The sequence below is a fragment of the Indolivaga macrotermitis genome, assembly GCF_900128985.1.
In the GTDB taxonomy this organism is placed as follows: Bacteria; Bacteroidota; Bacteroidia; order Bacteroidales; family Dysgonomonadaceae; genus Dysgonomonas_A; species Dysgonomonas_A macrotermitis.
Genome location: NZ_FQUC01000002.1, coordinates 173,015 through 230,685 on the forward strand (window position 1 = coordinate 173,015; position 57,671 = coordinate 230,685).

Sequence of the window (57,671 nt, forward strand, 5' to 3'; positions counted from 1 at the left end):
TCAGAAGTTCACCCTCCGGTCCGCACGATTCATGGAATCCGGAATATACCTTCCATTTAGCCGGATTCACCAGTTGGCTGAGGAACATACCTAAAAGAAGTGTTTGTCTGTTTCCTTCGGTAATACCAAATTTACGGAGCAATTTAGGTGCTATTTCTCCCGATTGTTCATAAGCTTCGAGGATGTCCTTTCCACTGTTTCCGCAATCATACATATCTCCTAATAACTTTGACCAATACTTTATTTCATCTTTACGATCCCGATTAGCATTCCATGCATACCTCGCCCAGGCCTGATACCATATCCAGTCACGTTCCATTTCTTTCAGGCGTGGCTCTGTTTTATCGGCAGTATAAGGCCAGTCCCAATAAGAAGCCTGTGGATAGAGATGCAAAGCATTGGCTCCATGTACTTCATGCATAGCATGCACCACTTTTTGTATAAAATCGGGAGAACCGTAGCGGAAAGGTTCCAGATTAGCGAGGATATGTACATTATCAATGTGCACCGAGCCCAAACTACTGAGATCCTGATGAATCTTAGCCCAAGGGCCTCGAGGTTCGTATGTAGTCAGCGATTCACCGTTATATTTATGCATGGTATACAGATTCTTATAAAGAGGAAGTGAAGCTTCCATCACCATTTTGGCATCCGTATCGTGTGCCCGGACAACAATTGGAGGTTCTTCTGTTACATTCAGCTTCTTTAATCCATCCTGTACTCCAGGTATGATTGTTTTTGTAAACCACTCTACATCATCATCATAAGTATCCATTGCTTCGCCCAGACAAACCAATAGTCCGACATTCGGATACTTCTCGATGAAGACTGCTATCGACTTTCGGGTATAGTCGGAAATCAAAGGAGTAATCGGCCGGCTTCTATCCTGTGTTTTTATACCGTGATGCTCGGCAAAGGGTTTTGAAACCAGTATATTGTAAAACATCTGGATAACCCAGATACCACGTTTGTCAGCTTCCTGGGTCAGGAAGGCAAACATTTCTTCATTCTTCTTAAATGTTTCGTCGTCCACCTCTACCGCATACGGATAATCGTCCAGTTTTACCAGTGAGGCAAAAGGATGCCCGTTCCACAAATAGAGGGAGTTCATTTTATTTTCAACTAACATATCCAGATACTCGATCCAGAGTTCTTTATCATAAAACCAAGGAAAGGTTTCGGGAGTATACGGATATTCATACACAGTCCTTCCCGGCAGGTAATAAGGCTTCTGAATTCCTACGCAAGCACCACGAAGAACCATTTCGGGTTTATCCGTTATATCGAGCCCAACCGGTAACTTGTTGTTTTCTTTGATAAGCTTTCCGAGCTCTATACAGCCATATAAAGCACCCGACTCGTCATTACCTAAAATATTTATAGTATTATTTTCTGATTTAATACTATATCCCTCTTTAGCCAATGAGTCGGTTTTGTTCACTCCGACTTGTATCAATAAATCGGAACTATTATCAGAAGAAGTAATAAGAGAGACTTCATAATCGGCATTTTCCAACGCTTCTTTTAATTTCTCAACTCCAAACTTAACGCGGGGTGAAGCGTTTTCGTCTGAAACGATACTTACCTTCTCCTTAGAGCAAGACACTAATAATAAAACATTTAGGAATACTAATAAAATTTTGGACTTCATGATTAGTATATATGGTTAATTTAAATATTTAAACTTATCTTTTAATCTGTGCTGTGCTATGCTGACAAAAGTACTTTTTTAGTCTGACCTAAAAAAGAAACCAAATATGTTTTAAAGCATAAATAAAATAAGTTGTAATTTTATTTAGATAAATATCCGGTAAATACAATATCTATAGAAGCAAGCAAGCTTAATTATTCGTTTTTCTCAAAACAAATCAGACCGGAATTGTAATGGGATACCCCTCATAGAGCAGTTTTGCAGATAAAGGCTGATCTTTATTCAAATCCCCTCCATCCTATTCGATTCTTTACTTATGTGTTAATAAAATCGGTCACTTTATAGGTTCAACTTATCATATTATGATAACAAAAAGGTATATTCTCAGGCACCTCCCCGCTCCAAAAGTCATTCAATAAATTGAAACGAAGCTATTTTATTTAGTATGAGGAACTATCTACCCGTAAGCGAGCTTTTTCTATTTCTCTGATATGCTCATATGACCAGTCGGCGAAACTCTCTATCAAGGGTAATAAGTCTTTACCCAAAGCCGAAAGCTCATATTCTACCCTTGGCGGAATTTCGGGATATACTTTCCGATTGATAAAGCCGTCTTTTTCGAGCATACGAAGGGTACTTGTTAAAACTTTCTGGGATATATCAACAATACATTTATCGAGCTCGTTGAAGCGCATCTTTCCGTTTTCACCCAAAGTGATTATAATGATCATTGACCACTTATTGCCGAAATGTTCCATAACCATCCTGAAAGGGCAGTCTTCGGTATAGGGATATTTTTTCAAAAATTGTTCCATCGTAAATTCCTGTTAATCAACAATCCGTACCGGAAGGTAAGTGACTTCCTCTTATGTAAGCTCTTGTTTGTCAGACAAGAAGTAAATACTTTTATACTTTCCAAAAGTAAGTAACTTTATTTTTATCCGCAAATACTTTTATATATGAATACAACAGAAAAGATCACCATCTATTATTTTTCAGCTACGGGCAACAGCCTGAAAGCAGCTTCTGATATTGCTTCACTTTACACGCAGTCGGAATTGGTAAAGATAAGCCGGAAGGCCACACCCCAACATCCCGATAGTACATCAGTCGGATTTGTTTTTCCCGTTTATATGGGAGGAGTACCGGATATAGTCATTGATTTCCTGAAAGGTTTTCCGTTCAGAAAAGATACATATTACTTTTCCATAGCTACTTACTATACATACAAAGGATCGGCAATATCGGTAGTAAATAAGATACTGAACGATAAAGGGTTCGCATTGAGTTACGGCAATTATATCCCCACGGTTGGTAATTGCCTGAAAGAATACGAAGTACCGGCTTCGAAAAGACCATCGATACTGAAAAAAGCGGATGCTATTACAACAGATATCGCCAATGAAATTAAAGCTAAAATAGAAAAACAACCGTCGCCATATTGTAGATTGTCGGACAAGATTCATAAGGGCTTATTTAATATCTTCTTTAAAGATACACACAAAAAATTCACATTAGAAAATAACTGCACAGGTTGTGGTATGTGCAGCAAAGTGTGCCCTGTAGATAATATTTCGATAACAGATAAGAAACCAGTATGGGGTGTAAACTGCGAATCATGTCATGCGTGCGTACATTGGTGCCCTGGAAATGCGATTAATCTGGGAAAATCGAAAGGAAGATTACAGTACAACAATCCGGATATAAAGGCCGGTAGTTTATTCTAAACCGGCTTATTCTCTATATGATAGAATAAACCAAACAAGCCGTTCCTGGGAGTTTCAGATTGATAAATGAAAAAATAACATAAAATATCATTCGTAACATTACGAATTAAAAACATATTCGTATATTTGCGAACAACAAGAATAACAGATATGTCTAAAAAGGAACTAACCGTCGATCAGGAACAGCTCGCACGTTTTGCCAAAGCAATGGGACACCCTATTCGTATCGCCATTTTACAGATGTTAGCAAGTCAGTCATGTTGCTATCATGGTGATATGTCGGAAATACTGCCTATTGCTAAAAGCACATTGTCGCAACACCTGAATGAATTAAAAGATGCAGAACTGATACAGGGAACAATTACTCTTCCAACAGTAAGGTATTGCATCAATGAAGAAAACTGGGAGAAAGCAAAAAAACTCTTCTCTGCATTTTTTGTAGAGATTAAAAACGAAGATAATTGCAACAAGAAATAAAAAATTTGCCCTCTATATTCGTCAATTCACGAACAACGAATAGTCTGTATAATTACGAATTATAATCTAGCCAAATATGAAGATAAGGGAAGCAACATTAGGCGATGCCAAAGGCATATGCGATATTTATAATTACTATGTGGAGAATACTGCTATTACATTTGAAACGGCAGCTGTCAACGAAACAGAAATGCAACAACGCATTAAAGATTTTTTAGATGATGGTTTTCCTTATTATGTCGGAGAACTTGATGGTAAAATTATCGGCTATTGTTATTTGCACAACTGGAATAACCGCTGCGCCTATTCTTCGACGAAGGAAGTAACCGTATATATCGATAAGGATGTGAAAGGTAAAGGCTTCGGAACAATCCTGTATCAACACCTTTTCAAGGAAATATACAAAAAAGAAGTACATGCACTTATCGCTGGAATTTGTATTCCTAACGAAAGCAGTGTTCACCTGCACGAAAAATTCGGCTTCAGACAGGCCTCACACATGAAAGAAATAGGCTGGAAGTTCGATCAATGGCGCGATGTAGGACATTGGCAGCTTGTAGTAAATCAGATACCGCCAAAAATCCTAATCCTTTGTACGGGCAATAGCTGCCGTAGCCAGATGGCACATGGTTTCTTACAGTCATTCGACCCTAAATTATTAGTCTATTCCGCAGGGACACGGGCAAGCGGAAAAGTAAATCCCAAAGCAATAGAGGTGATGATGGGTGCAGGTGTGGATATTTCGCACCATACATCGGATAATGTAGAACAATATATGAATGAAGAATGGGATTATGTGATAACCGTATGCGGTGGTGCAAATGAAAGCTGTCCCGCATTTTCAGGTAAGGTAAGGAACCGCCTGCATATCGGATTCGACGACCCGTCTGATGCCTCAGGAACAACTGAATTTATACAGTCGGAATATATAAGGGTAAGAGACGATATCAAGAAAGCATTCTATGAACTATATACTAATAACATAAAAGGATATGAGTAAAAGAAAAATGAGTTTCTTAGATAAGAACTTAACACTTTGGATATTCCTTGCAATGGCTATCGGTGTGGGGTTAGGTTATTTCATACCCTCTTTCAGCAGTTATATAGATTCTATGTCGAGCGGCACAACAAATATTCCTTTGGCAATCGGTCTTATACTAATGATGTACCCGCCATTGGCTAAAGTAGACTATAAGCTGCTACCAAAAGTATTTTCAAATATAAGGATATTATCCATTTCGCTAATTCTAAACTGGATTATCGGGCCTGTCTTAATGTTCTTACTTGCTATCCTCTTTTTACACGATTACCCCGAATATATGGTGGGAGTTATCCTGATAGGTCTTGCAAGATGTATAGCGATGGTTCTTGTATGGAACGATCTAGCAGAAGGTAACACGGAGTACGGTGCGGGATTGGTAGCCCTGAACAGTATCTTTCAGGTATTCTTTTACAGTTTTTATACATGGATATTTGTAACCAAATTGCCCCCGTTATTTGGCTTTGAGGGTGCTATCGTGGATATATCAATAGGAACAATAGCCAAAACTGTCGCTATTTATTTAGGTATTCCGTTCCTGATGGGTATTCTTAGCCGTTTGATACTGGTAAAAGTAAAAGGAGAGCAATGGTATAAAGAAAAATTTATCCCTGCCATATCCCCTATCACCCTCATAGCATTATTGTTTACCATCATTCTAATGTTCAGCCTGAAAGGCGAACTGATAGTACAAATACCATTAGATGTGGTGCGTATAGCCATACCGCTACTTATCTATTTCGTGGTAATGTTCTTCCTCAGTTTCTTTGCCGGTAAATTAATGGGCGCATCTTACGACAAAAATGTATCTATAGCCTTCACAGCCACAGGCAATAACTTCGAACTGGCTATTGCTGTTGCGATCGGTGTATTCGGATTACACAGCGGACAGGCCTTTGCCGGCGTGGTAGGTCCACTAGTCGAAGTACCTATACTCATCTTATTAGTGAATATAGCCTTTTGGTTAAGAAAGAAATATTATAAATAGCTACAAGAGTTTTAAATATGAAAACGAACGAAGAAAAGAAAGCTTTAGTAAAACAACAATACAGTGAACTGGCATTAAGCGCCGATGAACTGAAAGGCAAATGTTGCTGTGGCACAAAACCAATGTCGCCGGCAAAGAAAGTGTTTACCATCATGAGTGAAGATTACTCGAAATTGAAAGGCTATGAAGCGGATGCCGACTTAGGTGTAGGCTGCGGGCTTCCAACCGAATATGCCGGAATAAAAGAAGGCGATACGGTTATAGATCTGGGCTCGGGTGCGGGGAACGATTGTTTTATTGCAAGAGCTGAAACAGGTGAGTCGGGAAGAATTATCGGAATAGACTTTTCTCCGCAGATGATTGAACGGGCACGCAAAAATGCAACAAAGCGGGGCTACACAAATGTGGTATTTATAGAGGGGGATATAGAGGAAATGCCTGTACCGGATAATACCGCCGATGTTGTTGTCAGCAATTGTGTATTGAACCTGCTTCCCGAAAAAGATAAGATTTTTAATGAGATATACCGTGTATTAAAGCATGGTGGACATTTTTGCATATCCGACGTGGTATTGAACGGTATGTTTCCTAAGGAGTTTACCGATAATGCTTCGATGTATGCAGGTTGTATTGCGAGTGCTATTCAGAAAGAGGATTATTTGTCAGAAATAAAAAAAGCCAATTTTGAGGATATAAAAATCGAGCGGACAAAAACAGTTGTAATTCCTGACGATGTCCTGAAGGAACATCTGGATGAAGAGACTATCGAAAAATACAAAAAAGGTAATGTCGGCATTTACTCTATCACCGTTACAGGTAAACGTCCTTAAATATCAGATGACAAACTCCCGAAATTTTCCGGGAGTTTGTTATTATCGATAATTTATATAGCCTCTTTAGTTAACTTTATGTAACTTCATGATTTCACAGCTATACTTTTGGATCTGAAAAACAGCATAAATAATATAAATAATTATCGTTCTTTTGCTGTCAGTTATTTAAAGATGTTCATTTTCTCATCATAAACAGGACTTTGTATACTTAAGAAATTTAACACACTATGAAACACGTGGTTTTGAGATAATATTTTATTAGGTTTGAGCTGTTTTGAACTATTGTCGGATACCCAGACTATAAAGGGAATCTCATATTGTTCTTTAGGAGCAATACTTAAAGGTACCCCATGCATATAAAGGTTTTTTTCACCTAAAGATTCTCCATGATCCGAAACAAAAAGCATTGCACTTTTGTATTCTTTCAGCTGTTTCAAATCTTCAATTATACTATATAAGATATAATCAGTATAAACAATCGTATTATCGTATGCATTGATCAACTCTTGGTGAGAACAATCTCCTAATTCGACACTGTTACAAACAGGCTTAAAAACCTCAAATCGGGGAGGATATTTCTTGCTATATGTGGGTCCATGACTTGTGCTTGTATGCAATATTATTAATACTTTATTTTTCTTACTTGCCAATATTTGCTCTTTCAGTCCGGTCAAAAGAATTTCGTCATAATTACAACCTTCGCCTTTGCAATTTGCCTTTAAGGTATCCCTATTCTGATAGTTTTTTATATGAACCGGAGGCTCCCCCCAATTTGTAGTTCTCCAAATAACATCTACATTATTCCTATATAAGTAATTGGGTAGAATCTCATACAGATCATTAGTTCTCATATGCTCCAAAATACCTTTTACTCCTGCAGTAGTGTATGTGGCACAAGAAGTCGCATTGAAATGAAACAGGTTCTCTGTTTTAGAAAGTAACGGATTCGTATTTTTCTCATAACCGTACAACGAAAAATTTTGGCTTCTTGCAGATTCTCCTATGACCAAGACCACAACCGATTTTTCATTATTTGTTATGGTTGCATTGGGTAATAAAATCTCTTTTTTATTTTTATTGTGTTTATCAATATAAAAAAGTGCAATATTTACCGAATAAGACCAAGGCATAGCAAGCCCTCCCAATTTTTTCGAATTTTTATCAATCCATAACCAATTGCTTGCATTTGCAAATACCAGAATCACAATAAATAATAAAGTAAGCGAAGAGGTTATTAAAAATTTCTTCCATGTTACGTTTATGATTTTAATCTTAATGATATAAATAGCCGGAATAATTCCTAAAAGAATTACGTACAATATTAATTTAAAGGAGAAAAAGCTGGTAGACTCTTCATAATCGGTATTGAGTATATTCCCAATCATACTTTTGTCTATTATGACGCCGTAAGTATTAATAAAGTAAACTGCGACAGAATTAATAATGAAGAACGTTATCAATAAAGGTTTCCCTACAAAACGGGAGAGAGAAAATAACAGGTAAAAAACAAAAGCATTTACAACCAGCATTATAATAATTAAACTTATAATTATAACAATGCCATTCAAACTTTTATAGTCTAGATTCTGAAAGACAAAACAATAAAATGGAAAATGAAAGAATACTAAATTCAAGAAACTCATCAACAAAACGAAGTGAGTTATTTTTATGCTATTTTTTAACATATATAGTTATAGTTTTATATAATGAAATCATTAAACTCACAAGTGATAAATAATAAATAACCAGATTTTCAGCCATTATTCTGCCGATTAATGCGATACTGCAAATTAGAAACAAAAGAATAAAAATCGGGTAGTATCTTTTATCATTAATCCATGTCCAAATTTTATATTTTCGGCTAATAAAGATACCCGCAAGCCCCAGTAGATATCCGATAATACCTCCTATAATGACATCAAGAGGATAATGTGCTCCGATACCTACTCTCGTGAAGACAAGAACCGATCCTGTAAGAATCACAAAAAAAGACCATAAAATTCTATATCCCGATTTTGAGGGCATTAATGCAAATAATAAAATTGTAAGTATTGCGAAAATCGTAATCGAGTGTCCTGAAGGTAAACTTGTGTGTCCTGACAATGCCTTCCCAACAATAACAAAACTACTATGATCAAATACTGCCGCAGGTCTGGGTACTGCAAATATTTTTTTTAATAAACACGAAAATACAAGTGATAGCAACAAACTCGATATTAAAGACTCCCATATCTTGGGCGCATACATTATTAATATACTTAATAACGACAGAAAAATAAGGTCGTCTCCTAACTGTGTCAGATTGAATTGCAGATCCGGATCCTGCCCCAAATAATAATTAATAAAAAAGAAAGTCTTTGTTTGAATTTTTATATATGCATCAGAAGATAGAGCATTCTCATTATACAAGAAGAATACAATTGCAATCAATAAAAATACAGGTAAAAAGAATAAAGAAGGTTTGAGGTTTGAATAATTATCTATAATAAGTTTATTAATATCTTTTTTTGTTTCCATATTTTACTAGTTCTTATCTTGCAAAGTACTAGCTCAATTTTGGAGAAATTTAGAATTTAGGTGTGCAGGAAAATAACATAAAAGCGATGTAATTCATCCGTGTAATTATACCCGACTTCCCAGCCATGCAACTTACATATCTGATTTACAATTGACAATCCTAAACCGTTTCCCTTTCTCTCTTCGGATGTACGGCTAAACCGGCGGAATACTTTATCTTTATTTAACGAAGACTTACCGCCACTATTACTAATCTGGAAAGTATTATCTTTAACTTCGATATTTATAAGTCCTCCACCGTAATTGTGCCGGATAGCGTTTGAAATCAGATTATTTATTAAACTTTCCAGCAATACTTTATTAGCTGTAATTATCAAAGGGTTCTGAATATCTACAACTAATGTAATTCTATTATTAGATGCGAGCTCTTTAAAATACGTCAGCTGATGTTCTAACAACTGGCTGAGATCAATAGTAATAGTTTCTTTGAACTGAGAATTATCTATTCTCGATAACAACAATAAGTTCTTATTTAATCGGGTCAACCGGGAAGATACATCATAAAGGGACTCTATAACATTCATCTGAGATTCGTTCAAACTGGAATCTTGCAGAAGGAGATCCAGTTGAGACTGAAACACAGCCAGAGGGGTTTGCAATTCATGCGAAGCATTCTCGGTAAACTCTTTTTGCTGATTATAACTTGTTATATTATCTTGCATGAACTTCCTGAGATTATTATTCAACCGCACAAACTCAGTGGTTGTAGTCTTCTCAAAATCCGGAACTTTTCCTTTTTCAAGTTTGAAGTTTTCTATTTCATTCAGGCTATTATAAAAAGGTTTCCATAAACGTCGGGACAATATACGCTGAAGAGTTAATAAACCAATAATAATTATGACAAAGAATAGTAGATACTGAATACCAAGAGTACGCAACAAATCTTTTGTTTCAATCATTGCAATACGGGACATAAAGACATAGGGTTCTCCTTCAATATTTATTTTGTTATAATATATACGATAGTCTATTTCATGTTTTTCGGCCTGACTGTAAAATGGCTTCTGTACAACCTTATTCAATGGATATGTATTTTCGAAAGGATAGATTTTCATATCTTCATTAAATCTGTTCCAATATTCGATATCAGATATTTTAAGGGAAGGCAAATCATCTTTTACAAACTGTTCGCTGCGAAATTCTATTAACTCATCCAGATCTTCAGCATACAAAGCTTCCATCACAAAGAAGAACAGAGGAAAGCAACACAACATAATAATTGTCGTGAATACCAAAAACAATCTCGAACTTTTAGTTAGTAAGCTAGTCATTTTCTTCTTCCCATTTATATCCGGTTCCATATACCGTTTTGATACATCCCTCACACCCTGCATCATGCAATTTCGATTTCAGATTTTTTATATGTGCATATACGAAACTATGGCTATCAAGCATATCAGCCATATCTCCAGACAAATGTTCGGCAATTGCATTTTTCGATATTACCTTATTTTTATTTCCAACCAAGAATAATAACAATTCATATTCCGATTTAGTTAATAGGATTTCCGTTTCGCCGATAAATACGGTCTTTGCGAGGAGATGAATAACAACCCCATTCGATACTAATGTATTGTTGTGAGAGAATTGTTGTCTACGTAATAAGGCATAAATCCGGATACTAAGCTCGGGCAGAGGAAACGGTTTTGCCAGATAATCATCCGCTCCAATCAGTAATCCTTTTATTTTATCGTCTAAGGATCCCCGGGCCGATATAATAATAACTCCACTGTCTATATTACGTTCTTTTATTGTTTCAAGAATCTTTAGCCCATCTCCTCCCGGCAGATTTAAGTCTAACAGAATGCAGTCGTATGTATATATATCTATCTTGTCTATAGCTTCGCTATATGTAAAAGCCTGTTCGCACAAGTAATCAACTGAGGTCAAGTAGGTTACTATATTATTAGATAAATCTCGTTCATCCTCTATCAATAAAATCTTCATACTGTATTTATTTGTCGGTTAAGATAACAAGTGAACCTCCTGCAATTAAAAGTCCGCCTAATATGACTTTCCAACTGACAGGCTCTTTTAGTATTATAAACGAGAGGAATATAGTTATTACCACGCTCATCTTATCTATGGGTGCTACTTTAGAAGCGTCCCCCAATTGTAGAGCCTTAAAGTAAAATAACCAAGATAATCCGGTAGCCACACCTGATAGAATAAGGAACAGCCAGTTCGTTTTACTTAGCTCCTTTATATCTCCCAGACTATTACCTGTAATAACAATCCCCCATGTAATGAGCAGGATTATACAGGTTCGTATAGCAGTAGCCAGGTTAGAATCAATATTCCTGATTCCGACTTTGGCAAAGATTGCCGTTAAAGCAGCAAAAATTGCCGAAAGGATAGCGTACCATTTCCACATAATCCTAGTTTTTACTCAAAATTATACGTCCAATTTTGTAGGAATTTAGAATAACGAATTTATTCATATAATTCAACATTTCTACAATGTTACCGGTTCATCTTTGATCCGATTAAAAAATTATCACTAAAAAGAAACACCCCCTCATAATACTCTACCTTACAACCGATTACTCTTTTCACCAATAATATCATCAGGGCCGACCAACACCGAATAACCATCACATATACAACACTTTAAAAAACATCAAAACGACCACAAAGTGAACAAACATAGTGTTTTCCTCGGTATTTTGTCCGATAATATTATTGTCATTTTCTGTATGTCAATACAAAGATTACGATTATTTTAAACAATGATTAAAAATAAAAGACTAAAACGCAAAGAGAAAAATGCTATTTTTGGATACTGGTATTCAGAAACATATGAAGCCTCACAGAATATACTTAATATTTATCTTTCTATTTTGTATTGCTTCTCCGGCAATAACACAGAATATGGTTTTGACGGAGTTGCCAACACAGAAACAACTTCCCATGGCTCAGATATACAGAGTCTTTCAGGATTCCGAGGGATATATGTGGTACGGAACGGAAGGAGGAGGCCTTTGTCGTGACGACGGATATACAGTCACTGTTTTCAGATCGGATTTTCACACGCCCCGTTTACTGGAAAGTAATTGGATAACCTGCATCACGGAAGATAATGAGCACAAGATTTGGTTCGGCACAAAACGGGGCTTATATATTCTCGACAAGAAAGATTACAGCATTACTTCGCTCGAAGATAAAGAGATTGAGCGTTGGGCGATAGATGCGATATTGTCAGCTTCAGACGGAACACTTTGGGTTTCTGCCGGGAATAGGCTATTCCGTTACGATGCAGATCAAAAAAGATTGGACTCGTATACCGTTAGATGGAATGGAGAGTTCCGATCGGTTTCTCAGATTTATGAAGATAATTTATCCGATATATGGATCGTACAGTGGCGGGGAGGGCTATTCAGGTTTGATATGGAAAAAAATGACTTTGTATCGTGCAACTGGCCATTCGAGGATAGCCCTACATACATTATGAAGGATCACAATTCCGGTAGTTATTGGATCTCGACATGGGGTAAAGGAATTGTCCGGTTTGATCCGGGTGCGGAAAATCATAAAAATATGTTTTCTGAGAGTCCCGCTTTTTATGAATCAGATGATTCTAGGAGATATATCAACGGTATGGCTCAGGACAGCATCCTGAATTATCTATGGACAATAACAACCGATAATTTATATATATACAAAGTATCGGTGACAAACGAATTGTATCCGGTCGAAGAACCGGACATATTGTCTTCGGAAAAAAAGATACTGAATCAGATAATCAGTGACAAGGCTGGAAATATCTGGGTGCCGGCATACTATCCGCACACTTTCATTGTTTCTTTCCATCAAAACCAGGCAGTTCGCTATACCGTTCCCAAGATGGAAAAGAATTACGGGTATCCGGCATCTCCTGTTTCGTTTGTATATGATGATGGTGATTACTGGTTTTTTCAAAGGCGAACCGGACTGTATTTGTGTAATTCGGCGGATAATGGGCTTTTGTCTATTTCGGAATTACCCGGTTTTAAAGGTAAAAAAATATCCCCGTTACTGGAACAGTCTAAAAATGGTAATGGAATTTTTTCGGTAGCAAACGACACAATTGTTATGCGACTTACGTACAGTAAAACTGTAAGCTCCGAGTATATTATCAGTTTGCCATATGACGACAGAATACACACCCTACATGAAGATTCAGACTCAAATCTATGGATCGGTACCAGCAATAATCTTTTTAAATATGATCTTCGGTTACATGCATTATCCAATGTAGTCAGAGACATCGGCATAGTAAACGATATTGTTGTCGCATCTGACGGAAAGGTGTTTTTGGCAACGGAAAAACAAGGACTGTGTATAGTGCAGCCGGATGATACATTATATAATTACCACAAAGAGGAGAATTTTTCTATATTAACCGAAGCTCCAAATTTTATAATCTGGGCAGGAACTCAACAGGGGAACGTATATTATTATGCTCCCGGTGGAAAAGAAATAGTATCCGTAACAAAGGATTGTGCATTGAATGGTGATGCCATTCTTGCTATCGAAGCAGATAATCATGGATATATCTGGATTTTGACGGATCAACGGATCGTTATATATGATCCCGTTACTAAGTCAACCAACGTTGTATATAATTCTGATCCATCTGTATTGATGAATAACTTTCTTTCTTTATACAAAGACGAAAAAGGAATTATTCATGTCGGAGGGACGGACGGATTTTGTTCTTTCCCGGATTATGACAGATTTAATACGACAAACGCTAATATTCCCGTCAAACTTTCTTCGATTAAAGTAAACGGGGATGTGAGATTGACAGGCTATTCAGAGGAAGTAATCACTTTGCAGCCTAAAGAACAGAATATCGAATTGTTTTTTTCAACTCCCGACCATTTGAATGCTAAAAATATCCGGTATGCATTTCGCTATAACGAAGAGAAAGAATATTGGAATTACCTGCTGGAAGGACAAAACAATATTTTTCTTACAGGGCTTGCCAAAGGAGAATATGTTCTATACGTTAAGGCTACTGATAAGAACGGATATTGGGGAGATAACAGTATAAAAATAGTTGTTCGACGTTTACCTGCATGGTATGAAACAACATTCGCTTATGTAATATACATATTCATCATAATTGCGATTATCTGCATTGTTTTATATTATTATTCGGAGTGGAAAAAGCGCAAGTTGATTGACGAACAAATCCATAACAGCGCGAAAGACCTTCAGGAACTCGTTTCCCAATTATCGGAAAACACTCTTACACCTGCACCAGCGGAGGGCCTGAACCTGAAAGACCTCTTGGTGAGTATGCAAAAAATACTGCAACGGCAGAAAGAGCAAAAAGATAATTCCACAGATATTACCCCATCCGATGAAAAACCCTTATCGCTTTCCGATGAAAAGTTTATTCAGAGGGCATTGGACTACGTAGAGCAAAACATCGACAATTCCGATTACTCAGTAGAGCAGTTGAGCAAAGATTTGGGGATGGAACGAACCGGACTTTACCGGAAGTTAGGGTCGATTATCGACAAAACCCCTACCTCATTCATACGGTCTATTCGTTTGAAACGCGCCGCGCGGTTATTAGAAGAAGGCTGTACTGTATCGGAAGCAGCAGACCGTGTAGGGTTTGGCACTTCCAGTTATTTGAGCCGGTGTTTTCAGGAAGAATTCGGAATTAAGCCATCTCAATATATAGCTTCATTCAAACAGCGTAAAAAAACGACAGATTAGATAATCATTCAACCAGAGTGACGTCTTTTTCAACATTTGTACGCCCCATTTCGATGGGGCGTTTCTATTTTTGCAGTACCTGTAACACCTAATAAATGTAACATGAAACCAATTGGAAAAAGAAATTTGCTCATTCCTGCTTTGCTTTTATTGCTCGTAGGTTGTGCTTCATCCGGTGAATCCAAATTCCCACAGGAGAAAGACATGAAAGCTTATCTACTTGTCTATTTCAAGGACAGCAACCACAGCCTGCATATGGCGATCAGTGCCGATGGATACAGTTTTACCGACATAAATAACGGCAATCCTGTTATAGCCGGCGATACAGTAGCTTTGCAGCGGGGGATACGCGATCCGCATATAATGCGTGGCGGGGATAATATGTTTTATCTGGCCATGACGGATTTGCATATTTACGCAAAACGTGAAGGATTCCGGGAAACTGAATGGGAACGACCCCGTGAGGAATACGGATGGGGAAATAACCGGGGTTTTGTTTTGATGAAATCGCCGGATCTTATCAACTGGACAAGAGCAAACGTAAGCATCGACGAAACTTTTACCGGATATGACGATATCGGGAGCGCCTGGGCACCCCAAACCATTTGGGATGAGGAAGAAGGGAAGCCGATGATCTATTACACAATGCGCTTTAAGACGGGGCACGATAAACTATATTATACCTATGCCGATGTGGACTTTACCCGTTTACTTACCGAACCCAGACTTTTATTCGAATACCCGGAAGATTTAACGTATATAGATGGCGATATTATCAAAGTCGGCAATCGATATCATCTGTTCTATGTCCCTCACGACGGTACTCCGGGAATAAAACAGGCAGTATCCGACCGGATCAACAGCGGCTATCAGTACGATCCGAAATGGGTCGATTCGGAAGAACTCAAAGTTGAAGCTCCCAATGTCTGGAAACGCATCGGTGAAGATAAATGGGTGCTTATGTATGATATTTACGGACTAAGGCCGCCAAATTTCGGATTTGAAGAGACTTCGGATTTTAAAACATTTACTAACATCGGACGCTTTAACGAAGGGGTTATGAAAGCCACAAATTTTGAAATGCCTAAACATGGCGCGGTGGTGCACCTTACAAAAAAAGAGGCGGAAAGTTTGTGTAAACATTGGGGATTGGAAATGTCTTTTAATAAATAATAATTTGAACGATATGAATAAGTGTTTTTTAATGATTTTATGCCTGATGGCGTTTATTCCGGGCGTACATTCTGCGGACGGAGGATATCCGAAGGTAATTCTCAAGGGCGATTATGCCGACCCGACAATACTGAGGGATGGAAATGATTTTTATATGACCCATTCCGCATTTGTTTATGCTCCGGGGTTCTTAATATGGCACTCTACCGATCTTGTAAACTGGCAGCCGTTGACTCGTACCATGACAGCGATAACGGGTTCCGCTTATGCTCCCGACCTGATAAAACACGGAGACAAATATTATATTTATTACCCGTCTAACGGGACTAATTATGTAATCTGGGCAGATAATATTACAGGGCCATGGAGTAGCCCCATCGACCTGAAAACAGGGCTTATCGATCCCGGACATGTCGTTGGAGAGGAGGGTAAACGTTACCTTCACCTTAGTAAAGGGATGATGGTGGAGCTTACTGACAACGGATTAGCGATTGCTGGTGAACCTTTTAAAACTTACGAGGGGTGGCAATATCCAAGAGATTGGGAGGTAGAATGTTTCTGCCTCGAATCGCCCAAACTCACTTATAAAGATGGGTGGTACTATATGACAAGTGCCGAAGGCGGTACAGCAGGGCCGGCGACCAGCCACATGGTTGTTTCGGCACGCTCGCGAAGCGCAAAAGGCCCATGGGAAAATTCACCGTATAACCCCATTATCCATACTTATTCCGCCGATGAACAATGGTGGTCGAAAGGCCATGGAACTTTAGTCGATGATGCCCAGGGGAATTGGTGGATCGTTTACCACGCTTACGAAAAAGACAGCCATACGCTCGGCCGCCAGACATTGATCGATCCTATAAAATGGACGGAGGACGGATGGTTCCTGTTGGATAAAGATCGCGCCTCACTAAAGAGTGACCCTTATTTTTCAGGTATGGAATTATCCGATGATTTTTCATCGGACAAGCCCGGAATACAATGGACGACCTGGGGGAGATATGACGAACAGAATTTTTTACTCGAAAACAACAGCCTTTATATGAAAGGCAAAGGAACTACGCCGAGAAACGGACGATTGCTGTTGATTACGGCTCCTTATAAAAATTACCAGATACAAACCGAGGTAACTGTAGAAGAAAATAATTCAGGAGGGTTAGTGCTATTTTACCGCGACAATGTTTTCGCCGGGATTACTTCCGACGGAACACATTTTACTATCTATAAAAGCGCGGATGAGAAGGAGGAAGTCGTGAACAAATTCGGCAAACATTTCTTTGTAAAAATTATCAATCAGCAGGATATTTGTACTATACAGGTAAGTGGTGACGGCCGGGAGTGGGAAACCGTATCGGAAAATCTCGATGTATCCGGTATGCACCACAATAACCACAGGGGATTCTTCGCGCTACGGCCCGGAATCGTAGCAACGGGAGAACAAACGGTGCGTTTCCACGATTTCAAATATACCGCCGGGGTACTGGCACCGAAGCCCGCTTTTCGTGATCCGGTATATGACGGTGCGGCTGATCCGGTTGTTATCTGGAATCCGTTTTTTAAAAAATGGTGGATGTATTATACCAATCGCCGGGCGACCGAAACCCATCTTCCGGGAGTAAGCTGGGTATTTAAAACACCCATCGGCATAGCCGAATCTACAGACGGTGCTAACTGGACATATGCTGGAACGGCTAACTTCCCGGAGCTTCCGGAAGAAGCAGGAGGCGAAAATGCGACTTTATGGGCGCCGGATGTAGTTGCCGGAAATGACGGCAAATGGCATATGTACCTCAGCATACAGCCCGGTGTGGCAGAACGTTGGGGAGTGGTTCCCGGCTATATAGCCCACCTGGTCAGCGGGGATATGCGCGATTGGCAATACGTCCGCAAGTTCGACCTTCCTGCCGGAAGTTATGATGCCGATGTTATCAGAATGCCTGACAGTACATGGAGGATGTATTATAAAGATCCTACGGGCGGAGCCTCCACATTTTACTATATGACGAGTGAAAACCTGTATGACTGGAGCGAACCGGTAAGAGTTCTTTCCCAAAAAGGCGAAGGACCTATCGTATTCAATTGGAAAGATTACTATTGGATGATATTATGTGACGGGCTTGGATTTACCACGCTCCGTTCTGCCGACGCTGAGAAATGGGAACTGCAACCCGGAGGTAAGTTAATGCCCGACGGAACCGGAACCGGTATAGACGATATTCCTGCTGCGCTTCACGGGGAAATCGTTATCTCCGATAATAGAGCTTATCTTTATTATTTCACCCATCCGGGAAGAGTTGGCGAGGACAAAAACAAAGACGGCTTTGATCAGCGGCGTTCATCCATACAGGTAGTCGAACTAATGTTTAAAGACGGATGGATTTCCGCAGACCGCAATCAACCGACTTTTGTACAGTTAAATAATCCGAAAGAATAACATTATAAAACTACTTATTACCGACTAATGGACTATTACGCAAAACATTGACAAACATCAAAAAAGCGGTGAAATTCATTAAATTTCACCGCTTTATCTTATTTTGCTTTCTCTAAAAGTGGTGCCACCAGGAATCGAACCGGGGACACAAGGATTTTCAGTCCTTTGCTCTACCAACTGAGCTATGGCACCATTATTGTGATTGCGAGTGCAAAGGTAGGACAAAATTTTACATATGCAACACCTTTTATAAAAAAATTCACTTTATCGCACTATAAATTATCTCCTGAATACGCGGACGGATATTGAGTTTCATCAGTTCTTTATGAGTCCTTGACGGGTTTACCCTGTTAGACAGAAAGATATAAATTAAGTCATTATCCGGATCAATCCAGAAGCATGTTCCGGTGAAACCCGTATGTCCATATACACTTGCCGGAGCAGATGGCGAAGTAGGGCTCGACTTCGAACTTTGCATATCAGGCTTATCAAATCCTAACCCTCTCCTACTATTCGGGCTCTTTGTCATAGTGAACAGCCTGACCGTTTCCTTACTAAGGTAACGTTCATCGCCATAAGTACCTCCATCCAACCACATCTGAAATAGCTTTGCTAAATCGTTGGCATTGGAGAACAAACCTGCATTACCCGATATACCTCCTAAAAAAGCAGCACCTTCGTCGTGCACATATCCTTGCAACAACTGCTTACGGAGAAAATCGTCTTGCTCTGTCGGGGCTATTACACTTTTATCAAACTTCGTTAACGGATTGTAAGTAGTTGTAGTCGCCCCTAGCTTCCGGTAAAAATTGTCCTGCAAAAAAGTATTCAAATCGGTCTTCGAAACCTTTTCCGTTACTTCCTTCAGTAACATAAAATTGAGACAACTATACAGATAAGACTTCTTAGCCCGTAATTTACTATCGGCTATACGTTGTACAATAGTATCGTTATATACATCGTTTATATACAAATTATCGGCAATCTGCCTTGTAAATCCCGGTTTAGAAGTTGTCGAAATCAAATCCGGCTTGTATTTAAAATCGTTTCTCGCCCATGCTCCATTATCAATCAGTGCCGGATAACCATCTATCTGACGATAACTTATCAACCGCCCCGAATAACTATCCTGATCTATCGCCGGAAGATAGTACTGAATAAAAGACGGCAGCCCTGTCTCATGGAACAGAGCCTGACGAATAGTAATATTACTTTTATCGGTATTTTGTAATTGCTTAACATAAGTGCTGAGAGGGGTCTGCAAAGTTATTTTCTTATCGTCATACAACTTCATTATCGCAGGGATGGTGGCCGAAGCTTTAGTCATAGAGGCAAGGTCATAGATATCGCTTTCGGTTACCGGACGTTTGTTATCGTACTGAAAAGAACCGAATGCCCGGTTATAAATAACGACACCATCTTTAGCTACTAAAATCTCACATCCCGGGAAAGCCTGTGCTGCGATTCCTTCTTTCACAATATCTTCGATTTTATCCAGTTTTGATGAGCGGACACCGACTTCTTCGGGTAGATTGTAAGCCAACCTTATTTTCGAGGTCTTAATCCCCGTTCCGGCATCATAAAGCCCTGCTACCGTAACCGGAAGCTTTCCGCGTACTGCATTCCCTCCAAAAAGAGCCTGAGCGGCATATTCCTGCCCGAACGGAGTATTTTCGTAAGCCATCAGTACTCCTGAAGCTTTTTTTATCGATTGGGTATATTTTGACATCAGATAAGGCGAAACCAGAAAAGTAACCACACTCTCTTTACCCTCGATCAGACTATCAACAGCCGAATTACTGAAAGCGCCGGTAGTATGAATTGAAACAATCACAGTATTAAAACCGCTCAATTGCGATTTAATTTTAGCTACATCAGCCGCACTGGTTGCCGAAAAGCAAGTTACATCACCGTATTGTTTTAACGTATTCAGAAAAGAGTTATTAGCAGGAGCACCTAAAGAAACCGCCGCTATTTTACGCTTCTCCAAATTCTTGAAAGGAATTACCTTATCTTCATTCTTCAATAAAGTCATAGCCTTTTCGTTCAGCTTACGGGCAAGCCATTCGGAATAAGAAGTATTCAGCCGGCTTTCTAAAGTAAGCACATCAATCGGGCTATAATTATTCAAGCCTAATAAGTACTTATATTGAAGCACCTTCTTACAACGCTCCTCGACCAAGTCTCCGGATAATGATCCCGACTCAAAAGCAGCCTTTAGTGCATTAAATTCCTTTTCGGGATAAATCGGCCCCAACAACAAGTCGTTTCCGGCCTGCAATGCCCTAAGGCTCATATCCGTCTCTTTTGCGACACCCTGCATTGCCAATCCGTCGGTAAAGATCAAACCGGTAAAGCCCATTTCATTTTTTAACAAATCGGTTATTACAGGCTTCGACAAAGAACTGGGAGCACCCGATGCATCTAATGCAGGGACATTTAGGTGGGCAATCATAACACTCGCCAAACCTTCTTTAATATACTTTTTGAATGGTAGCAATTCTATATCATCCAACCGGTCTTTATTATGTGTAATCAGTGGTAAAGTTTTATGAGAATCGGCAGAAGTATCGCCATGTCCGGGAAAATGCTTGGCTACGGGCAAAACCCCACCGTCTTCCACACCTTTTGCATAAACGATCCCCCACTCTGCCACTTTATCGGGGTCTTCGCCAAAAGACCTCATCCCGATTACCGGATTATCAGGGTTACTATTTACATCGACATCGGGTGCAAAATTGACCTGAATACCTGCCAGTTTACTCTGCCTGGCCATTTCCAGTCCGTACCGATAAATCAACGTATCTTCACGAACCGCCCCCAGCATCATATTTTTTGGGAAACGCGTTGTATTAGACAGGCGCATCGACAACCCCCACTCTGCATCGGCTGTAACCATCAGGGGTATTTTAGCGTTCGACTGAGCCAGATTGGTCAACTCTGCCTGATTGGTAGGAGTCCCTTTCGAAAAAAGAATTCCTCCGGCATAAATATTTTTAACAAGGTTAGTTATCCGCTTTCTGTTAGCATCTGTATTATCGCCGGGAACATGGATAATTATCAGTTGCCCGATCCGTTCATCAGGGGTCATCTGGTTATATACAGAATCGACCCACTGCTGCATCCTGTACTTGTCAGCCTGCTTCATCAAAGTAGGCTCAATCTTATTTTTTGAAAAAACTGATATTGTAACTAATAATAAAAATGTAATATTGAGTGTTAGCTTTTTGAACATATTTATTTTCTGACTTTATCTAATTCCACTTCAAATTTGTTGATGTATGAGCCATTTTTTCCGGTCTGGAAAATAACAACTTCTTTACCATCCAGATTTTTACGCACATCGGGTTGTTCCATATAGGTATGGGAATGACCTCCAATAATAACATCGATATTCTTCGATTGTTCGGCCAGAATAATATCGTCGGAATAACCTATATGTGAAAGACATATAATAATGTCACACTTTTCTTTCTCTTTCAGAATCTTTGCATAGAAGTTGGTTGTACTTACTGCAGGTTTGAATATCATCCCTTCGTACCTGTTCTTCTGGATAAGCCCTTCGGGGTCGACCCCTACACCAACTACCCCGATCTTTAACCCAAACTTCTTCAGCACAATATAAGGTTTTATCATCCCTTTGAGAGCTGTATTCGAAAAATCGTAATTACAGTTAACAACCGGATAATCCAGCCGTTTTATTATCATCTTTAAGGTATCCAAACCGTAATCAAACTCGTGATTTCCCAGTGTTCCGGCATCATATTTTATCAAATTCATTGCATCCGACTCTGTACGTCCGTGGAACAGATTGAAATAAGGTGTTCCCTGTACAAAATCTCCGGCATCAAATAACAAAACATTCTGGTTCTGAGCACGCACCTGATCGATAAATGTAGCGCGGGCAACTACCCCACCCATCCCTGCATAACTCTTATCACTCGCAGGCAGTGGTTCTATACGGCTATGAGTATCGTTTGTACCTATAATAACCAGCTTCTTCTGGGCATTCAAAACAATCGAAGTGCTTATCACCATCAATATCAGCACCAAATATCTGGAGGTTTTCAACCTGTTTATTTTATTAGTAAACATCATGTCTATAATTTAGTCTTATTACTTTCAATAACGAATTCTTCTTAAAGCGCATATCACTTTTCAACGGTGATGCGCCCATCCAGAACAGATGTAATCTCTTTGCCGGCTGCTGTCTGCTGTTTTACATAATCTATCATAGCATCACGTAGGGTAATGCCGGGTTCAATCGTCTCAGTTGCTTTCTTGAAGGCATCCATTCCGTCATTTCCGTCCGCCAGATAATCGAGGGTTACGATTGTGTATATCTTGTCGGGATCAACCGGTTTGCCTTTTACGGTAGCACTGATGAGTTTTCCGTCTTTGATAACGAGCCGTGCCGAAGATGAAATCCCCGCACCTCCTATTTTAGCATATGATTCGAATGCCTCCGTTAGATCACTGCCTTTAAGTTTAATCAATACCAAGGTATTCTCAAATGAATATATCTCGAACATATTACCTACCGTAATATTTCCTTTTCCCAGATTAGCTCTGTGTCCATGTACATTCACAGACGCAAGGTCGCAGTTGCCGTTCGTATACTTCTCACCATAAGCTTCCATCACATCCGATGTCAGGTTCGTCAGCAGACTTTCGGGACGGTCATAGGTCATATCCTGAGTCGAAACCCCTATTACCTGCCCCATCTCCTGATCCAGCATACCTTTATATTTATTTACAACCTTCTCCATTTCAGGAGCATTTGAATAATTAGCAGCAATCAGGGGATAACGCTGCGCCTGAATATCGGTAACAGCATAGCGTTGCTGCGAACAAGAAAAGCATAGAGCCAAAAGCAATGCACTTCCTATTATTTTTTTCATAAAATTTTGTTTTTAAGGTACTAAAACCTTGTATTTATTTCCCGGGATAAATTAAAATGTAAAATTAGCCATAGACGACTAAGATATTTATGTGAAAATATTACGATTTCAATACAATATACGCATAAATACCTGCAAAGTGTCAAAATTAAATATAAAAACATCAGCAAAAGCCATTATCGGTTTAATAAAACGTAAAATCCACACAGAATTAACTTCCTGCATAAACAGCTTTTTCTTATTTTTTTATCTATCAGTAAAATGGATACAGAAGAGGCAGGTTGTTCAAATATCAGAACATCAGATAAGTCTATAATTTTATTTATCGTTAATATCTTTTCGGAAAAAGTGAAAATAAAAAATCAAAAAAAGGTGTCACTTTTGTCACCTTTGTCACCTTTTAGATTCTTATCAACTGAGAACAAACCAGATAGCGAGTAAGCAAAGTATACAAAAAGTGACACACATGTATAGTTTTTGTCACCTAAATGTTCACTTCTGTCACCTTAAATGTAAGATATGGTGTTAAAAAATGAAAAATTCGAACATAATATTAAACCTTTTTGGTTTATATAAGTCTTTATATCTTAAAAGAAGAACTCTAGATAAATAATCTAATGGGAAAAGTAATATTTACTGTAATTGTTTTACTGTTTGCCGGTATTACAATAAATGCACAATCCAACTTGAGAATAAGCGGAACCGTGTATGATAAATCAGACAAAGAGGCTATCGGGCAAGCCGGAATCAGGGTACTGAACGCAAAAGACAGTACTTATGTATCAGGAACATCAACTCTTGATAACGGACAGTTTTCAATTTCGGTAAAACCGGGTCAATACATCGTCGGTATTTCTTTTCTCGGATATAAGCAAACTTTCATAAATGCCGATGTCAGAAAGAAATCCGCTGCTCTCGGCGACATCATGCTCAGCGATGATGGCATATTGCTCGGCGAAGCCGTAGTAACAGCCAAAGCTGCCGAAATAGCAGTAAAGGGCGATACTGTCGAATACAACGCAGATTCATACAAAGTGCAACAAAGTGCCGTTGTAGAAGATTTGCTAAAGAAGATGCCCGGAGCTGAAGTAGATTCGGAAGGAAAGATCACAATCAACGGGAAAGAAATCACCAAAATACTGGTAGACGGTAAAGAGTTCTTCAGTTCCGACCCTAAAATGGCATCCAAGAACCTGCCGGCATCTATGGTAGATAAACTTCAGGTATTGGACCGGAAGTCGGACATGGCTCAGATGACCGGATTCGATGATGGAGAAGAAGAAACTGTTATCAACCTGACTGTAAAGAAAGGGATGAAACAAGGAGTATTCGGTAATGCCAGCGGAGGTTTAGGAAATAAAGACCGCTACGGAGTTAGTGGCATTGTAAATTATATGCTTAACGACAATCAGTTCACTTTCATCGGTGGTTCTAATAATACAAACAACGAGGGCTTCAGTGACAATGCCGGAACTTCGTTCAGGGGAATGCGCTCAGGCGGCCTCAACTTTGGAGGGAACAATGGTATTACCAAATCATCGAACGGAGGTTTTAACTTCGCCATCACGTCTTCTCCAAAACTTAAATGGGGTGGTAATATCCGTTACGGACATGCAGGTAATGATGTAGAAGCATCTTCATATAAAGAAGAATATAATTCGAATGACCCAAAAGGAAACCAGTTTAGCGAATCGAAAAGCTGGGGTAATAATAAGAGTGATAATTTCAGCGCCGACTTGCGTTTCGAATGGACTCCCGACACCCTTACAAAAATAATATTCACACCCAATATACAAATAGGCAGCAATACTTCAAACCAATACAGCGATAAGCTAGTGAGATACGAAGTAGATACATTGAACTGGGGTAGCTCCAGTAACTGGTCTAATGGGGATAGCCGTTCGACATCGGCCAGACTACAAATAAGCCGTCAGCTTGGAAAACCCGGACGGGTATTAAGCTTAAGCCTTACAGGAGGGTTCAATGATCTAAAGAATGATGGTATGACCTGGTCTCAAACTAACTACAAAACAGAAACCGGAGACTCGCTGCAAATAATAGATAGAAAATCGAGACAAGAAAACAACGGATACAATTGGAGGGCATACGTTTCTTATGTTGAACCAATAGGCAGGAATAATTTTATCCAATTGAATTATACATACAGAAAGAACCACTCGGAAGCTGACAAAAAATCTTATAACCTCGATGAATACGAGCAATACACTGTAGTAGATACAACAGCTACACGGAAACTAGAGAACGACTTCGTGAATCAGGAAATAGGATTAAACTTCAAATCGGTACGCCCTAAATACAATTATACGATAGGGGTTGCCGTCCAGCCATCAAGTTCAAAAAGCTGGACTACAACTACCAGCCGGACATCGTATGTATCAAATAATGTAGTCAACTTTGCTCCGGTAGCACAGTTCAACTACCTTTGGAGTAAACGCCATAATCTAAGGTTGGATTATAATGGGTCGACCAATCAACCATCAACAACTCAACTATCCGATGTAAGGGATGAGTCCGACCCTGTTAATATAACTTATGGTAATCCGGATCTAAAACCTTCGTTCTCTAATCGCTTCAGAATCCGTTTCCAAAACTTTAATCCTGAAAAATCGAGTGCATTAATGCTCTTCGGAGGATTTACATTTTCGACCAATGATATTGTACAAAAGACATACAGACTCGAATCCGGAACAAAGGAAACAACGTATGACAATATAAATGGAAACTGGAACGCACAATTGAGACTTATCTACAATACACCTTTGCGTAATAAGAAATTTTCGGTTAATACAATGACCTTTACCCAATACAACAATAACAATGGTTATATTGATGCAACCAAAAACACAGCAAAAACTATCGGTTTCGGCGAAAGTTTAGGTATGAGATTCAGAACCGATATACTTACACAGACATCAGATAACAGTTCTCTGGAATTTATGCTCAGGGGAAATGTAAATTACTCTAACACAACAAACAGCCTTTCCGGACAAGATGATCAAAGAATATTGAGCTATGGAGGTACGTTCAGCACAAATGCTTATCTGCCTTATGGTTTTATGATCGACTCTGATATTACTTATTCGGCTAATAACAGCTCGCAATCGACATATAAACTGAATCAATGGATATGGAACGCAACAGTATCCAAAGACTTTGCTATAAACGTCAAGCAGAAATCATACGGAACAGGAACCCTAAAACTGACGTTCTATGATATCCTGCAACAAAGAGCTAACATCTCTCAATCGACAGATCCAAGAGCGTTTACCCAAACAGTTACAAGCACATTGCCTGCATATTTCATGGCGAGCTTCGTCTATAAGTTCCAGCTATTCAAGGGCGGTGCAAAAATGTCTGATATGGGCAACATGCAACAAGGTCCTGGGCCTGGCGGAAGGGCATCAGGCGGCTTTAGAGGAAGACCTCCGGGCATGTAATTCCGTCATGAAAATACAAGCTGGTTATAATTTTCGCTTACAGCTATTGGATAAGTAAAAAAGATTCGTATCTTTGCACTCGCTTTTCAAGAAAAGCAATACCGGAGATTCCGTAGCTCAGTCGGTAGAGCACATCACTTTTAATGATGGGGTCCTGGGTTCGAGCCCCAGCGGGATCACTGAAAAGATAAAGCCCTATAAATCAATGGTTTATAGGGCTTGTTTTTTAGATCCGAACCTAATCACAAGCGTGAATTTATGCTGTATATCAATCAGTTACAATGAATAGCCCCCTCGTCTAGGTACATTTAGCCAAAAGATTAGTTCCTAAATCGTTCCTATAAAACGAAGCCCATTTTCAGGAACTATTTTTGAGTTTACAGCCTATATATCAAACATATATGCTTATATATATCGTTCTAATATAAAGTCTAAATATTAGAAAATCGTATTATTCTTAGGTTACAAATAGGTAAAACATGAAGGATCGTTCTATTTTTATTTAGAGTATTATCTTATATCTATTATATTTCTGATTATCACTAAAAATCAGAATATTATGAAAAGTACATTAAGCATTCTCTATTTTATTAGAAAATATCAGGTTAAAAAGAATGGATTCGCATCAATAATGATTCGCATCACTATTGGTGGAGAGAAAGTACAGTTCTATAGTCGGATTGAGATAGAGCCTCTCAAATGGGATCAAAAAGCACAAAAAGTCATGGGCAGATCAGCTGAAGCTAAAGAAGTAAACAATAACCTCGATAAAATTAGAATGCAGCTATATACAGCATATTCCCGATTATTAGGAAATGATGATTATGTACAGCCTTCTAAAATTCGGGATATTTTTTTATCCAACGAAGAGGGATCTACATTGAGATACCAATTTAAAAGGCATAATAAACATTACGAAATGTTAGCTCCAAACACGATTACGCATGCAACTTATACTCGATACGAATTAACATTAAAAAGATTAATAGAATTTATGGAACATCAATATCGAATTTCAGATATTCAGTTGCATAAGATTACACCCGAGTTCATAGATTTGTTCTTCTCTTTTCTTCAAGAAAAATATAAATGTAGCCACAATACTGCGACAAAATTTATTCAAAGGTTTCGTACTATTGTTAGTTATGCTACTGATACAGGCATTATTAAAACAAACCCATTTAACCTCTACCATATTTCTTTTGAAAAAACAACAAGGGTTTATTTAAACCAACAGGAAATAAATGCAATATGGAACAAAAAATTTGCCACACGTAGGCTTGACCAAGTACGTGATATATTTGTTTTTAGCTGCTACACTGGGGTTTCATATATTGATTTATGTAGCTTAACTCGGTCTAATATAGAGCTTGGGTTTGACAATCGTTTATGGATAAAAATTAATCGCCATAAAACGCATCAATCAGCCCACATCCCTTTACTAAAAATACCACTTCAAATTATTAAGAAATATGAACGACAATATAATGATGAAGCAATATTCCCTATAAACAGTAATCAAAAAATGAATGAATATCTCAAAGAAATTGCTAATATTTGTGGAATAAGCAAGAAAATCTCTTTCCATGTAGCTAGGCATTCATTCTCGACAACAGTTACATTGGGAAATGGCATTTCGATTGAAACCATTTCTAAAATGCTTGGACACAGCAATATGAAGACAACTCAAATTTATGCTAAAGTCACTGATCTTAAGATTAGTCAAGAAATGGAAAAGTTGTTAGATAAGGATTTTAAGTAAGCTGTAGGCTATTTCATGAATGTTAACATTCTTTATTTTCTAGTTTCAGATAATATCATAGCTACAGTTTATATTTGAATTTATGTTATTAACTTCTCTCCTGAAATTTACAACATACCACATCTTTTGGGATTAGTGGTTTTAGAATATCTTGAAAAATAGTAGTCTACAGTAATAACTAAAATATATTTTAAATATATCTCAATGGATTTGATTGCATGTAATTAATTAATGAAGCTAATTGTATTTTAATGTGCTTTAGGGATCGCATCAAAAGCTTAGAGTATTTTCGCTCTCAACAGATCAAATATAAATAGCCAATATCTAAATATACACATTATAAAACCTGTATATAAATAGTTGAATAGGACGATGCTATTTATAGAGAAAGAATGTCGGGTTATAAACACTATTTGAAAGATAAAATACCGACGAGCTCCCAAACCATAGTGTCTTTGGAAGAAATATTCTCAAATTATCCTTTTTCGGAATATCGCTCTTTTTTAGTAAATATATCACACATGGATTCAATGTCAGGAGGAGATTTACTTCCTTGGGAAACAGAACTTCTTATATCGAAAAAAGATGGGAGAAATTATTTGATACGGTTGTGTATAAGATTTTCATAAGTAAGTGATTTATATACACTATTCTTTACTCATATATCCTGTTAAAATTTTATATTTGTTTTTTATTATATACAATAAAATAAGCCGAATAAAGGAAGCACTACAAGAAAGAAAGATTAAGTAAACTTGACTTTCTGAGAAGCTAGACGGACGTTTTAGGATTGTAAGCAACTATGAATCGGATTCAACCTCTATTTCTAAGCTTTATATCAGATTGTGAATACACGGTAAATGAATGAGACCGATTTGCTCGTTGATAATAAAGACGAAAGCCTGAAAAACAGAAGCTGAATGATGACACTTTTAACAACATAGAATAGGTTAAATTAAATATGAAACTTGTAAAACTAAAAATTAAGAACTTCAGACGTTATAAAGAGGAAGTCACTATAAATATTGAAGACTTGACTGCATTTGTTGGGAAAAATGATATTGGTAAATCAACGATACTTGAAGCATTAGATATTTTTTTTAATGATGGGAAGGGCGTCGTGAAGCTTGATAAAGATGATATTAATAAAGCCGCTTTAGCAGAAGGAGATAAAGATATCTATATTACTGCCATTTTTTCAGAATTACCAGCAAATATTATTATAGATTCTTCGAATGAAACATCTTTTAATGTTGAATATTTGTTGAATTCCGAGGGCTGTTTAGAAATAATCAAAAAATATTCTAATGCGGGTTCAGCTAAAGTATTTATTAGAGCTAATCATCCGACTAATCCTAATTGTGCAGATCTTCTTCTAAAAAAGCAAACTGATTACAGAAAAATAATTCAGACAAATAGTATTGAATGTGAGAATCAAACCTTAAATGCGTCAATGAGATGTGCTATATGGAATCATTTTAGAGATGACTTGCTACTTCAGGAGATTGAAATTGATACATCAAAAGAAGATGCTAAAAATATTTAGGAAAAGATACAGTTATATTTACCAATATATTCACTTTTTCAATCTGATAGGAAGAATAGTGATGGGGATAGTGAAGTACAGGATCCATTGAAAGAAGCCGTGAAACAGATTATAGCTGATTCTGAAATACAATCATTATTGGAAACAGTTTCACAGAGAGTTTTTGAACAATTAATAGATGTTTCAAATGGGACATTAGAAAGATTGCGAGAAATGAATCCTGAAATTGCATCAACACTTAGCCCTATGATTCCTCACTCAAGTGCTCTGAATTGGAGTGATATTTTTAAAAAAGTGTCTATTTGTGGAGATGAAGATATTCCTATAAATAAAAGAGGCAGTGGTGTTAAGCGATTAATATTATTGAACTTCTTTAGAGCGGAAGCAGAAAGAAAACAACGAAATGGAACTTCTCAATCAGTTATATATGCTATAGAAGAGCCAGAAACATCACAACATACCGAACATCAAAAATTATTAATAAAATCACTTAAGGAGTTATCCAGAATCCCTAATATACAAGTTATATTAACAACACACAGTTCTGTTGTTGTAAAAGGGCTTGATTTCTGTAATTTGCGCCTTATTTCTCAAAATGAAGAGAATAACAGATGCGTTCAATCAGTAATTCCTAATCAACTACCATATCCATCTTTGAATGAAATAAACTATATCGCTTTCAGAGATTTAACAGAAGAATATCATAATGAACTGTATGGATATATAGAAATAGAAGAATTATTGTCAGACTATAAAGCCGGGAAAGCCACAATTACTTATAATAAAATACAAAGAGGAGGAGGAATTCAACCCATACAGGTTATTTTAACAGAATACATAAGGCATCAAATCCATCACCCTGAAAACACTAATAACAATAGATATACATTTGATCAGTTAGAAGAGTCTGTAAATTTGATGCGAGATTTCATTCTTAACCAAAGAAACAATTAATATTAAAGCATAATATGTATAATAGATAAAATTATAAACTCATGCACTTCAAACAAATTATTTCTCAAAATGAAGACAGACCCTTGGAATTCAAAGAAGTTATTCAGGGGAATGCCGATCTAATAAATACAATTATTATTGTCTTTGCAAATGATGTTGGAGGAGAATTGTATATATATTAATGTGCTGGAATAATCTGAGGGATATTATTGGATTTCCTGAGGAAGAACTTATGAAAATAGAAGAACAAATAAGCAATACCATATTCTCCCATTGTTATCCTGTCCGACTTTAAAAGCAGAAACTTCAGATAACTAAATGGGGAATTATATTCTTGGAATTATAAAAAAATAATTTCATAATTTTACGATCAGATGAACGCCTTTTCTAATATAAAAGAACTACTTAGTGTGTTAGCTCGGGAACGCACGTTATTAACTGAGATGTTCGAGAAACGGAAGACATTCTCTTATAAATACGATTATGCTTTAGAGTTAGTTGAATATGACGATAGCCGTATTCGTTTTCTTATCGACTATTCAGTCATTAGAGAAAATGGCAATTTCTTGGAGATTGACGACCAGTTCATACAGTTTTTCGAACAAATACTCGAAGTGAACGAAGAAATCAACACCTCACTGATAGACTCCAACATTCAACACCTAAAAGACAATATCAATTATTATTTCAAAGAAAATAATGAGCATCGCAAGTACAGCTATCTACGAACAATAAAAAGTTCATTAAGAAAGATGGGGATTCTTACGCTGAGAAATGTGGTCGATCTAAAACGAAATATCGACAATACATTCAAAAATGAACCTAACTACAAAATTAAGAAGGCCAAACTTGAATCACTCGATAAAAAACGGGATAATCTTTCGCTGTTTATCCAATCGATCGAGAAACTAATAAACGAAGAAGACGAACAAACCTTTTTCAAAACAGCATTAGATGATGAACTACTGCATATTATCCATCATCTTAAAATACAACTAAATGAGTGTAACCATAATATAATTTCAGTACAGCAACAGATTCTTGAATATTTGAATCAAGTTCAATATCAAAGCCGGATTGTAGAGAAGGTGCGTCAATTAAAATATCTGAAAGACCAATTTACCATACGCAATGATACAGATATGGAGCGTGTATTAGCTGCAAATAAGAATCTTATTTTTGAAAAGAGAAAGTTTTATCCATTAAAGTTATCCCTGGACTATCTTGGTAACGATGAAGTTCTCGAGTCCATTCGCAAGGCCAATGCGAAACAACACTCTAAAGTGAAGCAAAAAGTGTCTTTGGCTCCGGCTTTGCCATCCGATCTATTGAAGGAAGAGACAGAAATAGAAATACAAATTAACCTTGAAGAAGTAAAGAATAGTTTTATCGCTTCCGGAAATAATCTTTTCAATTTTGTTATACGATACCCATATGAGAAAGAACTTTCATTCGATGAGCAAGTTACTGTTTTCTGCCAACTGATTTCTCTATACGAAGAAGAATTTGAATTTACAAATGACTTCAGTATAATGAACGAGATTGAATATGCTATTGTGTATCCTAAATGAATTAATGCTATGAATATACCCAAACAAACAGCACAACTATTCGAGATACTGAGTAAAGGACAATTTATCAACTCCAATAGTTCGGACGATCAGGAAAGAAAATTATATAATGTACTTGATAAGGAAGAGTTTTATGATATCTTGTACGACTATTTCCGGCAAATCAATTTTATTTTGGAAAAGGGTGATGGGTATTATTATCTTTCTCGGGTGGAACCTAAAGCAGACTTGGAACGTAAAATAGAGCAGGCGTTTAAATGGATTGATATTCTCGATTTTTTCAAAACATTTGATAACGCTTTTGGATCAGGGTTTCGATTTTCCCCATCGGATATTCTAGTACAATTAAACCTCAATGCTGAGCTAAAGACGAAAATAGAGTCCTTAAAAAAATATACTCCGAATAAAATGAAGCATGCAGAGATACTGGCTAAGATAATTAACGATATGAGAGGTGACCGCTTTGTTGAAATGGAAAATGAAATTTCTGAGCAATACAAAGTATTATCTTCTTTCAAGTATCTGGAGGATTTAGTTTTAACTATTCACATAACAGACGAGGCAAAAAATGAGATCCCTGAATAAAGTAATATTTATCGAGAGTGCAAATATTCGCTACTCTGAAGTGAGACTTGATGGTAATGTGCACCTAATAGGGACTCAAGGTGTGGGAAAAAGCACCCTCTTGCGAGCATTACTCTTTTTTTACAATGCTAATCAGCAGAAGCTTGGAATACCGATAGAGAAAAAGCGTTTTGTAGAATTTTATTTTCCTTATCAGAATTCCTTTATCATCTATGAACTGACACATGAGAACGGTTCTTTTTCTGTTCTTGCATATAAGTCGCAAGGACGCGTAGTATTTCGTTTCTTCAATTCCGAATATAAACAACAGCATTTTATTCATGAATCAGATGGTCACATTGCAGAATCGTGGGATGTGGTACGCGACAATCTGAGTCGGGATAGAGTAAAATACACCCGATTAATTGATCGATATGAAGAATACCGGAATATTATTTACGGGAACAACAAAGGACTAGGAGCCGAATTCCGCAAATATGCTTTACTGGAAAGCAAACAATATCAAAACATTCCGCGAGCCATACAACATGTATTCCTGAATTACAAGGTAGAAAGCGATTTTATTAAAGATACAATCATCAAGTCACTCAATGAAGAGGAAATTCCTATTGACTTGTCCACCTATACACTTCATCTTAAAGATTTTGAAACGCAACATAATGACATTCAGATATGGACAGAAAAGTCATCAAGAGGAAAAAATCAGATTCGGAAACTTGCGGACAACATTGTGGAGGCGTATTCAACCATTCGTTTTATTGAGCAAGACTTTAACCGCCTATCGACAGAATTAATGTGCAGACTCAAGGAAAACGAACAACAGCAAATAAAGCTTAATGCCAGTCTCGCAAAAGAAAAAGAAAAGGAAGGTGCTATTATTGAAAAGCAAAAAAGAAGACTGGAACTATATGAAGAACGTAAAAGTAAATTGTCCGAAGAAAAAGGTGTTTTTGTCAACAAATTAAAGGAAGCGAGGATTAAAAGGGAGGAATATGAACGTATCAACATCAAAAATATCTTGTATCGTGCAGTTAAAAAGGATGAGCTACTTCAGGAACAACAAAACCTCCTGAACCAGAAAATATTACTGGAGACAAATTTTAACGATATAAAACAACGGTATGAAATCCAAATTGAACAACAAAAAAACCTCTTAGAAGCTTACAAAAACACGCAACAGGAAAAGTCCCAGCAATTGGATAAGAATCATTGGGAATATAAAGAGATGCTATATATTGAGTATGAGGAGATATTTTCGACTATACGAAAACAGTTTGAAGAAAAAATACAACAAACCAATCAACAGATCGAAAGTAAGAAAGATGAACTATCCAAACTCAAGAACAGGTTTTTCGAAGCCAAGCATTTGATTTATAATGAACATGAGATAAATAGCTGTAAGGAAAAAATAGACATTGCTGACAAGCAGATACAACAATTCACGAATGATACTGTACGAATTGAAAACGAAAATTCCACTCTGAAAACCCAGTGGGAACTGAAAGAGCAAAGCGCTCAGGCAGAAGTCTCCAGAAAAAAAGAGGATAATCAAGGACATATCCAGCAATTGTCAGAGAAAATATCACTTGTTCGTTCCCGAATAGAAAACAACAAGGATTCGCTATACGGCTGGCTGAATAGGGAATATCCTGGCTGGGAGAACTCTATCGGCAAAGTGATCGATGAGGATAATGTACTGTTTAACTCTGCACTATCGCCTCAAAAAACAGACTTTGCTCCTGGTAATTTTTATGGTATCCAAATCAACCTCGATGAAATAAAGAAAGACGTGAAAACGGTAGCTGATTATGAAAATGAAATCACCTCATTCGAAGAAAAAATAGAAGCGATAAAAGTTCAAAATCATGAAGAGGATAAGAATTTAGCCGAACAGATGGAAGTCTTGAAGAGAAAATATCTTCCTCGTATTAAGAAGAATAAAGAGGAGATTGACAAACACAAATACAATATAGAGCAACTGAAGAGAGTTACAGAAAAGGAAAAAGTTGAGCTCGGCAATTGGCAACGACAAGCCGCAGCAGACAAAAAAGCCCGGATAGAAGAAGTTAATCATTTAATTGACAAGGTAACAGCCGATAAAATTGTGATCGAGAATGAACTTGTATCAATAAAAAATCAGATTGAGAAGAAAATCAAAGGGAAGCAAAAAGAGAAAGAAACCAAAATAGAGCAGAAATACCAATTAATCGAAACGGATAAAGAGAAGATTAGGAAGTCTATTGACGAGCGAAAGCTAAAGGTGGAGGATGAAATTAACTCCATAAAAGCTTTGCAAACCCAAGAATTGGAAGCGAAGGGAGCTGACACGAAAAAAATAACATTTTTAGACGAGCAGTTGTCAGCCATAGAGACAGAATTAAAGTTTATTAATGAAAATACCGAACTGGCTTTTAACTACAAGAGAGATGAGAAAGAACTCTTTAGTAAGGTTGGCTTTTTCAAAACACAACGGGATTCGCTTGAAGAGAAACTCAAAGACGAGGATGTCAAGAATGAAGTTCAACAGAAAAAACTGGTAGAAGAACGAAAAGATATCATTTCCAGGATAGAGCAGAAGAAAAAAAGTTTGAGCGACATTGAGTCTGATAATAAAAAGTTTGAGGAGTTTCAAACAACAAAGGCTTATACAGATCATTCCGAATTGTTCTACGAGAGGAATGAGAAGCCTGACACTGATAAGAACGGCATTAAAACCATTGATGAGTTCACTTCGAAGTATTATGAACGTATCAGCGAGTTCAACACCTTGCGTGAATGTATTAATAAATTCAATGGTAATTTCAGTGAAAACAATATCTTCAAATTTAGAGTAAAACTGATTGAAGAAGCTGAATACCTCCAATTTGCAGAAGATCTCCGGGAATTTATTGATGAAGACAAGATAAGTGAATATGAAAGGCGGGTAAACGAACTCTTTGCCAATATCATAAAGCAGGTGGGTAGTGAAACCGAACAATTGCTATCGAAAGAAAATGCTATCCGCAAAGTCATAAATGAGGTAAATAGTGATTTTGTAAAGCGGAATAATTTTGCCGGTGTCATTAAAAGTATCGAACTGAGAATGATACCAAGCAGTAATAAGATTGTACAGTTATTGGGCGAAATTAAAACATTTAATGACGAAAATGTTTTCAATTTTGGTGAGATAAATCTTTTTACCTCCGATGAGCAAAATCGCGAAGAGAATAATAAAAAGGCGATTCAATACCTCTCTGTTTTAAACAAATCCATATTAGAATATAAATCCGGTTCAATTTCATTGAGCGATTCATTTGAGCTTGAGTTTAAAGTAATTGAAAATGACAACGACACAGGTTGGGTGGATAAACTGGCGAATGTAGGTTCGGATGGTACGGATGTATTGGTAAAAGCAATGATCAACATAATGTTGCTTAATGTGTTCAAAGAGGGAGCCACAAAGAATCAGTTCAAAGACTTTCGTCTGCATTGCATGATGGATGAGATAGGGAAACTTCACCCCAATAATGTTCGTGGCATTCTGAAATTTGCCAATGACCGTAATATCTTTCTCGTAAATGGTTCGCCACAGTCATTTGATGCATTGGCTTACAAGTACACATACAAGCTGAGCAAGCGACGAGATGTACAAGTAGAAAAGGATATTACTATTATCAATCGTATCGTAACGAACAATCGTGTCTAACTATGGAAAAGCTATCTTTGTCTATTGCTGAAAAATTGCTGCTACTCAGAAATGGGGAGAAAATTCAGGCCAGTCGCCTTCAACAAGCCATTTTCCGGGAACTAATCATTGAGAAAATACTTCATAAAACAGGCAAAAGCCGGGGGCATATTCTACTATTAAATATAGAGCAGTTTGATTTATATTTACAAAATCATTATTCTATCATAAATTTGGATGAATATATTTTGGTATTAAAACAGGAGAGTATTTCGCGTGCAGACTTAATAGGAATTTCAACCGACTCAAAACTGACAAAAAGTAGAAGTTTCAAAGGTTTTCTTGTTAATTGTTATGAACCGATAGAAGTCAGAATTAATCAAAAAAGGACATTCCTACATCCGATGCCTGGTTTGTTTCACTTCGTGTATGACTTTGAGAATTTTGTACCCAATGAGCAACTAACTATTGTAGGAATTGAGAACCCGGAAAGTTTTCGCTATATTGAAAAGCAAAAATACTTGTTCAATGATATAAAACCTCTCTTCATTAGCCGCTATCCCCAAAATCAACATGCAGATATTATTCGTTGGCTTAAATCCATTCCTAACACCTATCTCCATTTTGGAGATTTCGATATCGCAAGTATCAATATTTACATGAACGAATTCAAAAAACATATTCCAGATAGATGCTCTTTTTTTGTTCCTTCAAACATCGCGGAGCTATTGGAACGATATGGCAATGATGAACGATATAATAAGCAGAAATTGCATATCAACGTTACAGACATTTCTGAAGAAATGGTGATTGAATTGATAAAGCTAATCCACCAACATAAAAAAGGATTAGATCAAGAAGTCTTTCAAATCTTAATAAGATAGCCTCAACGAATAATCTATTAAAATATTTATTATCTATATCGAATAGAAGGTTGTCAGATCGAAATTATTTCAATTTGATTTCATCATATTCATATTTGTATTCTAATAAATGAGGTGTTGGAGATTTTCCATCCGGATTATACCTATTGATCCCTCTGCCGTATTCTGAAATAATATGTAAATTCTTTCTAGCCCTAGATGCCAGAACATATAGTAGCTTTTTTGCATTTTCAGATCCATTGTTATCGTTAAAATGAGGTATATAATCATCTAATAATGCAAAACCAATCATTGTATCATATTCTTCTCCTTTTATGCCATGAATAGTAGACACTGTTATTCCATCTTTTTGCTTAAAAACTTTTCTAAAGCTATCAATTTCGCCAATACAAGGATTGCCTTCTTTTATTAGTCTTTCAATCCTAGCTTTTGAACTTTCAAAAAAAGCGGTATAATGTTCGTATAACATATCATAATCATCCATTGATATGGATAGGTGATTACAAATTTCAACAAAGAAGTTTTCTAAATATTTTAATCCGTCGTTTTCATTAATTGAAATTGAATTACAAATTCTTAAAAAGCATTTGTCTGACACTTCTGACACATCCATTCCTATTGAATCTAATTCTTTTAATACCTCTTTACTCCATCTTAAACGTCGAATATACATATACGGAGACGGTTCTGTAAGCGCTATCCTTGATACTTTAAACCAAAAATTATCAATATCTCTTGAGAAAGGAGCCATTCCAGGTCCATCAAAGCTATAATCTGGTAATCGAATCATTAATTGCCTTGTTATACTGGCAATATGCACCCATTGAGGAGCAACAATACATATTTCATTTGGAGAGATACCCTTTTCCGAAACATTAAATAAAATCAAATTTGCAACTTCTTCTATAATATTGTCTACAGAGACCAATGTAGTATAAGTGATGATACTGGGATAGTCTTTATCCCAGCTACAGGCTTCAATTAAATTAGGATAAGTTTTGTAATGCTCAAAGTAATTAATTATTTTTTCAGAAGACCTGTAATTTTTAATCAAACTTAATTCGAGTAACTCAAACCCAAATAATTTCTCTAAATCCACCTTTGGCATAGGAAATCCACCTAATGATTTATAAATTGATTGATTGGGGTCTCCAACAATCAAAGTTTTGGAATTACCAGAATTCGCACTTAATATCTTGGCTATAATGTGATATTGTATTTCTTTTGTGTCTTGATATTCATCTATTAGTATGAATGGAAATAATTTACATAAAACATGAGAGATAATGGGCTTCTGCACCAAAAGCTTATACGAATAAAAAAGTATCTGTTCAAAATCTATTTGATTATTTTTTTTTAGTGTTTTAAAATATTCAGAATATATTTTTTGTAATGGTTGATGTTTGCTGACATCTAAACAAGTTAGGTAGTAATTATCTGTTTTTGCAATAATACCACAATCCCAGTATGTTATTTTGGGTTTGTCATATGGCTTACATAGTTCAGTCAATATTTTTTCCGAATCAAAAGAACTGATAACTCTGAAGCCATATTTCAAATCATCTAAATATTGATGATATGGCTTGAGAATCCATTCAAGACAAAAAGAGTGAATAGTACCAATCCATAATTGTTCTGTATCTACACCCAGTAATTCAACTCTTTCTTTTATCTCATCAGCTGCATTGTTGGTATAGGTAATTGCTATAACAAACTCTTTATCAGATTCAATACGACTTAATTCATAGGCTATTTTATAGGTTAATGTTCGAGTCTTACCACTACCCGGACAAGCGACTAACAAGATGCTTCCTTCTTGTTTGATAGCATCTTCTTGTTCCTTATTTAACGTACCCTTTTCCCAAACAAACATATTACTATAACTTTCTTAAAAGTGTTAATAATTGATCTGATGGAATGATTTTTCCTATATCTAATATTAAGTCAGTTAAAGGTTTTAAGCCTTTTTTATATTCTTTAAGTGTTTCAAGGCAACAAGAGAAATCCAATTTATTATCCTTATCATTTTCAATATTTTTCTTTATTCGGTATTTCACAATGTCAGATATTATTTCTATTGAATATGAGCCTTTTGCAAAAACAATAGCATCAATAATATATTCAGGAATATAAGTCCTATAAAACACATGTTTGCCTAGCATAATAGCGAACCAACCTTTTCCTTCCTGTTTTGCCATAGTCAAAACTCTTTTTCCGAAAAGAGCTGTGTCTTTAGATTCTAATTCATTTTTTGCTAAATCTTGAGTATTTTTATCAGTATATACTTGTTTTATTATTCTAACAACTTCCCAAGCATTGCTATTAAGAACAAAATCGACTTCGAAAGTATATTTTGCATAAAATACTTTCAACCAGTCATTATTCTTTACGAATTCATCTAACTTTACCTTTCTCTCTAATCCGCTTTTTCTTGAGTTTTCAACTCTTTGTTTATATTTAATTACCTTATCGCTGTCTCCATCAATAATGGTAGTATCGCAAATAGCATCATCTAAATCTGTTATAATACTGCATTTTCGCCGTATTCGATCTTCATGGAAAAGCTGTGCAACATTTTCAAATCCAGTACTTCGTATATTGATAAGGCTTATTCCTAATTCATCAAGACTAATTCCATATACTTGTTTTACCATTATTGGAATTAGGATTTCCTCTGCATCTCCTTCTACTAATAAAACCCCTTTAGCAAAAAGTAAATTTGTTCGGACCGCATCTAGATATCGTTGAATTTCATTTATACTTTCGGGAGCTAATCCAACTGAAGGTTGATAAACTTCAGCATAATTTGATTTTTTTGCTAAAATATTGATATTATCTACATTACTAACTTCTGATATTTGAGTTGAATGTGTTGAATAAATTATTTGTGTATCACCATAATCCAACTTATCAAACAGTGCCTTTTGAATATGATTATGGATGTGCGCTTCAGGCTCTTCTATAACTAAGAAATTTGCAAATGTTTCTTTTGATTTTCGGTATTTGAACTCCAATAATTTCAATGTCAGGAAGATCAGATTTGCTCCACCTAAACTTAATTCATGGACACCTCCCTCGTAGTTCTCATCGGGCTCTCCGATAAATAATTTCAAGGATTGTAGTAATTTGTCAGCATCACTCGGAACACTAGATTTAATAGACATTGAGGACGGAGAGTACGTTAATCCAACAGCATCCTGAATGGTTTTCTTTATGTCTTTTCGAATATCTTGCACATCATCAAGCTGTTCAATACTGTTATTTAATTCATCAACCAAATCACTTATTGGTTGATAGTCATCCGCATTTATTTCTCCACTTCTGTTCTTTAAGAGAGTCAATAAAGGATTTGTTCTGTTGTTGTGAAAGTCACTAACAACATCTCGTAAAGCTTGTATAAACGTAAAAGAGACTTCTCTTGACACGGAAAGTTGATGAGGTATTTTTGCTCCAAACTTCGACGCATCAATAGTTTCTGGGAAAATAACATTTTCAAAATCTCCGACGAGTTCTTTATAAACATCCGGGTCATTAAAGTCTGCTATACTTTTCCCTGTAAAAAACGTTTCATAATTTTCTTGAATAGTAATAGTACTCAATATTTCCTCAAGCCCTTCCGTATCACCCTCTTCCAACTCTGACAATTTCTTCCTAATATCAGCTTTAGGTCTGAAAAACAAATTATAAGTAGCCTTCTCAACATAATTCTCTTCTGCGATACCTACGCCATGTATAAATAAGGATTGGATTGCTTCTTCATGGCTTAATTCGCTAAATTCAAGGCTGATAATTATCCAGTGCCCTTTCCAGTTATTACCTAGTCTTCTGTTAAAATCTGATTCTGTCAACTTATACGCATATTGGATTGAGGCATCCTCAAGTAACAACCTAATTGCTCGAAAAAGGTTTGTTTTACCAGAACCATTCTCGCCGATTATTGTGTTAATTCCTTTATTAAGGATGATTTTTGCATTTGTAAAGTTTCTATAATTTACTAAACTTACTTTTGATATATACATAATGTTTCTAGATCTTTTCTTAATTAAAATCAGTTCAAAATTTAAAAGAATAGGATAGATTCATAGGTATTAGCGTCTTTCCAATCTCCTGTTTTTTCTTTTTATCTACACCTGCTTCTGTGGCATAAAGATCCCATTGCCGGACTTTATCGTAAATCTCATCGATTATCTCTCCCGCTTTTTTATTCCGGATAGACCGTCCGATCTTTATCAGGTCTTCTCTGGTAATATTATCTCGTTTTCCATTAATACTCAAAGCATGACGACTGACCCATTCACTTCCGGGACGATATGCATGGCAGATATCATAGGCAGGAGCAAGTTGCCAACGACTATCCTGTTTAAGGATGAAAGAGAAATTCTTGGTATGGTCGTCACAATTACGCGCAATTACATTAAATACCATTCGGCGAAACATCTGTTCGGCTTCAGCATATGTCAGTTTTAATTCACGCATAGTCTGGAATAATTGTTCATAACTATAGCTATTGATACGGTTATAATCAAAATGTTTCAACGCACAAAAAGTTTGTATATGGTGTTTCGTCCGGCTGCCTTCCCTGTCAAAACGCTTTGTCATAAAATGTGCCCGGCCGTTTTCTTCCAACAACCGGCAAGGCATCATTTCTATGCTGCAATCTACTGCCATCAGGTAATAAGCATACTCTACACGTCCGTAACCATGTGTTGCACCTAATTGGACCTCACTTACCCCATCCAATTTCAGCAGCCAATGTTCAAAGCCTTCCGGTGCTTTTGTCTGTCCGGAACGAACTTCTCCGGTTTTTTCATTATAGGCAATTACAGCTTTCGGACGTGCCCCTCCGGCCGAGGTTCCGATTTTTAGGATTTCCCGCATAGCTTTCTCTTCCCCAGACTTTAAGTTAGTCACAAAGGCTTCTTTCCTGGATAGCATTTTACCTGCAATCTCGACCAGGCTATCCATATCAACGGCAAACGTATTGATACTCTGTTTTTGCATTGCCGGTTCGAACTCCAAAGCTCCCATCCCTCTTTCTCCTATAAAGCATAACATCTCGATCGGATTCATGCTGTCTTCAGGGCGTCCTTGCTGAGCCAGCCATAAGTTGATCAGTTCACTACCATAACGGTCAGGCAGCATATCCGCTAGCAATCCCGGTAACCCTTTGAATGTATCATGTACCGAATCTCTTTCTTTGTGTAATTCGGGGAAGGAATATATTTTTTGTTCGGGTGTCAATGGCATTTTTAGAGGGGAAAGTTCCCAGCCTAATTTTTTGAAGCCCGGATCATACTCAAAAGATGCAATGCCTAATTTTTCATCCCAGGCTACAGCTCCAGCTGTTTGACCCCATATTTTTACGAAAGCTGTATTCATATCTTACCAGTCAATTTCATCATTAGTATCTTTGGATGTATTTTTGGAGGAAGAAACCCTTTGCCGTTTTTTCTTTTCAGCGCGGGCGAGTTGTAACGGGCTTTGCTGTTTTACAATGATAAATGCATCAATAACATATAATAAGTCTAATACACGTAATACCTGAATAAGTGTAGCGAGTGTTACAGTTTCACCTCGCTCCAGAAGGCTCAGAGTAGAACGGCTGATTCCTGCATCTTTGGCTAATGCATCCTGTGTCTTATTTTGTTCTATACGATGATGTCTGACAAATGTTCCTATCTGCCGGCTTATAGCATCATCACTCATAGCATTCCATTTGTTGTCTGAAATATCGTTCATTATAGTTTATTTATTGATTTAATGAATGGGATATAATGCAAATATAATAATTATATTTAATCTTTGTATTATATGAATTATTTTTCAGTCATTAATAAACATATAAATACATAATGACTGATTAATCATTCACAGCCTAATATTTTTTTGAATCTATTCTAATATATGCATACTATTCACATCTATAATACTACAAAATATGTAGAAATACGGATACAAAACATATATTTCAAAAAATTACTTCTATATATTTGTCCAAGTCTTAATAAATTCATTTTTTGATTTGTTATCTCTCTAGAGATACATCTATGTAATGCTTCATAGCTTTAGTGAATTAAATATAGCCATCACAAATCAAATATTCGGCAGTTATTCTTATTTACTGCCGAATATTTGATATATATTTACATTTTAAATGACAACTAAAATGAAGGAATTTATTATGTTTCGAGTCTATCTAGAAGCATAATAAATGATATACGATCTCGTAAAGAAAGTATGAATATTTGCTCTCTTTCAAAAGAACGAAATCATCCTTTATTATGGGCACATTATGCTAACGGTAGTAGAGGAGTGAATTTAGGTGTAGAAATTACGGGGCATAACCTAATTAAAAGAAAAATCATTTATGGAGGCACACCTTTGATCGATGATTGCATAAATACTAGCCATACGGCCTTGGAAATATTAACCCACAAATTATATTATTGGGATTATGAAAAGGAGGTTAGAATATTTAATGGCAATAATACACAAATAAAAGTTCTTATCAAAGAAATTATCTTAGGTAAAAAATATCATCTCATCATAAAAAGCTAATTAAAAAATTAGCAATTTTACTTATTCCTGATGCACAAATAATAGATTATAATAATATATAGCAAAATCCTATCATATACTTCATTGAATGGTAATAATTAATCTTAACTGATAAAATACATTTTGAAATATAAGATTATATCATTGAGCAAAAGGAATAAGAATCATCTATTATATAACCAAAGTATAATGTATTATGGATAACAAACATCCAACCATTGAAGAAGTTATAAGACAAGAGGATGGTCAATGGATTATCATTAAAAGTGTAGATTCTTTCAAAGACCAACATCTACCTAAGCGAAAATTAGAATTATTCGAGATCAGGCAGCATATTATAAATGAACTAAAAGAAGGGCGTGCCCCATATATCTGTTCCTGTTGTAAAATACCTGTAAAAATAAGTGGGGGAGCTCCGGGAGAAGGTACACAATCTCTCCATTTTAGACATGCACAAAGGAACTCTAACTGCATATATAACGATCCAAGTAAATATACACGGGAGCAGATTCTGTGTATGAAGTTCAATGGAGCAAAAGAAGGTTATAAGCACGAATATTTAAAAAATACAATAGCTTCTATACTTAATGAAGATATGAATTATCTTCCATTGAAAGTAGAAGTCGAAAAGGTAGTAAGGAGTCAACAGGTATCGAAAGAGTGGCGTAAGCCTGATATCAGGGCTATATATCCGGACAAAAAGATTGTTTTTGAATTACAGATTGCATCTACATTTGTTGATGTTATTTTAGAACGTTCCAGTTTTTATAAACAAGAAAAATCATATTTAATATGGGTACTGGACGAGTTTTCCACAGATTTGAAAGAACAGACTTTTAGCCAGACTGATATTTTGGTATCAAGCAACTACAATGTATTTGTTTTTGATAAAGAGATGGAAGAACTGTCAACAAAGAGTAATAGGCTACATCTAAAGTGTAATTATGTATATCATACCGTTCAAAGAGACAAACTATCTCCTCCTTTATGGGGCATAGAAATAATTACGCTACAACAAATACATTATGATAAAAAGTATCGAGTATATTTTTATAATACAGAAGGCAAAAAGGAAGAACTCCTTGAGGAAATTGAAAATAAAACACAAATAGCTGAAGATCAATCTGCTATTGATATTACAGATTATCACCCCGCTCAATATTATTTTCAAAGGAAACGAAATATTCAAATAGAAGATTTAAGATTGATAAATGAAATCCGATCTTGTGAAGAAAAAAATGAATATGGAAAGATTGAAGCCGCATTTAGAAGGATGGATGACTATGACCTAGGCTCGTTTTCCTTTCTAATACAGGATTTAATAACTGATTACTATTTTAATTCTAAAAGTTTCTATTTTCTTTGTTTTATATTTCAAGAATATCGATTACACATAGACCTTAATCAATTAAATGATGAGAAATTTGGGTATTCGCCATTACGGACGCTCCTTGTCCGGGGATTTGAACAAAATGTATTTTATAATTTACTCCAATCATTCTTTGTTCGCGGTTATATTCCTGAAGAAGAAGATAAAATTACTATTTCGTCATATATAAGGGAAAGTTTAGAGAAAAACTTATCTGTTGATACTGATTTATTAATCCTGGAAAGGTATAGTATTGCATTACAGTATATCAGACTTTTTGAGTCAGAGTTAAAATGCTTTAATATATTATATAATTACAGGACTAAACATTTTATATTAAGAGTCTTATCAGTTTTAATCAATCAAATTATCGGGACAAAACAGAAGAGTTTTAGTGCAATAGTCAACGATATAATTGTAAATAACCTCGAATATTCTCATTTATTCATAATAGCTATGCAGTCTGCAAGGGGAAAGAAAAATGATTATGGTAAGAATGGAACAAAACTATTAGTCCGATTCGATAAAAGTAAAATAAATCATGATTTGGATGATGTATTCCAAGCTATTTTTCCAAATATTCCATGGAAAGAAAAAATAGAAACCCTACTCAATTGAATTAGGGTTTGATTATAGTTTTTATTTCTTTCATTAAACCTGTTAGAATTCTTTCTTGTTCAGGATATGAACACTCTTCAAGAATTTTATTAGGATCATTTGCTGCTTGAAAAACTCCTATTTCTGTAAATAAGCAAGGAGATAAAATAATAGGCATAATCTTAGTTCCTTTTGTACTCGCATTTTTAAGTTAAAACAAAAGCCCGAACTGAAATCTTTCAATTCGGGCTTATTATTCTCTGAATAAATTTACTTTATTCTTTTATCTTTTTTAGGTTTGTTTCAGGAACTTGACGGCAATCCCAAATATCATATATGTAAACTGTATTACTACCGATGTAGTATATAACTTTATATGTGCCTGTTACAACAAGTGAACGGTAGATTATAGGCTCATCTTCCAACAATAGTTCTACAGCAGCCATTTGAGGAAAATCCTTCAAATTTTCTACCGCTACTCTTATTTGTCTGACTATTTTACTTGCAGAACTTTTACTATATTCTCACTTATAGTATTCAGCTATTTCTTTTAAACTCTCCTTTGCTGGTGCAAGCCACGTTAAAACCATGTTTCAACTTCTTTCATAAATTCTTCATGCGAGGTTCCACCTCCGTTTTCCGCCTCTTCACGACCTCTAGCCAATCGCTCTTTCGATTCCTCCAGTGTATATTGGCAGGGCATAGGCTTTTCAGCACCTTTTAACTTACGGTAATAGGCTTGCAGTTTTTTCAAGATAGCAGTGTTTTGTTCATTGTCTATCTCTTTTAGTATTTGTGCTTTTAATTCTAAAGTGGTCATAGATGCCTTCTTTCTTATTTATGATGCTATAAATATAATCAAAAATACTGATTTCAAATATTTGTTTAATTAAGAAAAAAGGTTTAGATTTGAACCTATATTGTTTGGCACGCAAAAGACAGACAAGAGAGACAAAAAGGCGTTTTTGTACACTGCGATTAAGGGTATTTGAGTATTGATTTATAACAAGCTGAAAAAGAGCCGATAAAAGGTTGAGTAATTTGTTTGAATTATCAGCAGCTCAATAGGCATTAGATAAACAGTTAATAATCAGTATATTGCAAATGTAATTTTTAATTCGTACCCACGCCGTACCCATCGTCATTTTAACACTTTGCAAGAATCAGGCTATCAGTCTGTTATGAAATAAAGTTCCGATACAAACCGGATCACAAATTAGACTAGCAAAAAGAAGTAAATTCCTGACTTTCAATGAAAGTCAGGAATTTTTGTTTTACTGCTTTAGGTGAAAAATTGCATTTTAAAGCAGATACTGGAAAATTCTACAAAAAACCCCTACTGTATGTTCATACATTTATAGTCATGCAAGTACATCTCTCTTTTTTTTATCAATATTTTTGTGTTAATTTGTAAAATAATCCGAACTTTCAACAATTAGTGATATGAAAATTGAAGTTAACAGAGACAGTTCAAAACCCCTTCACGTACAGGCCGAAGAAATTTTGAGAATATTAATTGAGCAGGATGAGTATAAGAATGGAAAGCTACTACCTAAAGAAATAGAATTGTCCGAACAATTAAACATTTCCCGAAACACATTGCGACAAGCAATAAATAAGCTTGTGTTTGAAGGACTTCTTATTAGAAAGAAAGGATTTGGAACAAAGGTTGCCCACAAAGGTTTTGTGGGAGGACTGAAGAACTGGTTGAGCTTTTCTCAGGAGATGAAGATGCTTGGTCTCAAAATCAAAAATTTTGAACTGTTTGTAGGATACCAAAAAGCATTCAAAGAGGTTGCCGATTTTTTTGAAATAGAAGTGGATGTCAGATGCTTAAAACTTGAAAGAGTACGTGGAAGCGAAGAATATCCGTTTGTATATTTCATATCTTACTTCAATCCCAAAATACCATTGACGAATGAAGAAAACTTCAATGTCCCGTTATATGAGATTTTAGAGCAAAACTACAATGTAATTGTAAAAACATCGAAGGAAGAAATATATGCCCGGTTAGCAGGCGATTTTATCGCCGACAAACTCGATATTGTAGCAAACGACCCTATACTTGTACGTAAACGGTTTGTTTATGACATAAATAATGTCCCTGTTGAATATAATATAGGATATTACAGAGCTGATAGCTTTACATATACATTAGAGGCACAGAGGTAATTATTTTAGAGGGGTTCGAATATATTAGAGTATTTATTCTAATTGCCCGTACAACAGGAATCCCTTTATTTTGGATAATAACTAACTGAACAAAAAGAGAGTCTCGCATTTATTTCTTAAATGCGAGACTCTCTTTTTGTTGTAACTTTGTTATGCAGAAGAAGCTCCATATACTAAGCTTTCTTTGCATCACTTAGCATAAACGAGCATAATAATAGATAAGTGGCACAACAACATATAATTATAACAGATCCTATCTGATTACCCATATAATCGCTCAATCCCCCCATTAATAGGGGAACTAATGCGCCACCTGCTACGCCGGTAATCATTAAGCCTGAAATTTCGTTGGCCTTCTCGGGCATTTTTTCCAATGCGAATGAGAAAATGATCGAAAATACGCTTGCACAGGAATATCCGCAGATAGCAATCAGGGACAAAATAATTACTTTATCTGTCGCAAAGATCAGTGCTACAAGAACCGCAACGGCTATAACCATGGAAAGGCGGAAAAATTTGGTTGGTGAAACTTTTGTCAACAAGATAGCTCCGATAAATGCTCCTGCTGTACGGAATCCAAAGTAAAGACTTGTACCATATCCGGCATCTTCCAGTTGCATACCTGAACGTTCCATCAAGAGTTTGGGTGTTGATATGTTTAAGCCGACATCGACTCCCACAACACACACGATTCCTAAAAATAATAGTAAGATGGTTTTATTGCCAAGTAATGATAGAACTTGTCCGAGGGTGGATACTTTCTGCTTGCTCTCATCTTCTTCTATTGCGGTTGCTTGCAACCAAATAGAAGATAGGATGGTAATTCCTGCAAAAACAGGGAACATCAATTGCCAACTACCCAAATGAGATGCCGCAAAAGCTGAGATAAATGGACCTGAAAAAGAAGATATAGCTTTAACAAACTGACCAATAGTCAAAGCTCCCGTTAGTTTCTTTTCGTCTACCACATTTGATAAAAGCGGATTGAGCGATACCTGCAAAATAGTATTAGCTATACCCAATAACGCAAAGGCCAATAGGCATGCATAATAATTATACATGACGAAAGGTACAAACAAGGCTATAATGGTAATTATATTACTGATCTGAACGGTTTTTTTTCGTCCTATTCTGTTCATCAGTATGCCGGTAGGGACAGAGAATACAAAGAACCAGATGAAAACCATAAATGGCAGGAAGTTAGCCATCGTATCCGTCAATGCAAAATCTTTCTTCACATAGTTGGACGATATGCCTACCACGTCGCAAAATCCCATAATGAAGAATCCGAACAATACGGGGAGCAATTTAGATACTGAATTTCGCTTTATCATAGAATTATCATTTGTTTATTTTAAAATTGTATCAATAGGCATCCAAAAGAATCTCGGCTTATAAAGTGTTGCATCTTTATACAAATCGAAAAACTCGAGGCAGTTAACATTATAACACATTAGGATACGTCCTTTATCTTGTATCTGAGGATGAGCCATTGTGTTATACGTTATCATTTTTTTCTCGGTCAAAGGTTCTGTTACCGAGAATATCTTTTTCTCATTGTAGAATGGACCTTCGGGAGTATCCGAAATAGCTGAGAATACATGGTTTTCACGGTCTCTTGTTTGAGTCACCAACACATATTTACCTTCGAGCTTAAACATATTAAACTGTTCGGAGACAGATGTTTTTACACCGTCGAGGGGTTGCGTTTCTTTCGGGTCAGCCGACCAGCTTTTACCATTGTAATATTCCCAATTTTGTAATACATTGTCTTTCAGTTGAGCGCGGGCAACATGTAGGGTGGCAAAACCTATGCTATCTGCCTTACTTCCATAGTTGTAAACATAGTTACCGTCGTCAATCACGGCGTGTCCGTAATGTACCTTGTTGATATTAGCTGCGGGGAAATTTTGCTTGTCGATTACTTCCAAGGTTTTGGCGTTCAACCTGAAATAGTCGCAAGTAATATAAGCGAAGCCGAACATATCGTTTTCTTTTGATCTATAAAATTCCGACATAAAGAGGTGTAGCACGCCGTCTCTTACGAATCCATGTCCAGGCCAATACCAGCAAACGGTGTCTTTCTTGGGTTCGGGTTGCAACCACGATTCGGGGTTTTCACGAGTTCCCCTGAAATAAGTTTGTATTGAGTCACCTTTCAGTACAGTGAATACATTTCCTATAGCCAATGGCGATGATTTATCGGGTCGTTTGTTATCGATTACGTCACCGAAAAAACAATCGCCCCACATAAACAGGCTTCTGCCATCTTTCAGGTCTATGGAGATAGATCCGTCTCCGCCTGTCACGCCCCCGCCCTTTTCGGGCATAATAATATCTATAAATTCGGGGTACATGGCGAATGCCGCTTTCTCCTCGGGTTGCGTCTGATGTTTACTTTCCTTACAGGAAAACAGACAACAGAGTGATGCTATAAAAATAGTCGCTTTCAGGTTCATAATATTAAGTTATTTGTTTAAGATTAGCGAATAAGGTACTCTGATAAAACGAGGTTTATAAATAGACACATCGTTAAACAAGTCGGGTAGATGATGGGTATTCACACAATAACTGATGAGTAATTTTCCGTCCACATCGTATTGCGGGTGAGCCATAGCACTGTATGTCCATATCGCCGAACCCAGATTCAGTTCGGGGGTCGAATATACTTTCTTCGGATTACTCCAATCGCCTTGAGGCTTGTCAGCCACAAAGGTGTAGATACCATCGGTGCGGATACCCCTGTCTTGTGTAACCAGAATATACTTATCATTGTGCTTGAATACACTGAACTGCTCCGACACAGGTACGGTAATACCTGCCATTGCTTTAGTTTTAGTAGGGTCTTTGTCCCAATTCTGCCCATCGAAATATTCCCACTCATTGAGTTTATCATTGATCAACTTCGCACGAGCCACGTGCAAGGGAGCGGCAAGTCCATCGGGAGCTGTTCCATAAACATAGTAATAGCCATTATCTTCAAACACACCAAAGCCGTAATGTACTTTATTTTTGAATGGTGCTTCGAGTTCTAACATGTCGATCACTTTCATATCAGGATAACTCAATCGATAATATTGCGACGCATGCCAGAAGAAATCCCAAATGCCATCGCCTGTTCTCACGATAACCGACATAAATACGTGTACGATATTGTTTTTTACAAAGCCGTGCATGGGCCACAAGAAAGCTATATTGCCATTTACTTTACCAATGTTTATAAGCGATTCGGGTTTCTGGGGAGAGCCTCCGCAGATGGTCGAAACTTTATCACTATCGAGCAGTGTCCATATGTTGCCAATAATTAACTGAGAGGTAGAGTCCCGCTTGTTATCTTTCACTTCTCCTAAAAACGAGTCGCCCCAAAGCCAGAAACTCTTAGTGTTGTCTATCGAAATGGAGATGGCTCCGTCTCCTCCCGTGAGGATGTCTTTCCCCTCGGGAAATAGCAGTTTCACCATTTGAGTATCGACACGAACTTCGAGCGAATCGGTTGGTTTTTCTTCCGTACTATTTTGCTTGCCGGGATCTTTACATGATAGCAAAGCCAAAGGACATAATGCTAAAAACCAAAATATTTTTTTCATAATTATAGGTTATAGAAGTTTATTTGTAGGGGTGAATCTATGTGTTCTTCGGATTTTTGATAAACACTATAGGTTTGGTCCTATGCTTTAAAAATACACGATCTCGGGGTCGAAATGCCTATCATCGGTAATTCCTTTCCACGTATCGCTTCGGAATGGGGCGAGAGGCAATCCCGCTGCATTCTGTAGATTGAGCTTACCCGGATCTTTCGACCAAGCGTAACGAACGGCTACAGCCAAATCTACTTTAGAAGAGCTAACCTCTATCTGGTTTCCTTTTACCAGCACATCATCTGCCCAATAAAATATGCTGTCTTTACCTGCTATAGCAAATCCTCCGATGGGCTGGGCTGCATCCACTCGTTTCAAAGGCGATGCAGATTGAACAGTAATTATAGCTTTGTTGTTTTTGAAAATAACTTGCTGGATTTGAGGCGGCTCGCATTCAATCTCCATCTTATATGTTTTTGCTAATGCTTGTAGGGCAAGACGCCGTCCTACCTCCTGTTTGTTTTTAGGGTGAATGTCGGCGGTTTCACCTATGTCGATAGCTACCGCCATTCCTGTGTTGGGTAGTTTCAGGGCGTAGGTTTGCGATTCACGCAGTTCTGCCCAATCACTATTCTCTGGATTCTCGGGTATCTTTTCGTAATTTGCCAATTGTACAAAATAGAAGGGAAGATTACCCTGTTTAAAATCTTGTCTCCAACCACTTATCATGGCGGGGAAAAGTGTCCGGTACTCATATCCGCGTCCAGCATTACTTTCGCCCTGATACCAGATAAATCCGGTGAGCGAATAGTTTAGCAATGGGTATATCATCGCATTATATATAACAGTGGGGTCGCCAAATGGATTGATATTAATGATCTTAGGTTTTGGGAATGTTTTCGAATCAATCGGAAAGTCAGCCTTGAATACCCAGTTGCCATTAAGAATATCTGTTGACCAAAACGGGTGATAATTGAATCCGCCCTTTCCTTCTACATTAAATACCCTGACTACAAGGATGTTGTTCTTCGGTTTCAGATATTTGATAGCGGTATAATAATCTGACCAGTTTTTGTGCCCGTATGTTTCGCCTATCTGATGCCCGTTGACCCAAGCGATGTTGTAATCTTTTACATAGCTGAGGAAAATATGAAAGGTACTGTCTTTGAAATTGTCGGGCAGGTCAAACGATGTTTTGAACCACACTGCCCCGTCGTAGTTGTCCAAGCCGACGTTGGCATCCTCCCAATAATTGGGGAATTTGATGGGCTTCCAATCCGAAAAATCGGTATCAGGCAGATACCATTTTTCATCCATGCCTTTGCCTTTTAGATAATATTGAGAATCCCAACCGTTTTTGCGGAGAGCTTCGAAGTTGCGTTGTATCTCCTCCTTGCTTTCCGTGTTTTCTTTCAGTTTATCTAACTCGCCATCGAATGCAGCAAATTGCTCCAACGATTGCATACTCATCCACGGTTCGATGGCTATACCCGACCAATCGGTAATGATAAGTCCGACAGGAATACCAATCTGGGGTTGAATATTCTTTGCAAAAAAATAGGCGACAGCCGATAAGCCCGACAGGTCGCTACCGATGGCTATTTTCCAATTTGACTTTGGAATTTCGGAATTGGGCACGCAATCAACCGTATTAGGTAAGGTATAGAAATGTATTTGAGTGTTGTTAGCTGTGGCTATTTCATCTTTCGACCAGGGGAAGTTTCCTACTGAAAATTCCATGTTCGATTGTCCCGAGCAGATCCATACATCACCTACGAGTATATTTTTTAATGTAAGGGTTTCTTCACCCGAAATAATGGTCATCGTGCGGGGCGCGCCCGTTTTAAGGACGGCTGTTTCTATGAGCCAGCTACCGTCTGCGGCAGCTGTGGTTTGGTATGTTCGACCATCGAATGTCAGTTTTACCGTTTTTTCGGGTTGAGCCTTCCCCCAGATTTTATTCTTTTTGTTGCGTTGCAATACGGCATCGTCCGTAAATATATTGGCAACAGACATTTGCTGAGCAGAAACATATCCCATCTGAAAAAACAAGAGTAAAATAATAATGTATAGTAACCGCATTTTCATGGCACTCGGTTTTAGTAGGGGCAGAGCTTTGCCCTGCCCGGGAAATGATAAATTATTATATACGGGACTGCCTAAAAAGTATACTTTGGAGTTAGTCATTGCGAGCTATGGCGAAGTAATCTATCCATTATTATGAGATTGCTTCATCGTTTTTCTTCGTAATGACATACCTCCGGGGCTTTTGCAACAGCCACTATAAGATTTTAATATCCTTCATTTTGAGACAATACTCCGTTCGAAACATTGCGGTCTCTATTCGGAATAGGGAACAGGTAATTGGCCTGGCGAGGTGCAACTCCAGGTTTCGCAGCTGCTACCAATTGGGTCATTTCTTCTAGCGTACACATACGCACAAGGTCGTGCCAACGGTGTCCTTCTCCGGCAAACTCTACGCGATATTCATTCAGAACTGCTTTCTTGAAATCGGCATAACTGGTGGCAGGTGTGTCACCTAATCCCGCACGGTGGCGTACAGCATTGATAGCGTCTTTTGCCGCCTGAGTCGGAGCGCGGTTAATCTCGTTCAAGGCTTCGGCTTTGATGAGGTACATCTCGGAAGTGCGCAAGTAAGGATATGTAGCATTAGACTCATTTCCCTTAGGCTCTGCCACTCTGTCCCAATATTTGCAAACATAAGGAGCGTCGAAGTTTTCGATAGAACCATCTGTATAAGTAAACGATTTGAACAAGCTCACGTTACGGCGTATATCGCCCGATTCATAGGCGTTGTACAGATTGTCGGTAGCAGCATCGTAACCCTGAGCATTGTTAGGTCCACCTTTGTCGGTATTCATTTTAGGTAACAAACGTACCAAAAATTGGTTGCCTTTCCATCCCTGACTTAATGATGAGCTAAAGTTAACTTCCCAAATACGCTCGCCCTTGAAGCGGTTTTCCAACTTAAATAGGTCTTCGAATGACCCCATCGGGAATGCGGGGATTACTGCATCGGCTTTCTGAACAGCTTTTTGAAGATAGTCGTTGTTCTTTTCCTTTTGTCCCAGCGTCACATACACTTTAGCCAATAGGGCTGATGCCGAAAGGGCGTAAGGGCGACCACCTCCAAGACGATCGGTGTATTTCAGATTTTTTTCAGCGAAATCAAGATCTTCCAAAATTACGGGATAGATCTCAGCTATGGGAGTACGGGGTATTCTTGCTCCCTCAACACTTGTTGTTGGTGAGGTATGCAAAGGAACATCGCCAAAGAAACGGGTCAACTCGAAGTAACATAATCCTCTAAAGAATTTTGCTTCGGCTATCAACTGGTTCTTTTTGGTTTCGTCCGTAAACGGTATGTTGGGAACTTTAGTAATCACCGTATTACAAGCATTTATCGTCATGTAAAGATCACGCCACAGGCATGATACCCGTGAGTTATAAGCATCGATTTGGAATTTTGCCACAGATTGAAATTCGGGAGACGATTGTTTCGATACCATATTATCGGACATCAATTCTGGCAATTCCCAAAAGTCGTTGTAAAACAAACCTCCGAAGTTATCGTCCCACAAATTATACTGGTCGTAGTCAGAAATCAACAAGCTGTATATCGCATCTGTAGCGTTGATCGCATCGCTTTCGGTTTTGTAATAATTTTTTTCGGTCATACTGCCTTTTGCTTCTTCATCCAAGAAATCGGAACAAGCCGGAAGTACCGAAGCGGAAAGCATAGCCGCTGCTAAATAAATATATATTTTTTTCATCGTATTTTTTTTTATTGTTTAGGATAGGGGCATATCTAAAAGTATCATTCAAATCCGTCATTACGAACTACGAGGTATGAAGCAGGAAGTGATCTACTTTATTTTACGAGATTACTTCGTCGTTCTTCCTCTCATAGACGAGTTTTTGAGGCTTTTGGGACGGCTCCCTACAAATTATTAAATACTTAAAAATTCATTTTAAGTCCCATCATATACAATCTGGGAACAGGGTATGAACCATAGTCGGCTCCCATACTCAGGTTATTACTTCCGAAGCGGCTCACTTCAGGGTCGTATCCCGAATACTTAGTGAATGTATACAGGTTCTTGGCACTAATGAACACTTGGAGCGAGTTGCATGAGAATTTCTTCAAAAGGTTCACCGGAAAGTCATATGACAAGGTGATGTCCTTTATTCTTAAATATGAACCATCTTCAACCTGATGGTCAGAGAATACATTCGTCATAGGTTGAGCGTTAGCTCTTGGCAACTCGTTGGTTGGATTGGTTGGAGTCCACCTGTTCAAAGCTGCAGTAGAGTTGTTTTTTGAACCATCGAAACTTTCTAAAGCAAAAGTGTTGAAGTTGGCAATAGAGTTGCCTTGTACGCCTTGCAAATAAAGATTCAGATTTACGTTTCCTTTGGTTTCGCCCAATTTAAGCGTGAATGTATTGTTCCATCCGTATGTGAAATCGGGATTGGCATTTCCCAGTTCATAATAGTCATCTTCGTTCAATACATTATTATGGTCTCTATCCACATATTTTCGATCTCCATAAGTAGCTGATTTTCCGGGGAAATTGGCTACTTTCGACAAATCATCTCCTGTTTGAACGATTCCGTCCGTCTTATATCCGTAGAATGTTCCGATAGGTTTATTAACCATAATTTTTGTCCAATCGGTAATACCCATGATAGAGCTACCTACTATACCGTCTTCGTTTCCGGGCAGGCTGGTTATCTTGTTGCGGTTCAAGCCGAATGTCAGATTAGAATCCCAACGGAATTTGGTGTTGTCAACAGGCACAGCGTTGAACGTAAAGTCAAAACCTTTGTTCTCAAGTGTTCCCACGTTTTGCATACTTCCAGTATACCCCATGTGATATTCTACGGGGACATTCAACAATAGGTCGTCTGTTTTCTTTAGGTAAAAGTCTGCAGACAATGAGTATCTTCCTTTAAGGATGCCAATATCGAAACCTGCGTCAAATTGAGCAGTTGTTTCCCATTTCAAATCTTGGTTACCTAATGCCCAAGGCTCTTGCCCTTTGATAATTTCATTTGTCCAGATATACGCTTCTGTTCCGCTCAATAATCCTTGTGATGAATAAGGGGCAATACCCTCGTTTCCTACCAAACCATAGCTTACACGTAGTTTAAGATTGTCAATAGAATTTTGGTTCTTCATAAAAGCTTCTTCTGATACCCTCCATGCCACAGCTGTAGATGGGAAGAATCCGTATTTATGATTTAGACCGAATTTCGAAGAACCGTCAATACGTCCTGTCAACGTAATCAAATAGCGGCTGTCGTATCCGTAGTTCACACGGGCAAGATACGATAGCATTTGCCAAGACGAGTAGCCGGTGCTTGCCACCTGTATTTTTTTGCCTTCCTGTATAGAATAGTATCCGAGACGGTCGTCATCTATACCTGATCTCGAAAC

General features: G+C 37.3%; 39 protein-coding genes, 2 tRNA genes and 3 pseudogenes (2 of these 44 running past the window's edge). 20 read left to right on the top strand and 24 right to left on the bottom strand.

From position 1 onward, the window contains the following. On the bottom strand, positions 1 to 1,651 hold the 5' portion of the coding sequence (locus BUC12_RS03785) for an alpha-d-galacturonidase (RefSeq protein ID WP_062176731.1). Its footprint begins 1,025 nt before the window's first position; the window shows 1,651 of its 2,676 coding nt (coding positions 1-1,651); its start codon is at positions 1,649 to 1,651; the stop codon falls past the left edge of the window. Between the two features lie 440 nt (positions 1,652 to 2,091). Next, positions 2,092 to 2,466, bottom strand: coding sequence for a winged helix-turn-helix transcriptional regulator (locus BUC12_RS03790; protein WP_062176728.1), 375 nt, complete (start codon positions 2,464 to 2,466; stop codon positions 2,092 to 2,094). Positions 2,467 to 2,610: 144 nt separating this feature from the next. On the opposite strand from BUC12_RS03790, the gene BUC12_RS03795 reads away from it, so the two are divergent. The 6 genes and pseudogenes from BUC12_RS03795 (at position 2,611) to arsM (ending at position 6,712) form a co-directional block, all read left to right on the top strand. Continuing rightward, a complete protein-coding gene (locus BUC12_RS03795) occupies positions 2,611 to 3,378 on the top strand; it encodes an EFR1 family ferrodoxin (RefSeq protein ID WP_062176725.1) in 768 nt (255 codons plus the stop codon). 150 nt (positions 3,379 to 3,528) lie between these two features. Beyond that, positions 3,529 to 3,855 (top strand): ArsR/SmtB family transcription factor, encoded by a 327-nt coding sequence (locus tag BUC12_RS03800; RefSeq protein ID WP_062176722.1) that lies wholly within the window; start codon positions 3,529 to 3,531, stop codon positions 3,853 to 3,855. A gap of 76 nt (positions 3,856 to 3,931) precedes the next feature. Beyond that, positions 3,932 to 4,381: pseudogene (locus BUC12_RS20315) on the top strand (N-acetyltransferase family protein); the annotation flags it as partial. A 42-nt stretch (positions 4,382 to 4,423) separates the two neighbouring features. Beyond that, on the top strand, positions 4,424 to 4,855 hold the full coding sequence (locus BUC12_RS20320) for an arsenate reductase ArsC (protein WP_394333926.1): 432 nt from the start codon (positions 4,424 to 4,426) through the stop codon (positions 4,853 to 4,855). Continuing rightward, positions 4,848 to 5,882 (top strand): ACR3 family arsenite efflux transporter, encoded by a 1,035-nt coding sequence (arsB, locus tag BUC12_RS03810; RefSeq protein ID WP_062176719.1) that lies wholly within the window; start codon positions 4,848 to 4,850, stop codon positions 5,880 to 5,882. Before BUC12_RS20320 ends, arsB begins: the two co-directional genes overlap by 8 nt. Before the next feature lie 17 nt (positions 5,883 to 5,899). Continuing rightward, positions 5,900 to 6,712, top strand: coding sequence for an arsenite methyltransferase (arsM, locus tag BUC12_RS03815; protein WP_062176716.1), 813 nt, complete (start codon positions 5,900 to 5,902; stop codon positions 6,710 to 6,712). 164 nt (positions 6,713 to 6,876) lie between these two features. Here arsM and eptA read toward each other — a convergent pair whose 3' ends face one another. Genes eptA through BUC12_RS03840 form a run of 5 tightly spaced genes read right to left on the bottom strand, consistent with a single transcriptional unit; the run spans position 6,877 to position 11,666 of the window. After that, positions 6,877 to 8,400 (bottom strand): phosphoethanolamine--lipid A transferase EptA, encoded by a 1,524-nt coding sequence (eptA, locus tag BUC12_RS03820; protein ID WP_062176713.1) that lies wholly within the window; start codon positions 8,398 to 8,400, stop codon positions 6,877 to 6,879. Further along, positions 8,387 to 9,232: a phosphatase PAP2 family protein gene (locus BUC12_RS03825; RefSeq protein WP_073357284.1), complete on the bottom strand. Its 846-nt coding sequence runs from the start codon at positions 9,230 to 9,232 to the stop codon at positions 8,387 to 8,389. Before BUC12_RS03825 ends, eptA begins: the two co-directional genes overlap by 14 nt. A 56-nt stretch (positions 9,233 to 9,288) precedes the next feature. Further along, positions 9,289 to 10,593, bottom strand: coding sequence for a sensor histidine kinase (locus tag BUC12_RS03830; RefSeq protein WP_175552601.1), 1,305 nt, complete (start codon positions 10,591 to 10,593; stop codon positions 9,289 to 9,291). Continuing rightward, positions 10,556 to 11,239 carry a response regulator transcription factor gene (locus BUC12_RS03835; RefSeq protein WP_062176707.1) on the bottom strand — a complete coding sequence of 228 codons (684 nt, stop codon included), beginning with the start codon at positions 11,237 to 11,239 and terminating at the stop codon, positions 10,556 to 10,558. The genes BUC12_RS03830 and BUC12_RS03835 overlap by 38 nt, the downstream gene beginning before the upstream one ends. A 7-nt stretch (positions 11,240 to 11,246) precedes the next feature. Continuing rightward, positions 11,247 to 11,666, bottom strand: a complete 420-nt coding sequence (locus BUC12_RS03840; protein ID WP_062176704.1) for an EamA family transporter — start codon at positions 11,664 to 11,666, stop codon at positions 11,247 to 11,249. Between the two features lie 536 nt (positions 11,667 to 12,202). On the opposite strand from BUC12_RS03840, the gene BUC12_RS03845 reads away from it, so the two are divergent. The 3 genes and pseudogenes from BUC12_RS03845 to BUC12_RS03855 all read left to right on the top strand — a co-directional run bounded on the left by BUC12_RS03845 (position 12,203) and on the right by BUC12_RS03855 (position 18,611). Beyond that, positions 12,203 to 15,004, top strand: a complete 2,802-nt coding sequence (locus BUC12_RS03845; RefSeq protein ID WP_175552602.1) for a ligand-binding sensor domain-containing protein — start codon at positions 12,203 to 12,205, stop codon at positions 15,002 to 15,004. A 147-nt stretch (positions 15,005 to 15,151) separates the two neighbouring features. Next, positions 15,152 to 16,177: pseudogene (locus BUC12_RS03850) on the top strand (glycoside hydrolase family 43 protein); the annotation flags it as partial. Between the two features lie 13 nt (positions 16,178 to 16,190). Next, positions 16,191 to 18,611, top strand: a complete 2,421-nt coding sequence (locus BUC12_RS03855; RefSeq protein WP_157257495.1) for a family 43 glycosylhydrolase — start codon at positions 16,191 to 16,193, stop codon at positions 18,609 to 18,611. Positions 18,612 to 18,730: 119 nt separating this feature from the next. Here the strand turns inward: BUC12_RS03855 and BUC12_RS03860 are convergent. The 4 genes from BUC12_RS03860 to BUC12_RS03875 all read right to left on the bottom strand — a co-directional run bounded on the left by BUC12_RS03860 (position 18,731) and on the right by BUC12_RS03875 (position 23,512). Next, a tRNA-Phe gene (locus BUC12_RS03860) sits at positions 18,731 to 18,803 on the bottom strand. A gap of 67 nt (positions 18,804 to 18,870) precedes the next feature. After that, complete coding sequence (locus tag BUC12_RS03865) at positions 18,871 to 21,846, bottom strand: glycoside hydrolase family 3 N-terminal domain-containing protein (protein ID WP_062176692.1); 2,976 nt, start codon at positions 21,844 to 21,846, stop codon at positions 18,871 to 18,873. 2 nt (positions 21,847 to 21,848) lie between these two features. Beyond that, positions 21,849 to 22,709 (bottom strand): bifunctional metallophosphatase/5'-nucleotidase, encoded by an 861-nt coding sequence (locus tag BUC12_RS03870; protein ID WP_087880238.1) that lies wholly within the window; start codon positions 22,707 to 22,709, stop codon positions 21,849 to 21,851. Positions 22,710 to 22,762: 53 nt separating this feature from the next. Continuing rightward, the gene (locus BUC12_RS03875; RefSeq protein WP_062176690.1) at positions 22,763 to 23,512 is read right to left on the bottom strand and encodes a 5'-nucleotidase C-terminal domain-containing protein; all 750 of its coding nucleotides are present in this window, start codon (positions 23,510 to 23,512) and stop codon (positions 22,763 to 22,765) included. Between the two features lie 617 nt (positions 23,513 to 24,129). Between BUC12_RS03875 and BUC12_RS03880 the strand changes: the two genes are divergently transcribed. The 8 genes and pseudogenes from BUC12_RS03880 (at position 24,130) to BUC12_RS03920 (ending at position 37,936) form a co-directional block, all read left to right on the top strand. Beyond that, on the top strand, positions 24,130 to 26,970 hold the full coding sequence (locus tag BUC12_RS03880; RefSeq protein ID WP_062176687.1) for an outer membrane beta-barrel protein: 2,841 nt from the start codon (positions 24,130 to 24,132) through the stop codon (positions 26,968 to 26,970). A 106-nt stretch (positions 26,971 to 27,076) separates the two neighbouring features. Next, positions 27,077 to 27,149 (top strand) — tRNA-Lys (locus tag BUC12_RS03885). Positions 27,150 to 27,529: 380 nt separating this feature from the next. After that, positions 27,530 to 28,732, top strand: coding sequence for a site-specific integrase (locus tag BUC12_RS03890; RefSeq protein WP_062176683.1), 1,203 nt, complete (start codon positions 27,530 to 27,532; stop codon positions 28,730 to 28,732). A 961-nt stretch (positions 28,733 to 29,693) separates the two neighbouring features. Beyond that, positions 29,694 to 31,232: pseudogene (locus tag BUC12_RS03900) on the top strand (ATP-binding protein). A gap of 374 nt (positions 31,233 to 31,606) precedes the next feature. Next, positions 31,607 to 32,803, top strand: coding sequence for a hypothetical protein (locus BUC12_RS03905; RefSeq protein WP_062176677.1), 1,197 nt, complete (start codon positions 31,607 to 31,609; stop codon positions 32,801 to 32,803). A 9-nt stretch (positions 32,804 to 32,812) separates the two neighbouring features. After that, a complete protein-coding gene (locus tag BUC12_RS03910; protein WP_087880237.1) occupies positions 32,813 to 33,388 on the top strand; it encodes a condensin complex protein MksE in 576 nt (191 codons plus the stop codon). Continuing rightward, positions 33,372 to 37,073 carry an ATP-binding protein gene (locus BUC12_RS03915; protein ID WP_062176674.1) on the top strand — a complete coding sequence of 1,234 codons (3,702 nt, stop codon included), beginning with the start codon at positions 33,372 to 33,374 and terminating at the stop codon, positions 37,071 to 37,073. The genes BUC12_RS03910 and BUC12_RS03915 overlap by 17 nt, the downstream gene beginning before the upstream one ends. 2 nt (positions 37,074 to 37,075) lie before the next feature. Next, positions 37,076 to 37,936, top strand: coding sequence for a DUF7281 domain-containing protein (locus BUC12_RS03920; protein ID WP_062176671.1), 861 nt, complete (start codon positions 37,076 to 37,078; stop codon positions 37,934 to 37,936). Between the two features lie 64 nt (positions 37,937 to 38,000). Here BUC12_RS03920 and BUC12_RS03925 read toward each other — a convergent pair whose 3' ends face one another. Genes BUC12_RS03925 through BUC12_RS03940 form a run of 4 tightly spaced genes read right to left on the bottom strand, consistent with a single transcriptional unit; the run spans position 38,001 to position 43,675 of the window. Next, a complete protein-coding gene (locus BUC12_RS03925; RefSeq protein ID WP_062176667.1) occupies positions 38,001 to 39,809 on the bottom strand; it encodes a UvrD-helicase domain-containing protein in 1,809 nt (602 codons plus the stop codon). A gap of 4 nt (positions 39,810 to 39,813) precedes the next feature. Continuing rightward, positions 39,814 to 41,955 carry an ATP-dependent nuclease gene (locus BUC12_RS03930; protein ID WP_062176665.1) on the bottom strand — a complete coding sequence of 714 codons (2,142 nt, stop codon included), beginning with the start codon at positions 41,953 to 41,955 and terminating at the stop codon, positions 39,814 to 39,816. Positions 41,956 to 41,989: 34 nt separating this feature from the next. Then, complete coding sequence (locus BUC12_RS03935) at positions 41,990 to 43,315, bottom strand: type II toxin-antitoxin system HipA family toxin (protein WP_062176662.1); 1,326 nt, start codon at positions 43,313 to 43,315, stop codon at positions 41,990 to 41,992. Positions 43,316 to 43,318: 3 nt separating this feature from the next. Continuing rightward, complete coding sequence (locus BUC12_RS03940; RefSeq protein WP_062176659.1) at positions 43,319 to 43,675, bottom strand: helix-turn-helix domain-containing protein; 357 nt, start codon at positions 43,673 to 43,675, stop codon at positions 43,319 to 43,321. 498 nt (positions 43,676 to 44,173) lie between these two features. On the opposite strand from BUC12_RS03940, the gene BUC12_RS03945 reads away from it, so the two are divergent. After that, positions 44,174 to 44,494, top strand: coding sequence for a hypothetical protein (locus tag BUC12_RS03945; protein ID WP_062176656.1), 321 nt, complete (start codon positions 44,174 to 44,176; stop codon positions 44,492 to 44,494). 196 nt (positions 44,495 to 44,690) lie between these two features. Continuing rightward, positions 44,691 to 46,481: a DUF6035 family protein gene (locus BUC12_RS03950; RefSeq protein ID WP_062176653.1), complete on the top strand. Its 1,791-nt coding sequence runs from the start codon at positions 44,691 to 44,693 to the stop codon at positions 46,479 to 46,481. A gap of 1 nt (position 46,482) precedes the next feature. Here the strand turns inward: BUC12_RS03950 and BUC12_RS19980 are convergent, their stop codons facing one another. From BUC12_RS19980 to BUC12_RS03960, 3 genes are all read right to left on the bottom strand, one after another. Beyond that, positions 46,483 to 46,638, bottom strand: coding sequence for a hypothetical protein (locus BUC12_RS19980; RefSeq protein WP_157257493.1), 156 nt, complete (start codon positions 46,636 to 46,638; stop codon positions 46,483 to 46,485). Between the two features lie 97 nt (positions 46,639 to 46,735). Then, positions 46,736 to 46,924, bottom strand: a complete 189-nt coding sequence (locus BUC12_RS19850; RefSeq protein WP_139261996.1) for a hypothetical protein — start codon at positions 46,922 to 46,924, stop codon at positions 46,736 to 46,738. Between the two features lie 116 nt (positions 46,925 to 47,040). Beyond that, positions 47,041 to 47,280: a hypothetical protein gene (locus BUC12_RS03960; RefSeq protein WP_062176650.1), complete on the bottom strand. Its 240-nt coding sequence runs from the start codon at positions 47,278 to 47,280 to the stop codon at positions 47,041 to 47,043. A gap of 623 nt (positions 47,281 to 47,903) precedes the next feature. Here BUC12_RS03960 and BUC12_RS03965 point away from each other — a divergent pair. Then, positions 47,904 to 48,632 (top strand): GntR family transcriptional regulator, encoded by a 729-nt coding sequence (locus BUC12_RS03965; protein WP_062176647.1) that lies wholly within the window; start codon positions 47,904 to 47,906, stop codon positions 48,630 to 48,632. Between the two features lie 173 nt (positions 48,633 to 48,805). Here BUC12_RS03965 and BUC12_RS03970 read toward each other — a convergent pair whose 3' ends face one another. The 6 genes from BUC12_RS03970 to BUC12_RS03995 all read right to left on the bottom strand — a co-directional run. Further along, positions 48,806 to 49,966: an MFS transporter gene (locus BUC12_RS03970; protein ID WP_201780479.1), complete on the bottom strand. Its 1,161-nt coding sequence runs from the start codon at positions 49,964 to 49,966 to the stop codon at positions 48,806 to 48,808. Positions 49,967 to 49,981: 15 nt separating this feature from the next. Further along, entirely contained in the window at positions 49,982 to 51,091 is a 1,110-nt protein-coding gene (locus tag BUC12_RS03975) for a DUF5005 domain-containing protein (protein WP_062176643.1), read from the bottom strand. A gap of 9 nt (positions 51,092 to 51,100) precedes the next feature. Next, positions 51,101 to 52,219, bottom strand: coding sequence for a DUF4185 domain-containing protein (locus tag BUC12_RS03980; protein ID WP_062176641.1), 1,119 nt, complete (start codon positions 52,217 to 52,219; stop codon positions 51,101 to 51,103). Positions 52,220 to 52,306: 87 nt separating this feature from the next. Continuing rightward, positions 52,307 to 54,397 carry a sialate O-acetylesterase gene (locus BUC12_RS03985; RefSeq protein ID WP_062176637.1) on the bottom strand — a complete coding sequence of 697 codons (2,091 nt, stop codon included), beginning with the start codon at positions 54,395 to 54,397 and terminating at the stop codon, positions 52,307 to 52,309. A 104-nt stretch (positions 54,398 to 54,501) separates the two neighbouring features. Beyond that, complete coding sequence (locus BUC12_RS03990; RefSeq protein ID WP_062176634.1) at positions 54,502 to 56,004, bottom strand: RagB/SusD family nutrient uptake outer membrane protein; 1,503 nt, start codon at positions 56,002 to 56,004, stop codon at positions 54,502 to 54,504. A 185-nt stretch (positions 56,005 to 56,189) separates the two neighbouring features. Beyond that, positions 56,190 to 57,671: the final stretch of a SusC/RagA family TonB-linked outer membrane protein gene (locus tag BUC12_RS03995; protein WP_062176632.1), read on the bottom strand. The gene runs 1,617 nt beyond the window's last position; the window shows 1,482 of its 3,099 coding nt (coding positions 1,618-3,099); the start codon falls outside the window, past its right edge — the gene reads right to left on this strand; its stop codon occupies positions 56,190 to 56,192.

Excerpts from the sequence above, each read along its gene's own strand:
- BUC12_RS03790 (WP_062176728.1), bottom strand. The coding sequence starts at position 2,466 with ATGGAACAATTTTTGAAAAAATATCCCTATACCGAAGACTGCCCTTTC.
- BUC12_RS03795 (WP_062176725.1), top strand. The coding sequence starts at position 2,611 with ATGAATACAACAGAAAAGATCACCATCTATTATTTTTCAGCTACGGGC.
- BUC12_RS03800 (WP_062176722.1), top strand. The coding sequence starts at position 3,529 with ATGTCTAAAAAGGAACTAACCGTCGATCAGGAACAGCTCGCACGTTTT.
- arsB (WP_062176719.1), top strand. The coding sequence starts at position 4,848 with ATGAGTAAAAGAAAAATGAGTTTCTTAGATAAGAACTTAACACTTTGG.
- arsM (WP_062176716.1), top strand. The coding sequence starts at position 5,900 with ATGAAAACGAACGAAGAAAAGAAAGCTTTAGTAAAACAACAATACAGT.
- eptA (WP_062176713.1), bottom strand. The coding sequence starts at position 8,400 with ATGTTAAAAAATAGCATAAAAATAACTCACTTCGTTTTGTTGATGAGT.
- BUC12_RS03825 (WP_073357284.1), bottom strand. The coding sequence starts at position 9,232 with ATGGAAACAAAAAAAGATATTAATAAACTTATTATAGATAATTATTCA.
- BUC12_RS03830 (WP_175552601.1), bottom strand. The coding sequence starts at position 10,593 with ATGGAACCGGATATAAATGGGAAGAAGAAAATGACTAGCTTACTAACT.
- BUC12_RS03835 (WP_062176707.1), bottom strand. The coding sequence starts at position 11,239 with ATGAAGATTTTATTGATAGAGGATGAACGAGATTTATCTAATAATATA.
- BUC12_RS03840 (WP_062176704.1), bottom strand. The coding sequence starts at position 11,666 with ATGTGGAAATGGTACGCTATCCTTTCGGCAATTTTTGCTGCTTTAACG.
- BUC12_RS03845 (WP_175552602.1), top strand. The coding sequence starts at position 12,203 with ATGGCTCAGATATACAGAGTCTTTCAGGATTCCGAGGGATATATGTGG.
- BUC12_RS03855 (WP_157257495.1), top strand. The coding sequence starts at position 16,191 with ATGAATAAGTGTTTTTTAATGATTTTATGCCTGATGGCGTTTATTCCG.
- BUC12_RS03865 (WP_062176692.1), bottom strand. The coding sequence starts at position 21,846 with ATGTTCAAAAAGCTAACACTCAATATTACATTTTTATTATTAGTTACA.
- BUC12_RS03870 (WP_087880238.1), bottom strand. The coding sequence starts at position 22,709 with ATGATGTTTACTAATAAAATAAACAGGTTGAAAACCTCCAGATATTTG.
- BUC12_RS03875 (WP_062176690.1), bottom strand. The coding sequence starts at position 23,512 with ATGAAAAAAATAATAGGAAGTGCATTGCTTTTGGCTCTATGCTTTTCT.
- BUC12_RS03880 (WP_062176687.1), top strand. The coding sequence starts at position 24,130 with ATGGGAAAAGTAATATTTACTGTAATTGTTTTACTGTTTGCCGGTATT.
- BUC12_RS03890 (WP_062176683.1), top strand. The coding sequence starts at position 27,530 with ATGAAAAGTACATTAAGCATTCTCTATTTTATTAGAAAATATCAGGTT.
- BUC12_RS03905 (WP_062176677.1), top strand. The coding sequence starts at position 31,607 with ATGAACGCCTTTTCTAATATAAAAGAACTACTTAGTGTGTTAGCTCGG.
- BUC12_RS03910 (WP_087880237.1), top strand. The coding sequence starts at position 32,813 with ATGAATATACCCAAACAAACAGCACAACTATTCGAGATACTGAGTAAA.
- BUC12_RS03915 (WP_062176674.1), top strand. The coding sequence starts at position 33,372 with ATGAGATCCCTGAATAAAGTAATATTTATCGAGAGTGCAAATATTCGC.
- BUC12_RS03920 (WP_062176671.1), top strand. The coding sequence starts at position 37,076 with ATGGAAAAGCTATCTTTGTCTATTGCTGAAAAATTGCTGCTACTCAGA.
- BUC12_RS03925 (WP_062176667.1), bottom strand. The coding sequence starts at position 39,809 with ATGTTTGTTTGGGAAAAGGGTACGTTAAATAAGGAACAAGAAGATGCT.
- BUC12_RS03930 (WP_062176665.1), bottom strand. The coding sequence starts at position 41,955 with ATGTATATATCAAAAGTAAGTTTAGTAAATTATAGAAACTTTACAAAT.
- BUC12_RS03935 (WP_062176662.1), bottom strand. The coding sequence starts at position 43,315 with ATGAATACAGCTTTCGTAAAAATATGGGGTCAAACAGCTGGAGCTGTA.
- BUC12_RS03940 (WP_062176659.1), bottom strand. The coding sequence starts at position 43,675 with ATGAACGATATTTCAGACAACAAATGGAATGCTATGAGTGATGATGCT.
- BUC12_RS03945 (WP_062176656.1), top strand. The coding sequence starts at position 44,174 with ATGAATATTTGCTCTCTTTCAAAAGAACGAAATCATCCTTTATTATGG.
- BUC12_RS03950 (WP_062176653.1), top strand. The coding sequence starts at position 44,691 with ATGGATAACAAACATCCAACCATTGAAGAAGTTATAAGACAAGAGGAT.
- BUC12_RS19980 (WP_157257493.1), bottom strand. The coding sequence starts at position 46,638 with ATGCCTATTATTTTATCTCCTTGCTTATTTACAGAAATAGGAGTTTTT.
- BUC12_RS03960 (WP_062176650.1), bottom strand. The coding sequence starts at position 47,280 with ATGACCACTTTAGAATTAAAAGCACAAATACTAAAAGAGATAGACAAT.
- BUC12_RS03965 (WP_062176647.1), top strand. The coding sequence starts at position 47,904 with ATGAAAATTGAAGTTAACAGAGACAGTTCAAAACCCCTTCACGTACAG.
- BUC12_RS03970 (WP_201780479.1), bottom strand. The coding sequence starts at position 49,966 with ATGATAAAGCGAAATTCAGTATCTAAATTGCTCCCCGTATTGTTCGGA.
- BUC12_RS03975 (WP_062176643.1), bottom strand. The coding sequence starts at position 51,091 with ATGAACCTGAAAGCGACTATTTTTATAGCATCACTCTGTTGTCTGTTT.
- BUC12_RS03980 (WP_062176641.1), bottom strand. The coding sequence starts at position 52,219 with ATGAAAAAAATATTTTGGTTTTTAGCATTATGTCCTTTGGCTTTGCTA.
- BUC12_RS03985 (WP_062176637.1), bottom strand. The coding sequence starts at position 54,397 with ATGACTAACTCCAAAGTATACTTTTTAGGCAGTCCCGTATATAATAAT.
- BUC12_RS03990 (WP_062176634.1), bottom strand. The coding sequence starts at position 56,004 with ATGAAAAAAATATATATTTATTTAGCAGCGGCTATGCTTTCCGCTTCG.